This window comes from Aquincola agrisoli (assembly GCF_036621135.1).
Classification (GTDB): Bacteria; Pseudomonadota; Gammaproteobacteria; order Burkholderiales; family Burkholderiaceae_C; genus Aquincola; species Aquincola agrisoli.
Genome location: NZ_JAZIBG010000038.1, coordinates 1 through 55,873 on the forward strand (window position 1 = coordinate 1; position 55,873 = coordinate 55,873).

At 71.3% G+C, this 55,873-nt stretch carries 54 protein-coding genes (1 of these 54 cut by a window edge); 18 read left to right on the top strand and 36 right to left on the bottom strand.

Annotation, left to right across the window (positions count from 1 at the left end):
* The 3 genes from V4F39_RS19935 to V4F39_RS19945 form a co-directional block, all read left to right on the top strand.
* The coding region (locus V4F39_RS19935; RefSeq protein WP_332291639.1) for an enolase C-terminal domain-like protein at positions 1-283 on the top strand (283 nt) is incomplete at its 5' end.
* A 31-nt stretch (positions 284-314) separates the two neighbouring features.
* Positions 315-1,112 (top strand): HipA family kinase, encoded by a 798-nt coding sequence (locus V4F39_RS19940; protein WP_332291640.1) that lies wholly within the window; start codon positions 315-317, stop codon positions 1,110-1,112.
* Positions 1,109-1,510 (top strand): DUF3037 domain-containing protein, encoded by a 402-nt coding sequence (locus V4F39_RS19945; RefSeq protein WP_332291641.1) that lies wholly within the window; start codon positions 1,109-1,111, stop codon positions 1,508-1,510. Before V4F39_RS19940 ends, V4F39_RS19945 begins: the two co-directional genes overlap by 4 nt.
* A gap of 9 nt (positions 1,511-1,519) precedes the next feature.
* Here the strand turns inward: V4F39_RS19945 and V4F39_RS19950 are convergent, their stop codons facing one another.
* Complete coding sequence (locus tag V4F39_RS19950) at positions 1,520-2,230, bottom strand: glutathione S-transferase N-terminal domain-containing protein (protein WP_332291642.1); 711 nt, start codon at positions 2,228-2,230, stop codon at positions 1,520-1,522.
* 148 nt (positions 2,231-2,378) lie between these two features.
* On the opposite strand from V4F39_RS19950, the gene V4F39_RS19955 reads away from it, so the two are divergent.
* A complete protein-coding gene (locus tag V4F39_RS19955; protein ID WP_332291643.1) occupies positions 2,379-3,281 on the top strand; it encodes a dienelactone hydrolase family protein in 903 nt (300 codons plus the stop codon).
* A gap of 12 nt (positions 3,282-3,293) precedes the next feature.
* Here the strand turns inward: V4F39_RS19955 and rng are convergent, their stop codons facing one another.
* The 8 genes from rng to V4F39_RS19995 form a co-directional block, all read right to left on the bottom strand.
* Entirely contained in the window at positions 3,294-4,769 is a 1,476-nt protein-coding gene (gene rng / locus V4F39_RS19960; RefSeq protein WP_332291644.1) for a ribonuclease G, read from the bottom strand.
* A gap of 123 nt (positions 4,770-4,892) precedes the next feature.
* The gene (locus V4F39_RS19965) at positions 4,893-5,495 is read right to left on the bottom strand and encodes a Maf family protein (protein WP_332291645.1); all 603 of its coding nucleotides are present in this window, start codon (positions 5,493-5,495) and stop codon (positions 4,893-4,895) included.
* 7 nt (positions 5,496-5,502) lie between these two features.
* Positions 5,503-5,973, bottom strand: a complete 471-nt coding sequence (rlmH, locus tag V4F39_RS19970; protein ID WP_332291646.1) for a 23S rRNA (pseudouridine(1915)-N(3))-methyltransferase RlmH — start codon at positions 5,971-5,973, stop codon at positions 5,503-5,505.
* 19 nt (positions 5,974-5,992) lie between these two features.
* Positions 5,993-6,730: a ribosome silencing factor gene (gene rsfS / locus V4F39_RS19975; RefSeq protein ID WP_332291647.1), complete on the bottom strand. Its 738-nt coding sequence runs from the start codon at positions 6,728-6,730 to the stop codon at positions 5,993-5,995.
* The gene (nadD, locus tag V4F39_RS19980) at positions 6,731-7,324 is read right to left on the bottom strand and encodes a nicotinate (nicotinamide) nucleotide adenylyltransferase (protein WP_332291649.1); all 594 of its coding nucleotides are present in this window, start codon (positions 7,322-7,324) and stop codon (positions 6,731-6,733) included. It lies immediately after the preceding gene.
* Entirely contained in the window at positions 7,321-8,256 is a 936-nt protein-coding gene (hemF, locus tag V4F39_RS19985; protein WP_332291650.1) for an oxygen-dependent coproporphyrinogen oxidase, read from the bottom strand. The genes nadD and hemF overlap by 4 nt, the downstream gene beginning before the upstream one ends.
* Positions 8,257-8,263: 7 nt before the next feature.
* Positions 8,264-9,550, bottom strand: a complete 1,287-nt coding sequence (gene purD / locus V4F39_RS19990; RefSeq protein WP_332291651.1) for a phosphoribosylamine--glycine ligase — start codon at positions 9,548-9,550, stop codon at positions 8,264-8,266.
* Positions 9,547-10,278 carry a YebC/PmpR family DNA-binding transcriptional regulator gene (locus V4F39_RS19995; protein ID WP_332291652.1) on the bottom strand — a complete coding sequence of 244 codons (732 nt, stop codon included), beginning with the start codon at positions 10,276-10,278 and terminating at the stop codon, positions 9,547-9,549. Before V4F39_RS19995 ends, purD begins: the two co-directional genes overlap by 4 nt.
* Positions 10,279-10,461: 183 nt before the next feature.
* Between V4F39_RS19995 and V4F39_RS20000 the strand changes: the two genes are divergently transcribed.
* The 6 genes from V4F39_RS20000 (at position 10,462) to V4F39_RS20025 (ending at position 19,308) form a co-directional block, all read left to right on the top strand.
* Entirely contained in the window at positions 10,462-12,021 is a 1,560-nt protein-coding gene (locus V4F39_RS20000; RefSeq protein ID WP_332291653.1) for a helicase HerA-like domain-containing protein, read from the top strand.
* Positions 12,022-12,250: 229 nt separating this feature from the next.
* A complete protein-coding gene (locus V4F39_RS20005; RefSeq protein WP_332291654.1) occupies positions 12,251-13,348 on the top strand; it encodes an alpha/beta hydrolase family protein in 1,098 nt (365 codons plus the stop codon).
* Between the two features lie 27 nt (positions 13,349-13,375).
* Positions 13,376-13,795, top strand: coding sequence for a DUF2306 domain-containing protein (locus tag V4F39_RS20010; RefSeq protein WP_332291656.1), 420 nt, complete (start codon positions 13,376-13,378; stop codon positions 13,793-13,795).
* Positions 13,796-13,827: 32 nt separating this feature from the next.
* Entirely contained in the window at positions 13,828-14,937 is a 1,110-nt protein-coding gene (locus V4F39_RS20015) for a sensor histidine kinase (RefSeq protein ID WP_332291657.1), read from the top strand.
* Positions 14,934-15,773 carry a LytR/AlgR family response regulator transcription factor gene (locus V4F39_RS20020; protein ID WP_332291658.1) on the top strand — a complete coding sequence of 280 codons (840 nt, stop codon included), beginning with the start codon at positions 14,934-14,936 and terminating at the stop codon, positions 15,771-15,773. The genes V4F39_RS20015 and V4F39_RS20020 overlap by 4 nt, the downstream gene beginning before the upstream one ends.
* Before the next feature lie 76 nt (positions 15,774-15,849).
* Entirely contained in the window at positions 15,850-19,308 is a 3,459-nt protein-coding gene (locus tag V4F39_RS20025) for a patatin-like protein (protein ID WP_332291659.1), read from the top strand.
* 13 nt (positions 19,309-19,321) lie between these two features.
* Here V4F39_RS20025 and V4F39_RS20030 read toward each other — a convergent pair whose 3' ends face one another.
* Both V4F39_RS20030 and V4F39_RS20035 read right to left on the bottom strand, forming a co-directional pair.
* Positions 19,322-19,474, bottom strand: coding sequence for a hypothetical protein (locus V4F39_RS20030; RefSeq protein WP_332291660.1), 153 nt, complete (start codon positions 19,472-19,474; stop codon positions 19,322-19,324).
* 197 nt (positions 19,475-19,671) lie between these two features.
* Entirely contained in the window at positions 19,672-20,028 is a 357-nt protein-coding gene (locus V4F39_RS20035; protein ID WP_332291661.1) for a hypothetical protein, read from the bottom strand.
* Positions 20,029-20,170: 142 nt separating this feature from the next.
* On the opposite strand from V4F39_RS20035, the gene V4F39_RS20040 reads away from it, so the two are divergent.
* Positions 20,171-21,952, top strand: a complete 1,782-nt coding sequence (locus V4F39_RS20040; RefSeq protein WP_332291662.1) for a glutamine--tRNA ligase/YqeY domain fusion protein — start codon at positions 20,171-20,173, stop codon at positions 21,950-21,952.
* Positions 21,953-21,970: 18 nt separating this feature from the next.
* Here the strand turns inward: V4F39_RS20040 and V4F39_RS20045 are convergent, their stop codons facing one another.
* Positions 21,971-22,390 carry a hypothetical protein gene (locus tag V4F39_RS20045; protein ID WP_332291663.1) on the bottom strand — a complete coding sequence of 140 codons (420 nt, stop codon included), beginning with the start codon at positions 22,388-22,390 and terminating at the stop codon, positions 21,971-21,973.
* A gap of 139 nt (positions 22,391-22,529) precedes the next feature.
* A complete protein-coding gene (locus V4F39_RS20050) occupies positions 22,530-24,398 on the bottom strand; it encodes an ABC transporter ATP-binding protein (protein WP_332291664.1) in 1,869 nt (622 codons plus the stop codon).
* Between the two features lie 376 nt (positions 24,399-24,774).
* Between V4F39_RS20050 and V4F39_RS20055 the strand changes: the two genes are divergently transcribed.
* Positions 24,775-25,782, top strand: coding sequence for an HDOD domain-containing protein (locus V4F39_RS20055; RefSeq protein WP_332291665.1), 1,008 nt, complete (start codon positions 24,775-24,777; stop codon positions 25,780-25,782).
* Positions 25,782-26,006 carry an RNA-binding S4 domain-containing protein gene (locus V4F39_RS20060; RefSeq protein ID WP_332291666.1) on the top strand — a complete coding sequence of 75 codons (225 nt, stop codon included), beginning with the start codon at positions 25,782-25,784 and terminating at the stop codon, positions 26,004-26,006. The genes V4F39_RS20055 and V4F39_RS20060 overlap by 1 nt, the downstream gene beginning before the upstream one ends.
* 21 nt (positions 26,007-26,027) lie before the next feature.
* Here the strand turns inward: V4F39_RS20060 and V4F39_RS20065 are convergent, their stop codons facing one another.
* The 19 genes from V4F39_RS20065 to V4F39_RS20155 form a co-directional block, all read right to left on the bottom strand.
* Entirely contained in the window at positions 26,028-27,155 is a 1,128-nt protein-coding gene (locus V4F39_RS20065; protein WP_332291667.1) for a zinc-dependent alcohol dehydrogenase family protein, read from the bottom strand.
* A gap of 35 nt (positions 27,156-27,190) precedes the next feature.
* Positions 27,191-28,024: a phosphatase PAP2 family protein gene (locus V4F39_RS20070; protein WP_332291668.1), complete on the bottom strand. Its 834-nt coding sequence runs from the start codon at positions 28,022-28,024 to the stop codon at positions 27,191-27,193.
* On the bottom strand, positions 28,021-28,857 hold the full coding sequence (locus V4F39_RS20075) for a metallophosphoesterase family protein (RefSeq protein ID WP_332291669.1): 837 nt from the start codon (positions 28,855-28,857) through the stop codon (positions 28,021-28,023). The genes V4F39_RS20070 and V4F39_RS20075 overlap by 4 nt, the downstream gene beginning before the upstream one ends.
* Before the next feature lie 28 nt (positions 28,858-28,885).
* Positions 28,886-29,830 carry a diacylglycerol/lipid kinase family protein gene (locus V4F39_RS20080; RefSeq protein WP_332291670.1) on the bottom strand — a complete coding sequence of 315 codons (945 nt, stop codon included), beginning with the start codon at positions 29,828-29,830 and terminating at the stop codon, positions 28,886-28,888.
* 136 nt (positions 29,831-29,966) lie between these two features.
* Entirely contained in the window at positions 29,967-30,359 is a 393-nt protein-coding gene (locus tag V4F39_RS20085) for a RidA family protein (protein ID WP_332291671.1), read from the bottom strand.
* A 4-nt stretch (positions 30,360-30,363) separates the two neighbouring features.
* Positions 30,364-30,819 carry an acyl-CoA thioesterase gene (locus V4F39_RS20090; RefSeq protein WP_332291672.1) on the bottom strand — a complete coding sequence of 152 codons (456 nt, stop codon included), beginning with the start codon at positions 30,817-30,819 and terminating at the stop codon, positions 30,364-30,366.
* Positions 30,820-30,822: 3 nt separating this feature from the next.
* Positions 30,823-31,533: an ABC transporter ATP-binding protein gene (locus tag V4F39_RS20095; RefSeq protein ID WP_332291673.1), complete on the bottom strand. Its 711-nt coding sequence runs from the start codon at positions 31,531-31,533 to the stop codon at positions 30,823-30,825.
* 106 nt (positions 31,534-31,639) lie between these two features.
* Positions 31,640-32,401 carry an ABC transporter ATP-binding protein gene (locus V4F39_RS20100; RefSeq protein WP_332291674.1) on the bottom strand — a complete coding sequence of 254 codons (762 nt, stop codon included), beginning with the start codon at positions 32,399-32,401 and terminating at the stop codon, positions 31,640-31,642.
* A gap of 655 nt (positions 32,402-33,056) precedes the next feature.
* On the bottom strand, positions 33,057-34,085 hold the full coding sequence (locus V4F39_RS20105) for a branched-chain amino acid ABC transporter permease (protein WP_332291675.1): 1,029 nt from the start codon (positions 34,083-34,085) through the stop codon (positions 33,057-33,059).
* Positions 34,086-34,104: 19 nt separating this feature from the next.
* Complete coding sequence (locus tag V4F39_RS20110) at positions 34,105-35,025, bottom strand: branched-chain amino acid ABC transporter permease (RefSeq protein ID WP_332291676.1); 921 nt, start codon at positions 35,023-35,025, stop codon at positions 34,105-34,107.
* 21 nt (positions 35,026-35,046) lie between these two features.
* The gene (locus tag V4F39_RS20115) at positions 35,047-36,246 is read right to left on the bottom strand and encodes an ABC transporter substrate-binding protein (protein ID WP_332291677.1); all 1,200 of its coding nucleotides are present in this window, start codon (positions 36,244-36,246) and stop codon (positions 35,047-35,049) included.
* Positions 36,247-36,307: 61 nt separating this feature from the next.
* Complete coding sequence (locus V4F39_RS20120) at positions 36,308-37,921, bottom strand: AMP-binding protein (RefSeq protein WP_332291678.1); 1,614 nt, start codon at positions 37,919-37,921, stop codon at positions 36,308-36,310.
* Between the two features lie 99 nt (positions 37,922-38,020).
* Positions 38,021-39,187: an acyl-CoA dehydrogenase family protein gene (locus V4F39_RS20125; protein ID WP_332291679.1), complete on the bottom strand. Its 1,167-nt coding sequence runs from the start codon at positions 39,185-39,187 to the stop codon at positions 38,021-38,023.
* A gap of 80 nt (positions 39,188-39,267) precedes the next feature.
* Positions 39,268-40,137: an enoyl-CoA hydratase family protein gene (locus V4F39_RS20130; RefSeq protein ID WP_332291680.1), complete on the bottom strand. Its 870-nt coding sequence runs from the start codon at positions 40,135-40,137 to the stop codon at positions 39,268-39,270.
* Positions 40,134-40,715: a MarR family winged helix-turn-helix transcriptional regulator gene (locus V4F39_RS20135; protein ID WP_332291681.1), complete on the bottom strand. Its 582-nt coding sequence runs from the start codon at positions 40,713-40,715 to the stop codon at positions 40,134-40,136. Before V4F39_RS20135 ends, V4F39_RS20130 begins: the two co-directional genes overlap by 4 nt.
* 10 nt (positions 40,716-40,725) lie before the next feature.
* Positions 40,726-41,511, bottom strand: a complete 786-nt coding sequence (locus tag V4F39_RS20140; protein WP_332291682.1) for an SDR family NAD(P)-dependent oxidoreductase — start codon at positions 41,509-41,511, stop codon at positions 40,726-40,728.
* Position 41,512: 1 nt separating this feature from the next.
* A complete protein-coding gene (locus V4F39_RS20145) occupies positions 41,513-43,870 on the bottom strand; it encodes a bifunctional salicylyl-CoA 5-hydroxylase/oxidoreductase (RefSeq protein ID WP_332291683.1) in 2,358 nt (785 codons plus the stop codon).
* 123 nt (positions 43,871-43,993) lie between these two features.
* Positions 43,994-45,112, bottom strand: a complete 1,119-nt coding sequence (locus V4F39_RS20150; RefSeq protein WP_332291684.1) for a GGDEF domain-containing protein — start codon at positions 45,110-45,112, stop codon at positions 43,994-43,996.
* A gap of 122 nt (positions 45,113-45,234) precedes the next feature.
* A complete protein-coding gene (locus V4F39_RS20155) occupies positions 45,235-46,668 on the bottom strand; it encodes an aminotransferase-like domain-containing protein (RefSeq protein WP_332291686.1) in 1,434 nt (477 codons plus the stop codon).
* A gap of 187 nt (positions 46,669-46,855) precedes the next feature.
* Here V4F39_RS20155 and V4F39_RS20160 point away from each other — a divergent pair, with 187 nt between their 5' ends.
* Both V4F39_RS20160 and V4F39_RS20165 read left to right on the top strand, forming a co-directional pair.
* Positions 46,856-47,218 carry a hypothetical protein gene (locus V4F39_RS20160; RefSeq protein ID WP_332291687.1) on the top strand — a complete coding sequence of 121 codons (363 nt, stop codon included), beginning with the start codon at positions 46,856-46,858 and terminating at the stop codon, positions 47,216-47,218.
* A gap of 36 nt (positions 47,219-47,254) precedes the next feature.
* On the top strand, positions 47,255-48,223 hold the full coding sequence (locus V4F39_RS20165) for a threo-3-hydroxy-L-aspartate ammonia-lyase (RefSeq protein ID WP_332291688.1): 969 nt from the start codon (positions 47,255-47,257) through the stop codon (positions 48,221-48,223).
* Positions 48,224-48,232: 9 nt separating this feature from the next.
* Here the strand turns inward: V4F39_RS20165 and V4F39_RS20170 are convergent, their stop codons facing one another.
* The 3 genes from V4F39_RS20170 to V4F39_RS20180 form a co-directional block, all read right to left on the bottom strand.
* Positions 48,233-48,613 (bottom strand): ribbon-helix-helix domain-containing protein, encoded by a 381-nt coding sequence (locus V4F39_RS20170; protein WP_332291689.1) that lies wholly within the window; start codon positions 48,611-48,613, stop codon positions 48,233-48,235.
* Positions 48,614-48,668: 55 nt separating this feature from the next.
* Positions 48,669-49,247, bottom strand: a complete 579-nt coding sequence (locus V4F39_RS20175) for a DJ-1/PfpI family protein (protein WP_332291690.1) — start codon at positions 49,245-49,247, stop codon at positions 48,669-48,671.
* A gap of 86 nt (positions 49,248-49,333) precedes the next feature.
* On the bottom strand, positions 49,334-51,691 hold the full coding sequence (locus tag V4F39_RS20180) for a YgiQ family radical SAM protein (RefSeq protein ID WP_332291691.1): 2,358 nt from the start codon (positions 51,689-51,691) through the stop codon (positions 49,334-49,336).
* A gap of 201 nt (positions 51,692-51,892) precedes the next feature.
* Between V4F39_RS20180 and V4F39_RS20185 the strand changes: the two genes are divergently transcribed.
* Positions 51,893-52,843 carry a Tim44 domain-containing protein gene (locus V4F39_RS20185; protein ID WP_332291692.1) on the top strand — a complete coding sequence of 317 codons (951 nt, stop codon included), beginning with the start codon at positions 51,893-51,895 and terminating at the stop codon, positions 52,841-52,843.
* Between the two features lie 76 nt (positions 52,844-52,919).
* Here V4F39_RS20185 and V4F39_RS20190 read toward each other — a convergent pair whose 3' ends face one another.
* Positions 52,920-55,100 (bottom strand): TonB-dependent receptor plug domain-containing protein, encoded by a 2,181-nt coding sequence (locus V4F39_RS20190; protein WP_332291693.1) that lies wholly within the window; start codon positions 55,098-55,100, stop codon positions 52,920-52,922.
* A gap of 188 nt (positions 55,101-55,288) precedes the next feature.
* Between V4F39_RS20190 and V4F39_RS20195 the strand changes: the two genes are divergently transcribed.
* Together V4F39_RS20195 and V4F39_RS20200 are read left to right on the top strand one after the other, a co-directional pair.
* Positions 55,289-55,474, top strand: a complete 186-nt coding sequence (locus V4F39_RS20195; RefSeq protein ID WP_332291694.1) for a hypothetical protein — start codon at positions 55,289-55,291, stop codon at positions 55,472-55,474.
* A gap of 81 nt (positions 55,475-55,555) precedes the next feature.
* Positions 55,556-55,873: the 5' portion of a pseudouridine synthase gene (locus tag V4F39_RS20200; RefSeq protein ID WP_332291695.1), read on the top strand. It continues 315 nt past the right edge of the window; only the first 318 of its 633 coding nucleotides appear in the window; it begins with the start codon at positions 55,556-55,558; its stop codon lies off the right edge, out of view.

Below are 55,873 nucleotides of genomic sequence, written 5' to 3' on the forward strand. Positions count from 1 at the left end.
CCACGTCGCGGCCGCGGCGCCCGGCAAGGTCACCGCGATCGACACCCACTGGATCTGGCAGGACGGCCAGCGCCTGACGAAGGCGCCGCTGCAGATCAGCGGCGGCCACATCGAAGTGCCGACGACGCCGGGCCTCGGCGTGGTGCTGGACATGGCCGAAGTGGAGAAGGCGCATCGCCTGTACCAGGAGCACGGCCTGGGCGCACGCGACGACGCGATCGCGATGCAGCACCTGATCCCCGACTGGCGCTTCGATCCGAAGCGCCCCTGCATGGTCCGCTGAAGCGCGTCGCGCGTCGGGGGACAATCGCCCGATGCCGATACGCACCGTCGCCGCCACCCGCTACGTCACGCCCCTGCGCGAGGGGGGCTCGCTGCCGGCGGTCGTCGAGGGCTGCGACGAGGGGCTGTACGTCCTGAAGTTTCGCGGCGCCGGCCAGGGCCCGCGGGCTCTGATCGCCGAGCTGGTTGCCGGCGAACTGGCACGCGCCGCCGGCCTGCGCGTGCCGGAGATCGTCTTCATGACGCTCGATGCCGAGATGGCGCGCACCGAGCCCGACCCCGAGATCCAGGACCTGATCCGCGCCAGCGCCGGCCTGAACCTCGCGCTCGACTACCTGCCCGGCTCGGTGACCTTCGATCCGCTCGTGCGCATCCCCGGCGCCGAAGCACCCGACGCCGACGAGGCCTCGGCCATCGTGTGGCACGACGCCTTCACCACCAACATCGACCGCACGCCACGCAACGCCAACCTGCTGCTGTGGCACCGCCGGCTGTGGCTGATCGACCATGGCGCCGCGCTGTACTTCCACCACGACTGGAACGACTACCTCGCCCGCAGCCGCTCGCCGTTCACGCACGTCAAGGACCACGTGCTGCTGCCGTTCGCCGATCGCATCGCCGCGGCCGACGACCGCATGAGCGCGCTGCTGACGCCGGAAGTCGTCGCGGGCGTGGTCGCGCTGATCCCCGACGAGTGGCTGGCGGGCGACGCCCCCTTCCCCTCGGCCGAGGCACACCGCGATGCCTACCGGCAGTACCTGTGCAGCCGGCTGGCATCGCCGCGCGCATTCGTCGACGAAGCCCTGCGCGCCCGCGCCGCCCTGTCATGAACGACCCGCGTTTCGCCTGTACCTACGATTACGCGATCGTGCGCGTCGTGCCGCGTGTCGAACGCGGCGAGTTCATCAACGCCGGGGTGATCCTGTCGTGCGCCTCGCGCCGGTTCCTGCAGGCCCGCATCGAGCTGGACGAGGCGCGGGCGCTGGCGCTGGATCCGGCGCTCGACCTGCCGTCGATCCGCGCCACGCTGGCCGCCATCCCGCTGATCTGCGAAGGCGGCAAGGCCGCCGGCGCCCTCGGGCAACTGCCGCTGCGCGAGCGCTTCCACTGGCTGGTCGCACCACGCAGCGCCAGCATCCAGACCTCCCAGGTGCACACCGGCCGCTGCGACGACCTGGAAGCAGCACTCACGCACCTGCTTGAGCGCATGGTGCGGCCGCCGCGCTGACCGGCCCGGTCAGCGCGTGGCGGGCGTGCCGCCTTGGCCGTAGAGGACCTTGCGCTGCGCCTCCTTCTCGGCGTCGCTCAGTTCCCGGGGCGGGTTGATCTTCTGTACCAGCGCATACGCGCGCTGCACGGCGGGCCGCGCCTGGATGGCCTGGAACCAGCGGTGCAGGTGCGGGAAGTCCTCGAGCCTCTGTTCGTGCAACTGGTGCGGCACGATCCACGGATAGCTCGCGATGTCGGCGATCGAATACTCGCCGGCAAGGTACTCGCGGTCGGCCAGGCGCTTGTTCATCACACCGTACAGGCGCGCCGTCTCCTTCACGTAGCGCTCGATCGCATAGGGGATCTTCTCGGGCGCCGCCATGTGGAAATGGCCGTTCTGGCCGGCCATCGGCCCGAGGCCGCCCATCTGCCAGAAGAGCCACTGCAGCACCTCGGTGCGCCCCCGCAGGTCACGCGGCAGCAGCTGGCCGGTTTTCTCGGCCAGGTAGAGCAGGATCGCGCCCGACTCGAACACCGACACGGGCTCCGTACCCTCGGCCGGTGCGTTGTCGACGATGGCGGGGATGCGGTTGTTCGGCGCGATGCGCAGGAAGTCGGGCGCGAACTGGTCGCCCTTGCCGATGTTCACAGGCACGACGCGGTACGGCAGCCCGGTCTCTTCCAGGAAGATGCTGATCTTGTGGCCGTTCGGGGTGGTCCAGTAGTGCAGGTCGATCATGGATGCGGGTCGGAGGTCTTCGGGCCGCGGATGATCCGGCATCGGGCGCGAGCCTGTCGGCGGCCTGCCGCAAATCCCTGAACCCGATCGTGCTTCCGCGGATCACACCGCGGCCTTCTCACGCTTTCCAACCCTGCAGGAGTTCGACATGGCCTACCAGCCCCCTCGCCTCACCGCCGCCGACTTCCATCCGGAGGTGCTGCGTCTGTTCGACCAATACGTGCACGGCCACCTCGACCGACGCGGCTTCATCGAGGGGGCGAGCAAGTTCGCGGTCGGCGGCGTGACTGGCGCCACCCTGCTGGAAGCGCTCAGCCCCCGCTTCGCCCAGGCGCAGCAAGTCCCTGCCGGCGATCCGCGCATCAAGGCGGAGTTCGTCGAATTCGATTCCCCCAAGGGCTACGGCAGGGGCCGCGGCTACCTGGTGCGGCCCGCCAACGCCGGAGGGCCGCTGCCGCTGGTGCTCGTGGTGCACGAGAACCGCGGCCTGAACCCGCACATCGAGGACATTGCGCGCCGCGTCGCACTGGAGAACTTCATCGCGTTCGCGCCCGATGCGCTGTTCCCCCTCGGCGGTTATCCGGGCGACGAGGACAAGGCCCGCGGGGCCTTCGCCAAGCTCGACCAATCGAAGACGCAGGAAGACTTCATCGCCGCCACAGGCTACCTGAAGTCCGTCAGCGGAGGCAACGGCAAGCTCGGCGTCGTGGGCTTCTGCTACGGCGGCGGCATCGCCAACTTCCTGGCCACGCGCCTGCCCGAGCTGAACGCCGCCGTGCCGTTCTACGGCATTGCGCCGCCGGCCGACCAGGTGCCGAAGATCAAGGCGGCGCTGTACGTCGTGCTCGCCGAGAACGACGAGCGCATCAACGCCAGCTGGCCCGCCTACGAGGCCGCGTTAAAGGCCGCGGGCGTGCCCTACGAGGCGCAGGTCTTCCCCGGCACGCAGCACGGCTTCAACAACGACACGACGCCGCGCTACGACCAGGCGGCCGCGCGATCGGCCTGGCAGAGGACGCTGGCGCTGTTCAACCGCACGCTGCGGGCCTGAAGGCCCCGCGCTTCAGAGCAGCACGATGTCGTACTGCTCGGGGTTCGGCGTCGGCTCGGCCGAAAGCGAGATCGGCTTGCCGATGAAATCGGACAGGCCGGCCAGGTGCTGGCTCTCCTCGTCGAGCAGCATCTCCACCACGGCCGCGCTCGCGACGACGCGGAACTCCTTCGGGTCGAACTGCCGGGCCTCGCGCAGGATCTCCCGCAGGATGTCGTAGCACACGCTGCGCGCGGTCTTCACCTGGCCGCGGCCGGCGCAGGTGGGGCACGGCTCGCACAGCATGTGGGCCAGCGATTCGCGCGTGCGCTTGCGCGTCATCTCGACCAGGCCCAGCTGCGTGAAGCCGCTCACCGTGGTCTTGGTGCGGTCGCGCTGCAACTGCTTGCGGAACTCGGCCAGCACCGCCTGCTGGTGCTCGTCGCGCGCCATGTCGATGAAGTCGACGATGACGATGCCACCCAGGTTGCGCAGCCGCAGCTGCCGCGCGATGGCGCCGGCCGCCTCCAGGTTCGTCTTGAAGATGGTGTCGTCGAAGTTGCGCGCGCCGACGTAGCCGCCGGTGTTGACGTCGATCGTCGTCAGCGCTTCCGTCTGGTCGATGATGAGGTAGCCGCCGCTCTTCAGCTCGACCCGGCGCGCGAGTGCACGGGCGATCTCGTCGTCGATGTTGAAGAGGTCGAAGATGGGCCGCTCGCCCCGGTAGAGCTCCAGCCGCCGCGCCGCCGTGGGCGTGTAGACCGCGCCGAACGCGGCGAGGTGCTCGTACTGCAGCCGCGAGTCGATGCGCACCGAATGCGTCGCCTCGGTGATGAGGTCGCGCAACACACGCTCGGCCAGCGTCAGGTCCTGGTGCAGCAAGGTGCCGGGCGGCTGCGCGTGGCTGCGCTCGCGGATCGTGCCCCAGGCCTTGCGCAGGTAGGCGATGTCGTCGGCCAGTTCCTCGTCGGTCGCGTCCTCGGCGTTGGTGCGCAGGATGAAGCCGCCGCCCCCGCCGTCCTCCGGCTTGCCCACCAGGGCACCCATGCGCTGGCGCAGCTGCTCGCGCAGCTCGTGCGAGCCGATCTTCTGCGAGATGCCGATGTGGTTGTCCTGCGGCAGGTAGACGAGCAGCCGGCCCGCGATGCTGATCTGCGTGGACAGCCTCGCGCCCTTGGTGCCGATGGCATCCTTGATGACCTGCACGGTCAGGGTCTGGCCCTCGAACACCTGCCGCTCGATGGGCACCGGCACCTGCATGCCGCCGTGCTCGCTGCGCGGCGCGCTGGTGTGCAGGTCCGCCACGTGCAGGAAGGCCGCACGCTCGAGCCCGATGTCGATGAACGCGCTCTGCATGCCCGGCAGCACTCGCACCACCTTGCCAAGGTAGACGTTGCCGACCAGTCCGCGTTCCAGCGCGCGCTCGATGTGCAGTTCCTGCACCGCACCGTTCTCGACGACGGCCACCCGCGTTTCCTGCGGGGTCCAGTTGATGAGGATGTCTTGCATCGACGGGTGTGTTCTGTTCTTGTATCGCAGGGAGCGCCACGGGCCGCGGCGCCTGTCTCCGCCGAACCGGCCTGCGAAGGGGTTCGGGCCATCATACCGGCGGGCCTGGCGGCAGCGGCTGCGCTAGAACATCACCCTCGCGCGGCGCAGCAGCTGCGCCGTCTCGTAGAGCGGCAGCCCCATGATCCCGGAGTAGCTGCCCTCGATGTGCGACACCCACCGTGCCGCCGCCCCCTGTATGCCGTAGGCACCCGCCTTGCCGAACGGCTCGCCGCTGTCGATGTAGCGGCGGACGTCCTGCGCCGACAGTTCGGTGAACCGCACGCGCGACACGTTCATCTCCAGCAGCGTCGTGCGGCCCGCGCTCACCGCCACGGCGGTCAGCACGCGGTGCGTGCGGCCGGCCAGCGCATGCAGCATCTCGGCCGCATCGGCGGCATCGCGCGGCTTGCCCAGGATGCGGCGGCCCAGCGCGACGGTGGTGTCCGAGGCCAGGATCGGCGCGTCCGGCAGGCCGCGCCGCGCCAGCCGTGCACGGGCCGCGGCCAGCTTGAGGCCGGTGACCCGGCGCACGTAGTCGGCGGGCAGTTCGCCGCTGCGCTCCTCTTCCAGCCGCTCCGCGTTCTCCTTGCGATCGGGCAGCAGCAGCTCGTGCGGCACGCCGATCTGCTCCAGCAGCTGGCGGCGGCGCGGGCTTTGCGAGGCAAGGTAGACGAAGCGATGCATCAGGCGATCATTCCCGGTGGTAGGGGTGGCCCGCGGTCACCGACCAGGCGCGGTACAGCGCCTCGGCCAGCAGCACGCGCACGAAGGCGTGGGGCAGCGTCAGGTCCGACAGCCGCAGCGTCTCGTCGCCCGTGGCCTTGAGCGCCGGGTCCAGGCCGTCCGGCCCCCCGACGAGGAACACCACGTCGCGGCCGTCGCCCAGCCAGAAGCGCAGGCGCTCGGCAAGCTGCACCGTCGTCAGCCGCGCACCCCGCTCGTCGAGCACCACCCGGCGCGCGCCCTTGGGCACCGCGGCCTCGAGCCGCTGGCCCTCGGCGGCCATCATCGCCTGGGCCGTCTTGCCGACGCTGCGCGGCTCGGCCTTCAACGCCTTCAGCTCGAGCTTCAGCTCCGGCGGAAAGCGTTTCGCGAAATCGTCGTAGGCGGTCTCGGCCCAGGCCGGCTGGCGCTGGCCGACAGCCGCGATGACCAGGCGCACGCCGCGGCCCGCCGAGCGCTCAGGCCCTGCGGGGTGCGGCCTTCTTGGCCGGCGCCTTGCGGGCCGGCGCGGGGCTCGCCGCGGTCTTGCGGGCAGGTGCCTTCTTCGCGGCGGCCTTGGGGGCCTTGGCAGGCGCCTTGCGGGCAGGCTCGTTGATCACCAGCTTGCGCGAATGCGGCTCGGCAGCAGGGGCCGCATGGCGCGGCGCCGACTTGCCGGTGGCCTTGGCGGGCGCCTTCTTCGCGGCGGACTTGCCGGCCACGGCCTTCTTCACCGGGGCACGGCCTGCCGGCGCGGCCTTGGCAGCGGCCGTCTTGCGCGCCGCGGGCTGGCGCGCCGGGGGCGCATCTTCCTCGTCATCGTCGTCGTCCACTTCGTCGGACTCGCCGCCCTTCGGCAACGCGCGCGTCTTGGTGTCGATCTTCATCCGCACCGCCTTGCCGCCCCAGATCTCCTCGAGGTGGTAGTACTCGCGGATGCCGGGCTGCATGATGTGGGCGACAGCGGCGCCGCAGTCGACGATGATCCACTCGCCGTTGTCCTCGCCCTCCATGCGCAGCACCTCCATGCCGCGCGAGCGCACGGCGTCGCGCACGCTGGCCGCCAGCGCCTTGGTCTGGCGGTTGCTCGTACCGGACGCGACGATCACACGTTCGAACAGCGGCGACAGGTGCTCGGTGTTGAAGACCACGATGTTCTGGGCCTTCACGTCTTCCAGGCCATCGACGATGGCGCGCTGCAGTTTGCGGATGTCCATTCAGTGTTTTCGGTACAAAGCGTGTTGGGCAATATAGCTGGCGACCGCAGGGGGTACCAGCGTGTCGATCGGCAATCCGCGTGCCAGGCGGGATCGGATGTCGGTGGCGGCCAGCGTGCTCGGCGGCATGGGGACCACCTCGGCGCGGTGTGGCACGCACTGCAGCTCGGGCGGCGCGACCGGCGGCACGCCCGCGCGGTTGGCCACCGCGAGCGTGACGCGGGCCAGCAGTTCCTCCCAGCCGTGCCAGGTGTGGAAGCGCTCGTACTGGTCCTGGCCGATGACCAGGAACCAGGTGTGCTCGCCGGGCTGGGCGGCCTGCAGCGCACGCACGGTCTCGATGGTGTAGCTCGGGCCCGCACGCCGCAGCTCGATCTCGTCGATCGTGAAATGCGCGTCGCCCGCCAGCGCCAGCTTCAGCATCGCGAGCCGGTGCACGGCATCGGCCGGTACCGAGGCCTTGTGCCACGGTTCGCCGGTGGGCACCCAGCGCAGCTCGTCGAGCCGCAGGTGCGCCAGGGCGGCATGGGCCAGCGCCAGGTGCGTGTTGTGCACCGGGTCGAAGCTGCCGCCGAAGATGCCGATGCGGCTCAAGCGGTGGGCCCGGCCGGGGCTTCTGCGGCCCAGTCGCGCGGGCGGAGGAAGTCGGTGTACAGGCGCGCCTCCGGCGTGCCGGCGTCGGGGTGCCAGTCGTAGCGCCACGCGGCACGCGGCGGCATCGACATCAGGATGCTCTCGGTGCGGCCGCCGCTCTGCAGCCCGAACAGCGTGCCGCGGTCCCATACGAGGTTGAACTCGACGTAGCGGCCGCGCCGGTAGGCCTGGAACTCGCGCTCCGCCTCACCGTAGGGCAGCGCGCGGCGGCGCTGCACGATCGGCAGCCAGGCCTGCAGGAAGGCATCGCCCACCGAGCGGGTCATCGCGAAGCCGTGCTCGAAGCCGCCTTCGGCGAAATCGTCGTAGAAGATGCCGCCGATGCCGCGCGGCTCGTTGCGGTGCTTCAGGAAGAAGTAGTCGTCGCACCACGCCTTGAAGCGCGGGTACAGGCCGTCGCCGAAGGGCGCCAGCGCGTCGCGGCAGGTGGCGTGGAAGTGGCGGGCGTCTTCCTCGAAGCCGTAGTACGGCGTGAGGTCCATGCCGCCGCCGAACCAGGTGACGGCCGCGCTGCCCTCGGGCAGCGCGGCGAGCATGCGCACGTTCATGTGCACGGTCGGCACGTAGGGGTTGCGCGGGTGCATGACCAGCGACACGCCCATCGCCTCGAACGGCGCGCCGGCCAGCTCGGGCCGGTGCTGCGTGGCCGAAGGCGGCAGTGCCGGCCCGCGCACGTGGCTGAAGTTGCAGCCGCCGCGCTCCAGCAGGTTCCCTTCCTCGACCAGGCGCGACAGGCCGTCGCCCTGCAGCCGCTCTTCGGGCGCACGCGTCCACCCGTCGGTGATGAACGGCTTGCCGTCCTCCGCCTGCACGGCGCCGACGATGCGCTCCTGCAGGCCGAGCAGGTAGGCGCGGACCGCCTCGACGCTCATCGTGCGCTCACCGCGGCTTGATGGCGCGGTGGCCGATGTCGTTGCGGTACTGCATGCCGGCGAACTGGATCGGCCGCAGGAACTCGTACGCCCGCTGCTGCGCGGTCTTGGCGGAATCGCCGAGCACCGTCACGCACAGCACGCGGCCGCCGCTGACCGCGACGGCGCCGTCAGGCTGCTGCGTGGTGCCGGCGTGGAAGACGATCGCGTCGTCGGCCGCGGGCGGCACGCCGGTGATCACGTCGCCCTTGCGCGGATCGGCGGGGTAGCCATCGGCGGCCATCACGACGCCCAGCGCGAAGCGGCGGTCCCAGTTCAGCGAGACCTGGTCGAGCGTGCCGTCGGTCGCGTGCATCAGCACGTCGACGAGGTCGCTCTTCAGGCGCATCAGGATGACCTCGGCTTCGGGGTCGCCCAGGCGCGCGTTGAACTCCACCGTCCTCGGAACGCCCTGCGCGTCGATCATCAGGCCGACGTACAGAAAGCCGGTGAAGGGCATGCGGTCCTTCGTCATGCCGGCGACCGTGGGCTGCACGATCTCATGCATCACCTTGGCATGCACGTTGGGCGTGACCACCGGGGCGGGCGAATAGGCGCCCATGCCGCCGGTGTTGGGGCCGGTGTCGCCGTCGCCGACGCGCTTGTGGTCCTGGCTGGTGGCCAGCGGCAGCACGTTCTTGCCGTCGCACACGACGATGAAGCTCGCCTCCTCGCCCTGCATGAACTCCTCGATCACCACGCGCGCGCCGTCGGCGTTGTGCTGCACGCCGAGCTTGTTGTCGACCAGCATGAAGTCGATGGCCTCGTGCGCCTCGGCCAGCGTCATCGCGACGACGACGCCCTTGCCGGCGGCCAGGCCGTCGGCCTTGATGACGATCGGGGCGCCCTGCGCATCCACGTAGGCATGCGCGGCGGCCGCGTCGCTGAAGGTCTCGTACGCCGCGGTGGGGATGTGGTGGCGCTTCATGAAGGCCTTGGCGAAGGCCTTGGAGCTTTCGAGCTGCGCGGCGGCCTGCGTGGGGCCGAAGATGCGCAGCCCGCGGGCGCGGAACACGTCCACCACGCCGGCGGCCAGCGGCGCCTCGGGGCCGACGACGGTGAGCCCGATCTTCTCGGCCTCGACGAAGTCGGCCAGCGCGGCCGGGTCGGTGATGGCGATGTTGTGCAGCTTGGGGTCGAGCGCCGTGCCGCCGTTGCCTGGCGCCACGAACACCTTCCCGGCCCGCGGGCTTTGCGCCAGCTTCCAGGCCAGCGCGTGTTCGCGGCCGCCGCCGCCGATGACAAGGATCTTCATTCGTCGAGTTCGAGGCTGGCGTTGTGGAAGACGTCCTGCACGTCGTCGAGGTCTTCGATCATGTCGAGCAGCTTTTGCATCTTCTGGGCGTCTTCGCCCGCCAGGTCAATGGTGTTCTCGGCGCGCATCGTCACTTCGGCGATCTCGGCCTTCAGGCCCGCGGCTTCGAGCGCGTTCTTCACCGCTTCGAATTCGGCCGGCGGGGTCAGCACTTCGATGGAGCCGTCTTCACCGGTGACGACGTCGTCGGCGCCCGATTCGAGCGCCACTTCCATCACTTTGTCCTCACTGGTGCCGGGGGCGAACACCAGCTGGCCGCAGTGCTTGAATTGGAAGGCCACCGAGCCTTCGGTGCCGAGGTTGCCGCCGTACTTGCTGAAGGCGTGCCGCACCTCGGCCACCGTGCGCACGCGGTTGTCCGTCATGCAGTCGACGATGATCGCGGCGCCGCCGATGCCGTAGCCCTCGTAGCGGATCTCCTCGTAGTTGACGCCTTCGAGATTGCCGGTGGCCTTGTCGATGTTGCGCTTGACGGTGTCGGCCGGCATGTTGGCCGCCTTGGCCTTGTCGACCGCCAGTCGCAGCCGCGGGTTGGCGTTGACGTCACCACCGCCCTGCCGGGCCGCCACCATGATCTCGCGGATCACGCGGGTCCAGACCTTGCCGCGTTTTTCGTCCTGGCGGCCCTTGCGGTGCTGGATGTTGGCCCATTTGGAATGTCCGGCCATGAAAGAAAGCTCCTCGCGCGACGCCTGCTCGGGGCGCCTGGCTCGATCGTGGGAAAGGCTGGCAGTTTACCGGTGCGCCACCCTTCGCCGCCGACATGCCCCACGAAAGCCGCCGCCGCCTAGACTGCGGGCTTCACGCGCCGGCTGCCGTACTCCCTTGCCGGCCACCGCACGGAGCCCCTCATGGCCGATCCCATCCTCGTCGCCCGCCACGGCGACACCGAATGCCACCTGCTGCCGGCCCTGGCCAACCGCCACGGGCTCATCACCGGGGCCACCGGCACCGGCAAGACCATCACGCTGCAGACGCTGGCCGAGGGCTTCAGCAAGATCGGCGTGCCGGTGTTCATGGCCGATGTGAAGGGCGACCTCACCGGCATCAGCCAGCCCGGCACGCTGTCGCCCAAGCTGGCCGCGGTGCTGGCCGAGCGCGGCATCGCGCCGCCCGAGCCCGTCGCCTGCCCCACCACGCTGTGGGACGTGTTCGGCACGCAGGGCCACCCGGTGCGCGCCACCGTCTCCGACATGGGCCCGCTGCTGCTGGCCCGCATGCTGGCCTTGAACGACACGCAGGCCGGCGTGCTGAACATGGTCTTCAAGATCGCCGACGACCACGGCCTGCTGCTGCTCGACCTGAAGGACCTGCGCGCGATGCTGCAGCACGTGGGCGACAACGCGAGCCAGTTCACCACCGCGTACGGCAACGTCAGCGCGGCCAGCATCGGCGCCATCCAGCGCGGGCTGCTGCAGATCGAGCAGCAGGGGGGCGACCGGTTCTTCGGCGAGCCGATGCTCAACATCGCCGATTTCATGCAGTCCGAGCAGGGCCGCGGCGTGATCAACATCCTGGCGGCCGACCAGCTGATGAACGCCCCGCGCCTCTATGCCACCTTCCTGCTGTGGATGCTGAGCGAGCTGTTCGAGACGCTGCCCGAGATCGGCGACCCGGACAAGCCCAAGCTCGTCTTCTTCTTCGACGAGGCGCACCTGCTGTTCAAGGACGCGCCGGCCGCGCTGATCGAGCGCATCGAGCTGGTGGTGCGGCTGGTGCGCTCCAAGGGCGTGGGCGTCTACTTCGTGACGCAGAACCCGCTCGACGTGCCCGACACCGTGCTCGCCCAGCTCGGCAACCGCGTGCAGCACGCGCTGCGCGCCTTCACCCCGCGCGACCAGAAGGCGGTGAAGTCGGCCGCGAGCACCATGCGCGCCAACCCCCAGCTCGACATCGAGACCGCCATCACCGACCTGGCCGTCGGCGAGGCGCTGGTGAGCTGCCTCGACGAGAAGGGCCGGCCCAGCGTCACCCAGCGTGTGTTCGTGCTGCCGCCAGGCAGCCAGATCGGCCCGATCACGCCGCCGCAGCGGCAGGCGCTGGTCGCCGGCTCGCTGGTGGCGGGCGTGTACGAGAGGGCCGTCGACCGCGAATCGGCGTACGAGAAGCTGCAGGGCCGCGCCGTGGCCAGCGCCGAGGCCGGCGACCGGCTGGCCAACGAGCCGCGCACCCTGCCCGGCACCGCAGGCACCGCGGGCGGCGCAGGCAGCGATGCCGGCGGCGGCCTGATGGACGGCCTGAAGGACATGATCTTCGGCTCGACCGGCCCCCGCGGCGGGCGCCGGCCGGGGCTGGTGGATGCGGCGGCGTCGTCCGCGGTGCGCCAGATCGGCTCGGCCGTCGGGCGCGAGCTGGTGCGCGGCGTGCTGGGCTCGCTGCTGGGCGGCGGCACCACGCGCCGGCGGCGCTGAGCGCGGGCCCGCGGGAACTCGGCAGCTCGGCGCGACACGGCCAGGAAGGGCGCCTGCGGGTGCCCTTTTTCTTTGCGCCAGGGCGGACGCGCAGCGCACGGCCTGCGGTTCGCGGCCCGCCGCCTGCACTTCGCGCCGCGCAGCGCGGTTTCGTCGCAGCGCGGTGGCCGGCCCGGCGGTGGCGCGGGACAGTCGCGCCACGACGAACCCGCCACCGGAGCCGACCGCCATGCCCTCCTCCCGCTTCCCCACCGCCTGCCTCGCCACGCTGGCCGCCCTGCTGCTCCTGGGCGCCACGCCGCCCGCCGTGGCGCAGGTCGGCCGCACCACCGTCACGCTGGGCGGCATGCCGGTGACCTTGAGCTACCCGACCGAGGCGCGCAGCACGCCGCAGCGCCTGGGGCCCTTCGAGATCGACGTCGCCCCCGATGCGGCGCCCACCGCCGGCGTGCACCGGCTCGTCGTCATCTCCCACGGCACAGCCGGCAGCGCGCTGGCCGACCAGGCGCTCGCGTCGGCCCTGGCCGAGGCCGGCTTCGTCGCCGCGCAGCCCCTGCACCCGGGCGACACCCACCTCGACGCGTCGCGCGCCGGGCCGCAGGCCTTCCGCACGCGGCCGAACGACGTGGTGCGGCTGCTCGACGCGCTCGCGGCGAACCCGGCCTGGCGCGACACCCTCGATCTCACCCGCGTGGGCGTGCACGGCATGTCGGCCGGCGGCGTCACCGCGCTGGCGCTGGCCGGCGCGCAGTGGCGCACGCTGTCGCTGCTGCAGCACTGCCAGGCGCATCTGGAGGACGACATCGGCTTCTGCTTCAACGGCGCACTCACGCCCGCGCAGCAGGCCGAACGCCGCGCCGGCTTCGAGGGGGCGCGCGGCGTGCCCGAGGCCTACCTGCCGGAGGGGCTGACACGCTGGGAAGGTGGCACGACGCCGGCAGCGCCCGGTGCCGACCTGAGGCCCGATGTGCGCATCGCCGCGGTGACGCTGGCCGTGCCGGTGGGTGCAATCTTCTCGGCCGACAGCCTGGCGCGCATCCGCATCCCGGTGGGCGTGCTCGGCGCCGAGCGCGACGAGGTCCTCGTCCCGGCGTTCCACAGCGCGCACGTGCTGGCGCACTGCAGCGCCTGCACCGACCTGGGCAGGTTGCGCGGCGGCGGCCATTTCGACGTGCTGTCGCCGTGGCCGGCCCCGGTGGCGCACGCCGTCGCGGCGCAGCAGATCCGCGGCGGCACGCCGCAGCCGGGTTTCGATCCCGCCGAACGCAGCGCCGCCGTCGCCCGCATCGTCGACTTCCACCGGCGCACGCTGGCGGCCGCCCCTTGAACGACGCCCCGGCACGGAGGCCTTGCCATGCACACCCCCACGACCTTCCTTCAGCTCTCCCCGGCCATCCAGCTGCACCTCGTGGCCGCGGTCGCCGCCCTGGTGCTCGGGCCCATTGCGCTGCGGGCCGGCAAGGGCTCGGCGATGCACCGCGGCGCGGGCTACGCCTGGGCGGCACTGATGCTGGCCGCGGCCGCCAGCAGCCTGTTCATCCACGACTTCGGGCGGCCCAACATCGCGGGCTACACGCCGATCCACCTGCTCACGCTGGCCACCTTCGCCGGCGTGGCCGCGGGCATCGTGCTGGCCATCCGCCGCCGCGTGGGCGCGCATCGGCGCACGATGTGGAACACCTACCTCGGCGGCTGCGTCGGCGCCGGCCTGTTCGCGCTGCTGCCGGGCCGCTTCCTCCACGGGCTGTTCCAGCACGCGCTGGGCGGGCTGTGAGCCGCGGCGCCCGGGCGCCGCACAATGCGCCGATGCAGCGCCTTCCCGCCGTGCTGAACGACCTGTACACGCCGCGCCGCCTGCTCCAGGTGGGTGTGGCCAACCAGCTGTTCAGCGCCGTCATCGGCGTGGGCTTCTGGCTGATGGGCTCCCCGGGGCTCTGGCGCAACGTCGCCGTCTCGCTGTTGATCGGCAACGCGGTGTGGCTGGGCATCGACGGCGGGCGGCTGCTCGTCGGGCGTTGGCTGAGGCGCCGCACCGGCCGCGGCCTGCCCTGGCCCGGCTGGCGCTGGATGGCGCCCGTCATCGTGCTGGGCGTGCTGGGCGGCTACACGGTCGGGGGCCTGCTGGCGCACGGGCTGCTGGGCATCGAGCTGTCGCCCATCGGCGGCAAACGCGGCACCGTCTTCGTCACGGCCGCGGCCGGCCTCGCCGCCACGGCGTTGTGGTACGCCCGGGAAACCCTGCAGAAGCACCGCGCCGAGGCCGAGGCGGCCCGTCGGCTCGCCGCCGAAACGCAGCTGCGGCTGCTGCAGTCGCAGCTCGAACCGCACATGCTGTTCAACACCCTGGCGAACCTGCGGGTGCTGATCGGGCTCGACCCGGCGCGCGCGCAGGAGATGCTCGACCGGCTGATCGGCTTCCTGCGCTCCACGCTCGGCGCCTCGCGCGCCACGCTGCATCCGCTGCAGGTGGAGTTCGACCGCACCGCCGACTACCTGGCGCTGATGGCGGTGCGCATGGGCGCGCGGCTCGCGGTGCAGCTCGAGCTGCCGGCCGAGCTGGCCGCGCAGCCGGTGCCGCCGCTGCTGCTGCAACCGCTGGTCGAGAACGCGATCCAGCATGGGCTGGAGCCGAAGGTCGAAGGCGGGCGCATCGTGGTGCAGGCCCGCCAGCACGCCGGCCGGCTGGTGCTGACGGTGCGCGACACCGGGCTCGGCCCGCCCCCGGCGCCCAGCCCCGCCGAGCCGGGCCGCGGCTTCGGCACGCAGCAGGTGCGCGAGCGGCTGGCCACGCTGTATGGCGACGCGGCCTCGTTCACGCTGACCCCTGCCGCGGATGAAGAGGGCGGCACGCTGGCCACGCTGGTGCTGCCGCTCGGCGTAACGGCGCCGGCAGGCACTTCGGGAGACGCACGATGAGCACGCAGCCCCTGGCCACCGCCCTGATCGCCGAAGACGAACCGCTGATCGCCGCCGCGCTGCGGGCCGACCTGCAGAAGGCGTGGCCTGCGTTGCAGGTCGTCGCGCAGGTGGGCGACGGCCTCTCGGCCGTGAGCCAGGCGCTGGCGCTGCGGCCGCGGGTGTGCTTCCTCGACATCCGCATGCCCGGCCTTGACGGCCTGCAGGCCGCGCAGGCGCTGGCCGAGGACTGGCCCGACGGCGTGCCCTTCCCGCTGCTGGTCTTCGTCACCGCCTACGACCGGTACGCGCTGCAGGCCTTCGAACGCGAGGCGGTCGACTACCTGCTGAAGCCGGTCGACTCGCCGCGGCTGGCGCAGTGCGTCGAGCGGCTGCAGCGCCGGCTCGGCAGCCATGCCGCGGCCGGGGCCGCGACGGCGCAGGCCCCGGGCGATGCGGGCCTGGAAGCCGCGCTCGCCCAGCTGCGCGGCCTGCTCGCGCAGTCGACACCCTCTGCCGCCAGCCCGCTGCCGCGCCTGGAGGTGATCCAGGCCGGGGTCGGCGCCATGCTGCACATGGTGCCGGTCGAGGAGGTGCTGTACTTCGAGGCCGCCGACAAGTACCTGCGGGTCGTCACCGCCGACAAAGAGCACCTGATCCGGCTGTCGCTGCGCGAGCTGCTGCCGCAGCTCGACCCGCAGCGCTTCTGGCAGGTGCACCGCGGCCTCGTGGTGCAGGCGCGCTGCATCGCCACCGCGCAGCGCGAGCCGTCGGGCAAGGTCATGCTCACGCTGCGCGGCCGGCCCGAGACGCTGGCGGCCAGCCGCCTCTACGCGCATCTCTTCAAGGGCATGTAGCGTCAGCGTAGGGATTGCCCCGGCGCGGGCCGCTGCGATCATCCCGGCCTCGCAGCACTGCACTCAGGAGATGCACATGGCCCCGACGGGATTGCCTGGCGGCGCAGACTACCGGGCCGAGATCCGTTTCGGGGTCGTGATGTACGGCGGCGTGTCGCTGGCGATCTACATCAACGGCGTCACGAACGAGATGTACGAAATGGCCTGCGCCACGCCGCGCGACCGCCGGCAGGCCACGGCCGGGCAGCCGGCCGACGCCGGCACGGCGCCCGCCACCACGCGCGAGGTGTACCGCCGGCTGTCGTGGCTGGTCAACGATCCGCCGCTGCTGCAGCGCTACGCCGACTGGCTGGCCCATCCTGGCACGCAGCCCGATCCGCTGGCGGCACAGGTGCCGGGCGACCTGCCCACGCGTTTCGTGATCGACGTGATCGCCGGCACGTCGGCGGGCGGCATCAACGGCCTCTTCCTCGGCAAGGCGCTGGTGAACGACGAGCCCTTCGCGCCGCTGCGCGACCTGTGGGTGCGCGAGGGCGACATCGGCCGCCTGCTGAACGACCGCCGCAGCTACCGCGACGATCCCGACATGCAAGGCCTGGCCGACCGCACCGGCGAGCCCGCGTCTCTGCTCAACAGCGACCGCATGTACCGCAAGCTGCGCAAGGCGATGGACACGATGTCCGGCGCCGGCCCCCACGGCACGGCGCCCTCCCCTTACGTCGACGAGCTGGACCTGTACGTCACCACCACCGACATCCGCGGCTCGCTGGTGACGCTGCGGCTGTTCGACAAGGTGGTGCACGAGAAGCGGCACCGCCAGGTGTTCCGCTTCCGCTACTGCGACGACGGGCAGCAGGTCGCCGGCAACGACCTCCATCCGGGCAACAACGCGTTCCTGTCGTTCGCGGCCCGCTGCACCTCGTCATTCCCGTTCGCGTTCGAGCCGATGACCCTGGAGGCCCTGCAGCGCGTGGAGCCTGGCCTCGGCGCCGACGCGCTGCGCCAGTGGGACCGCTTCTTCACCGGCGTGCCGGTGGCCGAGGTGCAGGCCGGCGGCCACCTGACGCGCGCCTTCGGCGACGGCGGCTACCTCGACAACAAGCCGTTCACGCACGTGGTCAGCACGCTGTCGCAGCGCAGCGCGGCGGTGCCGCTGGAACGCAAGCTGGTCTACATCGAGCCGGCGCCCGCGCACCCGGAAAGCGCCATCGCCGACCCGGACGCCCCGCCCGATGCGCTGAGCAATGCACTGGCCGCGCTGACCAGCATCCCGAGCTACGAGACCATCCGCGAGGACCTCGAGACGGTGCTGCGCCGCAACCGCCGCATCGAGCGCATCGACCGCATCGTCCGGCTGGGCGAGCTCGACCTCGACAACGCCGTGGACGATCCGATGGCCCGCGTGGTGAGCGAGGTGGCGCCCTACGACGACGACGGCATCCCGCCCTGGCGCGAGCTGACGATGGAGCGCATGCGCCTGTACTACGGCGATGCCTTCCTGCCCTACAACCGGCTGCGCCAGTACACCGTCACCGACGAGATCACCGACCGCCTGGCGCGCGAATGGAAGATCGAGCGCAACTCCGACCATGTGTACGCCCTGCGCGCGCTGGTGCGGGCCTGGCGCGAGGAGCGCTACAGCGACAAGCCGAACACGAGCGGCCGCTGGATCGGCACGCTCAACGCCTTCCTGGACGACTTCGACCTCGCCTACCGCGTCCGGCGCACCGCCTTCCTGCTGCGCAAGGTGGACCAGCTCACGCGGCTGATCGGGCGGCGCCTGCGCGGGCCGCTCGCCGACCCGAGCGAAGCCGACGCGGCGCTGGTCGGCCGCCTCAAGCGGGCGGGCATCGACCTCCAGGACGACGCGGCCGATCCCGAGCGTCACGACATGCTGGCGGCACTGCACCGGCTGAAGATCGACCTGTCGCTGGCCCACGGCACGCTGCGCCACCGCGATCCGCTGAACGGCGCGGCCGACCGCGGCGCCCGCGCGCAGCGCCGGGCCGTGCTGCGGCGGGAGCTGCAGGACGTGCTGGACCTGCTGCTGCTGAGCCGGCCGCAGGGGGCCGACGGCGAAGCACCCACGCTCAGCACGGCGAGCGGCGAGACGGTGCACGTGGCCTTTCCGCCCGAGCTGTTGAAGCTGCCCTCGGCCACCCGGACGCTGCAGGAAGGCATCTTCCTGCGCGCACGCGCCCTGCTGGCGCTGGCCCGCGGCACCGCGCTGACCTCGCTGCAGCAGGCGCTGGAGGAGGACATCGACCTGCTGGGTGCCGCGGTGCGGCGGCTGGTCAAGGGCGAAGGATCAGGCCCCCCCATCGGCGGCGCGCTGGTGTGGGCCCGGCTCGGCGGCCCCCGCCTGGCGGTCACCGACAACGGCACCGGCGGCAAGCAGCTCTACGTGCAGGTCGGCGACGCCGGCGAACCGGAACTGGACACCCCCGCGGCGCGGCAGCTGCGGCGCTTCCTCGGCGAGTACTACCTGCGCTTCGACACCTACGACCAGATGAGCTACCCGCTCTACTACGACACCGAATCCGGCGAGCCCGCGACGGTGGAGGTGGTGCGCATCAGCCCCGAGGACGCGCCCGCGCTGGTCGACGAGCGGGCCGACGGCCTGCGCAAGCTCGACGGCACGGCACTGGCCAACTTCGGCGCCTTCCTGCAGCGGCACTGGCGCAGCAACGACATCATGTGGGGCCGCCTCGACGGCGCGGAACGCCTGGTCGCGGCGCTGCTGCCCGGACCGGACGCCGCGACCCGCCTCGTGCGGGACACGCTCACGCGCCAGGCCCACCGCTGCATCGTGCGCGACGCGCTGCGGCCCGCAGGCTATGAACAGATCACCGGCCTGCTGTGCGGCGCTGTCGCCGAGGTGCAGGCCCGTTCGAAGGGCGTGGCCGGCGACGACCCGGACGCGCGGCGCGAAGCGCTGCGCAAGCAGCTCGTCGCCCGCCTGACGCACGACTCCCCGGAATCGCGCCGCCGCTTCGATCAGGTGGTCTCCTCGCTGCTCGACGACGACGCGCTGCTGGCCTGGGTCAAGGCCAGCCGCGAGGGCCGCCAGCCGCCGGATCCAGGGCCGATGCTCGACAGCGCGGCACGCGCCGTGACGATCACCGGACGGCTGCTGCAAACGCTGGTGTCGCAGCGCGGCCAGGACATGCCCGCGCTGCGCTGGGTGGCCCGCCTCGGCCTGGCCGGCCAGGGGCTGCTCGCGGTGTCGCTGCCGGGCAGCCTGCGTGCGCGCTGGTGGTCGCACGTGATGAAGGTGCTCTATGCCTTCCTGCTGGTGATGCTGGCGGCCGGGCTGGCCTTCGGTTCGGAGCCGGTCCGCACCGCCGCAATCACCGGCATGGGCGTGGTAGGCGCCCTGCACCTCGCCATCCTGCTGGCCGGCGACGTGTTGCACTCGCGCAGGAGCTGGCGCGCCAAGAGCGCCTGGGCACTGGGCATCCCGCTCGTGCTGCTGGCGGCGCTCGGCGTGCTCGCGCTGGCACGGATGGGTTGGCGCGACCTGCTCGGGCTGTAGCGCCGTAACCCCTTCAGCGGCCGCCTCGGCCGCTCTGCTGCGCCGCCAGCACCACCGGCTGGGCGGCCGACTTCGACACGACCTGGGGCGAAGCGGTGCGTTGTTTCGACGACGAGGCGGACTGCACGGCCGCGAACATCAGCCAGCCGAGCGCGGAAGCCAGCATGGCCACCTGCAAGGCCCGCCGCCGGCGAGGCGCACGATCGTCCTGCAAATCCCGGCACGCTGACCGTTCTGGTGGTGCCGCTTGTTGCAAAAACGCCATGACTGCGCCTCCCTGCTGTGATCATTATCACTGTAGGCAAGACGAAGTGTCAGGTCTTCCCCACTGCGGGGGAAGGCAGGGACTGTGTCAAAAATGCATCAGCGACGGTCCCGCCGGTGATGGTGGTGGTGCCAGCGATCCCGGCCGTCGCCATGGCCGCGGCCATGCCAGTGCCGGTGCGCCGGGTAGGGCACCACGTACTGCGGCGGCGGGCGGTAGCGCACCACCGGCGGTGGCACGTAGATCACCGGGGCCGGCGCGTACACCGCACCGTACGCCGGGCCGTAAACGGGCGCGTAGACAGGCGCCGGATAGGCCGGCGCATTGGAGATCACCGTGCCGACCATCGGGGCCTGGATGCCGACCGACCAATACACCTTGCCGGCATGGGCCACGCTGGCGAACAGGCCGCCGGCCAGGGCCAGCAGCGCTGCGAGATGGGCTCGTCGGATCATGCGGACTCCCGAAAGTTTGGATACCGCGCATTGAACGCTCGAGACCGCACGCCCGTGCACTTCCAGCTGTAGCGGTCGGTAAGCAATCGTGGTGCGGCCGCGGCCGGGCGGGGGCTTCCCAGGGCCGTGAATAGAATCATCCATGGCCGCCCCCCACGATGACAACACCTCCAAACCCAGTGCCAGCAACTTCCTGCGCAGCGTCATCGAACGCGACCTGGAAGCCGGCACCTATGCCTCGCGCCGCTTCGCCGGCACCCCCGGCGACGCCGCGCACCAGGCCGCCGGCCAGCCCGACCCGGCGAAGATCCGCACCCGTTTCCCGCCCGAGCCGAACGGCTACCTGCACATCGGCCACGCCAAGAGCATCTGGCTGAACTTCAGCCTGGCGCAGGAGTACGGCGGCGTCTGCCACCTGCGCTTCGACGACACCAACCCCGAGAAGGAAGAACAGGAGTACGTCGACGGCATCGCCGAGGCCGTGCACTGGCTCGGCTGGCGCTGGGATGCGGGCGGCGTCGAACACCGCTACTACGCCAGCAACTACTTCGAGTTCATGTACCGCGCGGCCGAGGCGCTGATCGGCGCGGGGCTGGCCTACGTCGACGAGCAGACGCCCGAGCAGATGCGCGCCAACCGCGGCGACTTCAGCAAGCCCGGCACCGACAGCCCCTTCCGCCACCGCAGCGCCGAGGAGAACCTTGCCCGCTTCCGCGAGATGCGCGACGGCAAGCACCCCGACGGCGCGATGGTGTTGCGCGCGAAGATCGACATGGCGTCGCCCAACATCAACCTGCGCGACCCGGCGCTCTACCGCATCAAGCACGCCGAGCACCACAACACCGGCAGCACCTGGTGCATCTACCCGATGTACACCTACGCGCATCCGATCGAGGACGCGCTGGAGAACATCACCCACTCGATCTGCACGCTGGAATTCGAAGACCAGCGGCCGTTCTACGATTGGCTGCTCGAACGCCTGGCCGGCCTCGGCCTGCTGGCGCAGCCGCTGCCCAAGCAGTACGAGTTCGCACGCCTGAACCTCACCTACGTCGTCACCAGCAAGCGCAAGCTGCGCCAGCTGGTGGAAGACGGCCATGTCACCGGCTGGGACGACCCGCGCATGCCCACGCTCGTGGGCCTGCGCCGCCGCGGATACACGCCCGAGGCGCTCAAGCTCTTCTGCGAACGCAGCGGCGTCAGCAAGGCCGGCGGCTGGATCGACTACAGCAACCTCGACATCGCGCTGCGCGACGACCTCGACCCGAAGGCCGCCCGCGCGATGGCGGTGCTCGACCCCGTCAAGCTCGTGCTGACGAACTGGGACGAGGTGATCGGCAGCGGCCAGACCGTGGCCTGCGACGCGCCGGTGCACCCCGCGCAACCCGAGCGGGGCCGCCGCACCTTCACGCTCGGCCCCTCGGTGTGGATCGAGCGCGAGGACTTCATGGCGACGCCCCCGAAGGGCTACCACCGCCTGACGCCGGGCGCCGTGGTGCGGCTGAAATACGGCTACGTGGTGCGCTGCACCGGCCACACGGCCGATGCCGACGGCAACGTGACCGAGGTGCAGGCGGAGCTGATCCCCGATACCAAGAGCGGCACGCCGGGGGCCGACAGCGTGAAGACGAAGGGCGTGATCAGCTGGGTCGGGACCCACGATGCGCTGCAGGCCGAGGTGCGCCTGTACGACCGCCTCTTCGCGGTGCCGCAGCCCGGCGAAGGCACGCTGGCCGACGAGCTGAACCCGAACAGCAAGCGCGTGGTGACGGCCTACCTCGAGCCCTCGCTGCGGGGCGCGTCACCCGACGCCAGGTTCCAGTTCGAGCGGCACGGCTACTTCGTCGCCGACCGCGTGGACCATCGGGACGATGCGCCGGTGTTCAACAAGATCACGGGCCTGAAAGAGGCCTGGGCCAAGTAGCCTCGGCCGGCAGCCGCCTCACGGCGGCTGGTTCTCGTCCGACGGCCCGCCGTCGAGATCGGCATCCGGATCGTCCGGATCGACCTCTTCGTCCGCCGCGAAGTCCTCGATGTCGTCCGCATCGATCGACACGGCATCGTCCATCGCGTCGTCCGGCGCCAGCGTCTCGACGTGATCGGGGCCGATGTCGGCACCGGCTGCATCCTCGCCCGGCACCGCGGACCCCCGCTCACCGGTACCGCCGGCATCGGTGTCGCTGCCATGCACCGCGGGCGTTGCATGCACGAGGTCGCCATTGTCCAGCGGCGTGGCGGCCAGGCGTTCGCCCTGCACGTCGCTGCCGCTGTCGGATGAATCGCTGGGTCCGAGGGCGTCGGTGTCGCGCCCTTCGGCCTGCTTGGGAGCGACGGTGCCCCCGAGGATGCTGCTGTTGCCCATCGCTGTCTCCTACCGGATCGGTGAATCCGAGCGTAGGCAGCCCCGGTAGGCAAGGCTAGCGGCGCAGGGCCCGCTGCCGTGTCAGCGGGCTCCGACGCGCAACGCGCGCGGCGCGGGGCGGCCGGCGCGGCGCATGCCGTCAGGCCGCCGGCGCGGAGGCCAGGTCGTCCGCATCGTCCTCGGCCTCCTCGCCCAGGAAGCCGCCGCTCTGGTGCGCCCACAGCCGCGCGTAGAGGCCGCCGCGTGCCAGCAGCGACCGGTGGTCGCCCTCCTCGACGATGCGGCCCTTGTCGAGCACGATCAGCCGGTCCATCGCCGCGATGGTCGACAGCCGGTGGGCGATGGCCACCACCGTCTTGCCTTCCATGAGCCGGTAGAGGCTGGCCTGGATCGCGGTCTCGACCTCGGAGTCGAGGGCGCTCGTCGCTTCGTCGAGCAGCAGGATGGGCGCATCCTTGAGCATCACCCGCGCGATGGCGATGCGCTGGCGTTGGCCGCCCGAGAGCTTCACGCCGCGCTCGCCAACATGGGCGTCGTAGCCCGTTCGGCCCTTCGGGTCGGTGAGGCCGGCGATGAAGTCGGCCGCCTCGGCACGGCGTGCCGCGGAGTGCATCTGCGCATCGTCCGCATCGGGCCGGCCGTAGAGGATGTTGTCGCGCACCGAGCGGTGCAGCAGCGAGGTGTCCTGCGTCACCATGCCGATCTGCGCGCGCAGGCTTTCCTGCGTGGCGTGGGCGATGTCCTGCCCGTCGACCAGGATCCGCCCGCTTTCCACGTCGTACAGCCGCAGCAGCAGGTTGACGACAGTGCTCTTGCCCGCGCCGGAGCGGCCCACCAGCCCCACCTTCTCCCCGGGCCGGATGTGCAGCGAGAGGTCGTCGATCACCGGCTTGCCAGAGCCGTACCCGAAGCGCACGTGCTCGAAGCGCACTTCGCCGCGCGGGACCTGGAGCGGACGGGCGTCGGCCCGGTCGACGACCGTGCGCGCCTTGCTCAAGGTGCCGATGCCGTCGCGCACGGTGCCGATGTGTTCGAACAGCGCCGCCATCTCCCACATCACCCAGTGCGAGATGCCGTTGAGCCGCAGCGCCATCGCGGTGGCCGCGGCCAGCGCGCCCGCGGTGGCCTGGCCCTGCATCCACAGCCACAGCGCGACGCCGGCGGTGGACGCGATCAGCAGCATGCTCAACGCATGGTTGACGATCTCGAAGGCGGTGACGAGCCGCATCTGCCCGTGCACCGTCACCATGAACTCCTTCATCGCCGAGCGCGCATAGCCCGCTTCACGGTGCGTATGCGAGAAGAGCTTGACCGTGGCGATGTTGGTGTAGGCGTCGGTGATGCGCCCGGTCATCAGCGAGCGCGCGTCGGCCTGCGCCTGCGACACGCGCCCGAGCCGCGGCACGAAGTACGCCAGCGCGCCGGCATACAGCAGCACCCAGCCACCGAAAGGCAGCAACAGCCACACGCTGAAGCTGCCCAGCGTGGCCATGATGGTGACGAAGTAGATCACCACGAACACCATCAGCTCGGCCAGGATCATCCAGGTGTCGCGCACTGCCAGCGCGGTCTGCATCACCTTGGTGGCGATCCGGCCGGCGAACTCGTCCTGGTAGAAGTACATGCTCTGGCCGAGCAGCAGGCGGTGGAAGTTCCAGCGCAGCAACATCGGGAAGTTGCCGGCCATCGCCTGGTGCTTGAGCGCCGATTGCAGCGCGACCAGCAGGGTGCTGGCCGCGAGCACCACGGCCAGCAGGATCAGGTGGCCGCGCTGCTCCGCCCAGAGCCGCTCGGGGCTGGTGGCGGCCAGCCAGTCGACCACGTTGCCCAGCACCGCGAACAGCGCCGCCTCGAAGGCGCCGATCGCCGCGCTGCACAGGGTCATCGCCAGCAAGTACGGCCGCAGGCCCCGGGTGCAGGCCCAGAGGAACGACATGAACCGCTGAGGCGGCGGCGACGGCTCCGTCTCCGGGTAGGGTTGGACGAGCCTCTCGAACAGTTGAAACAAGCGAAGCGCTCCGTGTGATGGACAGCTTTTTCCGTGGGGCGGCAGCGGGTGGCGGCCGCTCCCCTGCGCTGCACCTGCGGATCGCAAAGTGGCAGCGGGGCACTCGTTCGGCGCAGGAACGTCGGGCGTGACGCCGGCCGCGGTGGACTTATGACTGTAATCCGCGCGATGAACAATCGTCGCCGAGGCCCTTTGCCGCGGCGCGGCAGGCCGCCCATTCACTTTCGGCGCCGCTTGCCGACAACCAGACAGCCCCGCTTCCCGGCCGAATACCAGCTTGTTGAGCAGTGCAACGCCGGCCTAGGGGGGGTGAAGACACACCACCCGGGGTTGCCTGACCGACAATCCAGCCCCACAAGCGCGAGGGAGTATAGGCATGAGGAACTGGCTGGCCGTCTTGCTGTCCGGTCTACCAAGGCGCCGCGGCACCCGCCCTGCCAAGGGGCAGGGCGAGGTAGCAAGCACCAACACGCCCGCGGCGGCGACGGGCGGTCCGGGCACGCCCAGCGTCTCCCGCTTCCCCACCCCATCGTTGCCGGCCGACCTCGGCACGCCCTTCGTCGAGTGGCAGCAGGACAGCGCCCCATCCCGTTCCACCCCGATGGGTCCGCGCGAGCTGCGCGCGCTGCGCCTGCTGGACGAATTGCTGGCAACCGACAAGACGCCTGCGGAACTGCTGCCGCGCACGCCCGCGGTGGTGCCACAGCTGCTGAACCTGCTGCGGCAGGACGACCTGCCCCTGGCCGCGGTCAGCGAGCGGGTGTCGAAAGACATCGTGCTGACGGCCGAAGTCCTGCGCCTGGCCAACACCGCCCACTACCGCCAGCGATCGCAGCACGGCGTGACCGACTTGGCGCAGGCCATCGGCACGCTGGGCAGCGACGGCGTCCAGCGCGCCATCGCCCGCGTGGTGCTCAAGCCCTTGTACGAGGGCCGCGGCGGCCCGCTGTCGGGCCGGGCGGCGCCACGGCTGTGGGCGCACGGCGAGCACAAGGCCGCCGCCTGCGCCGCCCTGGCCGCGCAACGCGGCATCGCGGCGTTCGAGGGCTACCTGGCCGGCCTGATGCACAACACGGGCTGGACGATCGCCTGGCGCGCCTTCGACCGCATGGATGGCGGCGTTTCGGCGCCCTTCAGCCAGTCGTTCCTGCAGCAGCTGGTGCTGCGCAAGGACCGCCTGTTCGGCAAGGCCGCCTCGGCCTGGGACATCAGCGCCGAACTGGGCCGGCTCGGGCAGGACGTGCTGGACCACGGCCTTGAACCGGCCCGTTCCCCCCTGGCCGCGGCCCTGGCGACGGCCGACCGCGAAGCCACGATCGCGATGCTGGCCCCCGCCGCCGCGGACGACGTCGACGACGATCCCCGGCTGCAGCCGGCAGCCTGATGGCCATGACCGAACTGCCCCTGCGCGGCGACTTCATCCCCCTCGACGCCCTGCTGAAGGCGGCTGGCCTGGCGCACAGCGGCGGCGCCGCCAAGGCGATGGTCGCGGACGGCTTCGTCAAAGTGGACGGCCAGGTCGAGCGGCGCAAGACCTGCAAGATCCGCGCGGGTCAGACGGTCGAGGTGGCCGGCGAGCACGTGCGCGTCGTCGCGCCGTCCGCCTGACGCCGCCGCCGGCCTGCGCCGTCAGAACACCACGACCTGCCGCACCGCCCGGCCTTCGTGCAGGCGGTCGAATCCCTCGTTGATGTCGTCCAGCCGCAGGCGGCCGCTCAACAGCCGGTCCACCGGCAGGCGGCCCTGGCGGTACAGCGCCATGTAGCGGGGGATGTCGCGCGAGGGCACGCAGGTGCCGATGTAGCTTCCCTTGAGCGTGCGTTCCTCCGCGACCAGGCTGACGGCCGGCAGGCCGAACGGCACGCCCGGCGGCGGCAGCCCGGCCGTCACCGTGGTGCCGCCCCGCCGCGTGATCCGGTACGCGAGGTCCAGTGCCTTCACCGCGCCGGCGAACTCGAATGCGAACTCCACGCCGCCGTCGCTCAGCGCGCGCACCTGCTCCGCCGCGTCGGCGCTGCCCGCGTCGACGGCATGTGTCGCGCCCAGGCGCCGGGCCTCGTCGAGCTTGGCGGGCGACAGGTCGACCGCAACGACCTGGCGGGCCCCCGCGGCCACCGCACCGAGCACCGCGGCCAGGCCCACGCCGCCCAGCCCGACGACCGCCGTCGACGCACCCACCTGCACACGCGCCGTGTTGACCACCGCACCCACGCCGGTGAGCACCGCGCAGCCGAACAGCGCAGCCTCGTCCAGCGGCACCTCGGGATCGACCTTCACGAGCGAACGGCGCGACACCGTCGCGTACTCCGCGAACACCGAGCAGCCCAGGTGGTGGTTCAGCGGACGCCCGTCTTCATCCGCGAGGCGCCTGGCGCCCGACAGCAGGGTGCCGGCACCGTTGGCGGCGGCACCGGGCTCGCACAGTGCCGGGCGCCCCTCGGCGCAGGGCGCGCAATGGCCGCAGCTCGGCACGAACACGACCACCACGTGGTCGCCGGGTGCGAGGTCGTGCACGCCGTCGCCCAATGCCTCGACGGTGCCGGCCGCCTCGTGGCCCAGCGCCATCGGCATCGGGCGGGGACGGTCGCCGTTGATCACCGACAGGTCGGAGTGGCACAGCCCCGCCGCCGCGATCTTCACGAGCACCTCGCCGGGGCCGGGCGGTGCCAGCTCCACGGTACGGATCGACAGCGGCTTCGATCGGGCGTAGGGTGGCTCGGCACCCATGCGTTCGAGCACGGCAGCGCGGATCTTCATCGTCGTGTCTCCTCCAGGTCGCAGCCGCGAGTGTGCTACGGACGCCGCGGACGGCGAAGCCACTCGATCACCAGCACGCACATCAGGAGCCAGGCCGTGCCCGAGGCAAAGCCGGCGATCACGTCGCTGGCCCAGTGCACCTGCAGCACCACGCGGCTGCAGGCCACCGTGAACACCAGGGCTGCCGTGGCCGCCACCACCGGCAGGTGCCAGCGCGGGGGCAGGTGGCGCAGCAGCAGGTAGGCCAGCATGCCGTAGACCACCACGGCGCCGGAGGTGTGGCCGCTGGGGAAGCTGTAGCCGTCGGCCGCGGCGAAGCCGTGCTCGTGAACCGGCCTCACCCGCTCGAACGCGCTCTTGAGCAGGCGGTTGAGCACCCCGCCGCCCGCACACGCCAGCACCCATGCCCAGGCCAGCGTGCGCCGGCGGCGCCACAACAGCACCGCCGCGACGGCCACGCACAGCAGCGTCAGCGTCAGCACGTCGCCCAGGTGCGTGACGCTGGCGAAACCCCGCAGGACCGCGGGCGACAGCGTCTGTGCGAGCCGGGCGGCCAGCGCCTCGTCGAAACGGCCCAGGCTTTCTTCGCCGTCGGCCAGCTCATCGGCGGTCTCGGCGAACAGCAGGCCCGCGCCGGCCAGCGCCAGCAGGCCCAGCGCCAGGCGCAGCACCAGTTGCAGCGGCGGCAGCGGCAGGCCGGGGGCGTGCGGGCGCACCACGCGGCGCAGCAGCAGCCACCCCGCCACGGCGGCCAGCATGACGACGCCCAGACCGGCGGCGTACCAGGCCAGCGCATGGTCGGCGAGCCGCTCGGCCAGCCAGACGGGCGCGTCGTGGCCCGCGTCGAAGGGGAGGAACGGCAGGTTCATCGGTCGAGGGGGGCGGTCGCCGGCGGCGAGCGGGAAGGCGTGAGCTCGGTCACCGTGCCGAGGCGGAAGCACTGGCTCGGGACGTCGTAGTCCCAGCGCTCGACCGCCACGCGCACGCCCCTGCCGCCCACCCGCCGCAGCAGGTTGACCGAGTTGCCGGCTTCGTGCCGGACGCGCGACGACACCGCCGTGCCCGCCTGCACGGCCCAGAGCCGCCGCGGCAGCGCCGCCTCGGTCTCGTGCAGCGGCAGCACGTAGGGCAGGTGGATGTGCCCGCCCATCACGACGTCGGCACCGGCCTCGGCCCAGCGGTGGATCGCCGCCTGCCGACGGCGCAGCAGGTTGGGCGCGTCCTGCGGGCGGAACACGGCGATCGGGTGGTGCAGCACCACCACGCGCACCTGCGCCTCGCCGGCGCGCCGCAGCCGCTCGGCGACACGCTCGATCTGCTCGTCGGAGACCTCGCCGTCCTTGTGGCGACGCCGGCGGGTGCTCTTCACGGCCACCACCAGCCAGTTCGCGTCCGAGCGCACCGGCTCCAGGTCATCGCCGAACGCGTGGCGGAAATTCGCGTACGGCCAGAAGGCGCGCGCCAGCAGGTTGAACAGCGGCACGTCGTGGTTGCCGGGCACGGCCACCACCGGCACCGGCGCGAGCCGGTCGGCGAACGTGCGCGCCGCGCCGAACTGGGCGCGCCGCGCCCGCTGCGTGATGTCGCCCGACAGCACCGCCACGTCGGGCGCCTGCTCGCGCGCCAGGCGCACGAGGGCCTCCACGACGGGCGGCTGTTCGGTGCCGAAGTGCGGGTCGGAGATCTGCAGCAGTCCACTCATCGTGAGGAAGGCGCGCGGGCGGCCCGGCTCAGGCCACCGGCTGCGGATGGCGCGGCACGAGCAGCGGCAGCGGCTCGGGGGCGGCCGCGAAGCGCAGCGGCGCACGCAGCTGGATGATCTCCCCGTCCACCGCGACCTTGACCATCGCGCGCCGGCGCGGCAGGGCAGGCCGCGCCGACAGCTCCTCGAACGGGAAGCTCAGCACGTCGTCGGCCTCGCCCAGCCGGCCCAGCGCCCCCTGCAGCAGCAGGCGCAGCAGCGGCAGCGTGCCCACCGGCCGCAGCATCACCGCCGCGAGGCGGCCGCCGCCGATCAGCGGCGCTTCCGGCAGGCCGATCTGCCGCAGCTGCAGCGGGTTGTTGCCGACGAAGAGCGTCAGCGTGCGCACGTTGCGCTCCTCCCCGCCGCAGCGCATCACCATGCGCAGCGGGCGGTGCGCGCGGAAGAGCGTGACCACGGCGGACCACAGGGCCACCAGCCGGTGGCGCCCATAGCGCTGCTTGTAGGCCTCGCGGTCCTCGAGCAATTGCGGATACAACCCGACACTGGCGTTGACGATGAACACCCTGTCGTTGACCTGGCCGACCTGGACCGGTTCCACCGTCGCGTCGAGCAGCGCGCGGGTGGCGGCCTCGGTGTCCAGCGGGATGCCGTGCACGCGGCCGAAGTAGTTGAAGGTGCCCTGCGGCAGCACGCCCAGGGCACAACCGCGGCCGAGCACGGCCTGGACCACCGCGTTGATCGTGCCGTCGCCCCCCGCCGCGACGACGATGCCGCCCTCGGCGCAGGCGCGCTCCACGGCCTTCATCGCCACCTGCGGCACCGGTGTGCCCGCGCACATCAGTACCTCGTGGGCGCGCCCGGCCTCGGTGAGCACGCGCTCGATCAGCGCCTTGGTCTCGTGCGCGTCGTCACGCCCCGAGCCCGGGTTGAGCACGACAAAAAACGGCGCATCGGCGGTGGGCAGGGTCACGGGTGGAGGTGGGGTACGGCCTAAGACCGCCGCAGCATAGCCGCACGCGACCACGGCCGGCGCCGGGCCGCCCCCAGGCGGCCGCGCGACCCGCTCGGCGGGTGGTGCCGCGTACCCACGGCACCAAGTGCTCCATTCAGTCCGGAATGACGGCCGTCACCTCGATCTCGACCTTCGCCCGGTCCTCGACCAAGCCGGCCACCTGCACCGCGGTCATCGCCGCGTTGAAGCTGCCGATCAGCTCGCGGAAGGCCTTGCCGATCTCCGGGTAGGCTGCCACGTACTCGCGCTTGTCGGTCACGTACCAGGTCATGCGCACGATGTGCTCGGGCCGGGCGCCGCCTTCCTTCAGCACCTCGACGATGTTCTGCAGCGCCTGGCGCACCTGGCCTGCCAGGTCGTCGGTGTGGAACACGCCGTCGGCGTCCCAGCCGATCATGCCGGCCACGAACACCATGCGGCCGCGGGCGGCCACGCCGTTGGCATACCCGCGCGGACGCGGCCAGCCGGGGGGAAGCAACACTTGCATGGGATCAGTCTCCTGTGGATTCGTCGGTGTCGTTGGAATGGCCGGCCAGCGCCGCACGCAGGTCGTCGGGCAGCGGCACGGGCCGGTGGGTGTCGAGGCTCGTGCACACCAGCGTCTGGTGGGAACGCACCCGCAGTTCGCGGCCGCCATCGGGGCCAGGCCCGGTGACATCGAGCACCAGCGCCAGCGAGCTGCGGCCCACGCGCTCGACCTGCAGGCCCAGCAGCACGTCGTCGCCCATGCGGCTGATGGCGCTGAACGCGCACTTCAGGTCGACGATGGGCAGGCCCAGCCGCCGCGGCCCCAGCAGTTCGGCGTAGGGGATGTCCAGGCCCTCGGTGATCCAGTCTTCGACCAGCCCGTTGAACATCACCAGGTACTGCGGAAAGAACACGATGCCCGCCGGATCGCAGTGAGCGAAGCGGATGCGCAGCGGCCTCTCGAACCTCTTGCCGGCCATGCGTCAGACCCCGATGTAGCGTTGCCACAGGCCCGGGTCGGCCGCCAGCGCGTCCGTCCCGCCCTGCCACACCACGCGCCCGCGTTCGATGATGGTGTGCCGGTTGCCCAGGCGCAGCAGGCGCTGCACGTACTTGTCGATCACCAGGATGCTCTGGCCCTGGCCGCGCAGGGTGTCCAGGCACTGCCAGATCTCCTCGCGGATCAGCGGCGCCAGGCCCTCGGTCGCTTCGTCGAGGATCAGCAGGTAGGGGTTGGTCATCAGCGCCCGGCCCACCGCCAGCATCTGCTGCTCGCCGCCCGAGAGCTGGTTGCCCATGTTGCGCGAGCGTTCGGCCAGCCGCGGGAAGAGCGCGTAGACGCGGTCCATCGTCCAGGGGTCGCGCGTGCCGTTGCGGTTGGCGCCGAAGGCGCGCAGGTTCTCGGCCACCGTGAGGTTGGGGAAGATCTGCCGCCCTTCCGGCACCACGGCCAGGCCCATGCGGGCGATGCGATCGGCGCTCAGGCGTTCGATGCGCTCGCCGCGGAAGCGCACCGTGCCGCCGCGTGCGCGGGCCAGCCCGAGCAGCGAGCGCACCGTGGTCGTCTTGCCCATGCCGTTGCGGCCCAGCAGCGTGGCCACGTCGCCGGCGTCGATGCGCAGGTCGATGCCGAACAGCACCTGGCTGCTGCCGTAGGCCGTCTCCAGGCCCTGCACTTCCAGCAATGCCGTCATGTCCGCCCCTCGTCCGACGAGTACGTCGGCCGATCCCCCGAGGGGATGCGGGCCAGCTTGGGAGCGGGCCGGCGCCCGGCCCGCTGAAAGGTTGACACAGGACGTCTCATGCCGCGGCCTCCATCTCGTCGCCCAGGTAGGCGCGCTTCACGTCGGGGTGCTCGCGGATCTCGGCCGGCGTGCCGGTGGCGATCACGCGGCCGAACACCAGCGTGGAGATGCGGTCGGCCAGGCGAAACACCGCGTCCATGTCGTGTTCCACCAGCAGCATCGTCGTTTCGCCGCGCAGCGATTGCAGCAGCTGCACCATCCGTTCGGATTCCTCGGGGCCCATGCCGGCCATCGGCTCGTCGAGCAGCAGCAGCTTCGGGCGCGTGGCCAGCGCCAGGCCCAGCTCGAGCTGGCGCTGTTCGCCATGCGCCAGCGCGCCGGACAGGTGGTGCAGCCGCGCACCCAGGCCGATGCGCTCGGCCACGTCGGCCGCGGCGTCGTAGCGTGCACGCTCGCTGCGCGCCGGGCGCCAGAAGCGCAGGCTGCTGCCATCACGCGCCTGCACGGCCAGCGCCAGGTTGTCGAGCACCGAGAGGCGCTTGAAGATGCTGGTGATCTGGTACGAGCGCACCAGGCCGCGGTGCACGCGCTCGTGCATCGGCACGCCGGTGACGTTGGTGCCGTCGAACTCGATGCGGCCCTCGTCGGGTACCAGGGCACCGGAGAGCTGGTGGATCAGCGTCGTCTTGCCGGCGCCGTTGGGGCCGATCAGCGCGTGCAGCTCACCGGGCTGCACGGCCAGCGTGGCGTGGTCGGTGGCGGTAAGGCCGCCGAAGCGCTTGACCAAGGCGTCGATTTTCAGCATCGGTCTGGTCATGCGGTTGGCTCCATGGTGTGGCGCTGTGGGTGAGTTTGGGCAGAGCTGCGGAGTGTGGGCAGGGGCTGAGGCCTGCGGCTGAGGCGGTCGGCGCGGAGCGCCGACTTCCCTGCGTTGCTCGGTCGCCTGGGGTGCGCCGCCGAACTCGCTACGTTCACTTCGTTCACTGCACTCGAACAGCCGCGGCGAGTCAGTTGACGAAGCGCGCTGCGCGCGCACCCCAGGCGCCCTGTGCTACTCGGCGCCTCACACGCAGGCCTCAGCCCCTGCCCACACCCCGCAGCCGGCACGTTGGTTGATTCGCGCTGATGGCGTACCCGCTTCGCCTCGTACTTGGCTGGGCGGCCGCTGGGGGTTGCTCTTGTTCTCCAAGCAAGGAGAAGTCGGTGCTTGCACGGCAGGCGGGGCCCGCTGGGGGCGATTTCTGGGGTGGCGAGAAGCGCAGGGCCGAGGTCGGCGCGCGCAGCGCGCTTCGTGATCTGACTGGCCGCAGCCTGTTTGAGCGCAGTGAACGCAGTGAACGAAGCGAGTTCTGCGGCACGACCTCGGCCCGAGCATCGCAGCGCAGTCGGCGCGGAACGCGCCGACCACCCCAGCATGAGCCCCCAGCGGGCCCCGCCTGACGCGCTCGCCGCGCCCAACATCGCAGCACGCCTCACGCCTTGCTCCCCCGACGGAACAAGCTCATCAAGCCATTCGGGGCCACCAGCACCACCGCCAGCAACACAGCCCCCAACCCGAACTGCCAGTGGATCGTGTAGCTGGCCAGGACTTCTTCGAGCAGCAGGAACACCACCGCGCCGATCACGCCGCCGTACAGGTGGCCCACGCCGCCGAGGATGACCATGATCATCAGCATGCCCGACTGGCTCCACTGCAGCAGCGAGGGGCTGACGAAGCTGCTCTGGTTGGCCAGCAGCGCCCCCGCCAGCCCGGCCAGCGCACCCGCCAGCGTGAAGGCCACCAGCTTGTAGCGCAGCACCGGGAAGCCGATGGCCGACATGCGCGTCTCGTTCTCGCGGATGCCTTGCAGCACATGGCCGAAGCGGGCGTTCAGCAGCCGCTGCATGCCCACGAACGCGGCCGCGCCCACCGCCAGCACCACGTAGTAGAAGTGCCGGTCGTCCGCCAGGTCGACGCCGAAGCCCACGCTGGAGCGGCCGGCGAGCGACAGGCCGTCGTCGCCGCCGTACGACTTGAGCGACACCATCAGGTAGTACAGCATTTGCGCGAAGGCCAGCGTGATCATGATGAAGTACACGCCGCGCGTGCGCAGGCTCACCGCACCGATCAGCAGTGCGAAGAGCGCGCTCACCACCACCGCGGCAGGCCATGCGATCCACGCGGAGCCCACGCCTTCCTGCATCAGGATGCCCACGGTGTACGCGCCAATGCCGACGAAGGCCGCGTGCCCGAAGCTCACCATGCCGCCGAAGCCCAGGATCAGGTTCAGGCTGCTCGCCGCCAGCGCGAAGATCAGGATGCGGCTCGCCAGCCCGATGTAGAACTCCTCGCCCATCGCCACCGCGGCCACCGGCAGCAGCACCAGCGCGATCAGCAGCGGCACGCTCCAGCGCGCCTGCAGGGGATGGTCGAGCAGCCCGGCCGGCCGGCCGGCGAACTGCGCGGCGTTGGCCGCCAACGGCGGCGTGGCGCCCAGCGGGGGGGAAAGAGGTTGGCTCATCGCTCGAAGCACTCCAGGGCTAGCCATGGGCGGGGAACAGTCCTTGCGGACGCCAGTAGAGCACGGTGGCCATCAGTACATAGATGAGGATCGAGGCCACCGCCGGGCCCGCCTGGCCCGCCGCGTCGCCGCCCATCCACAGGCCAAACAGCATCGGCACCAGCGTGCGGCCGGCGGTGTCGACCACGCCCACCAGCAGCGCACCGAGCAGGGCGCCGCGGATCGAGCCGATGCCGCCGATCACGATCACCACGAACGCCAGAATCAGGATGCTTTCGCCCATGCCCACCTGCACCGCGAGCAAGGGCCCGAGCAGCCCGCCGGCCACCGCGCACAGCGCCGCGCCGAAGGCGAACACCGCGGTGAAGAGCCACTGCACGCGCGTGCCCATGGCCATCGCCATCTCGCGGTTGGAGGCGCCGGCGCGCACCTGCATGCCGACGCGGGTGCGCGTGACGAGCAGGTACAGCAGCCCGGCCACCGCCAGCCCGATGCCGATGATCAGCAGCCGGTAAGCCGGATAGGTGAAGCCACCGAACAGCTCCACCGGGCCGGCCAGCGCCGCCGGCGGGTTGAGCGAGACCGGCTGCGGCCCCCACACCATGCGCACCGCCTCATTGCACATCAGCAGGATCGCGAAGGTGCCCAGCACCTGCGACAGGTGGTCGCGCTGGTAGAGCCGCCGCAGCACCGCCACCTCGAGCAGCGCGCCGATCGCCGCCGTGCCCAGCACGCCCACCGCGAGGCCGACGACGAACGAACCCGATGCCACCGCGACGGTCGCCACCAGGTAGGCGCCGACCATGTAGAGCGAGCCGTGCGCGAGGTTGATCATGTCCATGATGCCGAACACCAGCGTCAGGCCGGCGGCCAGCAGGAACAGCATCAGCCCGAACTGCAGGCCGTTCAGCGCCTGCTCGAGGATCAGGATGGCGGTCATGGCGGCGTCCGTCGCGTGGCGTCAGGCGGGCATCTTGCAGGCGGCGGCATAGGCATCGCCGTGGTTCTCGAACACCGTGCCCATGAGCTTGTTGGTGATGCGGCCCTGGGCGTCCTTGCCCACCACGCGCAGCACATAGTTCTGCACCGGGAAGTGGTTGGTGTTGAACTTGAAGGGGCCGCGCACCGCGTCGAAGCGCGCGGCCTCCAGTGCCTTGCGCACCGCGGCCTTGTCGCCGAGCTGGCCCTTCGTGTCGCGCACCGCCGAGCCGATCAGCCGCGCGGCGTCGTAGCCCTGCGCGGCGTAGAGCGTGGGCAGCCGGCCGTAGGCCTTCTGGAATTCGGCGACGAAGGTCTTGTTGGCGGCGTTGTCCAGGTCGTGCGCCCACAGCGAGCTGTTGAAGAGGCCCAGCATCGGCTCGCCGACGGCCTTGATCACGTCCTCGTCGGCCGAAAAGCCCGGCGCGAACAGCGTCGTCTCCTTCGACAGGCCCGCCCCGACGAACTGCTTGACGAAGTTGACGCCCAGCCCGCCCGGCAGGAAGAAGTACAGCGCGTCGGCCTTCGCGGCGCGGATCTTCGACAGCTCTGCGCCGTAGTCGAGCTGGTTCAGCGGCGTGTAGATCTCCACCGCCACCTCGCCCTTGAAGAAGCGCTTGAAGCCGGCCAGCGCGTCCTTGCCCGCAGGGTAGTTGGGGGCCAGCAGCGCCACCTTCTTGAAGCCCTTGTCCTGCACCGTCTTGCCGACGGCCTCGTGCAGGTTGTCGTTCTGGTACGAGGCGCTGAAGAAGTACGGATTGCACTGCTCGCCGGCGTACTGCGACGGGCCGGCGTTGGCGCTGACGTAGAAGGTCTTCGACGCGAAGGTGGGCGCGCCCACCGCCAGCATGATGTTGGAGAACACCACGCCGGTCATGAAGTCGACCTTGTCGCGCTTGATGAGCCGGTCGGCCGTCTGCCGCGCGGTGTCGGGGTTCTGCTGGTCGTCGGCCACGATCACCTCGGCCGGCACGCCGCCGAGCTTGCCGCCTTCGAGCTTCACGGCGAGCTGGAAGCCGTCGCGGATGTCGATGCCCAGGCTCGCGCCGGGGCCCGACAGCGTGCTGAGCAGGCCGATCTTCACCGGGCCGGCGGCGTGGGCCGGCAGGCTGGCGGCGAGCGCAGCGATCGCAGCCAGCGCGAGTGCCGAGAAAGTCTTCGAGGGACGGGCGATACGGGTCATGGCGCTTTCTTTCGAGTGCGTGGCGGGGAAGCGAGGACGGGAGGACCTGAGGGTCGGACGCTCACCGCGCCGGCGCATGCAGCCTGAAGCGCTGCAGCTTGCCGGTCTCGGTGCGCGGCAGCTGGTCGAGGAACTCGACCGCGCGCGGGTACTTGTAGGGCGCCACGGTCTGCTTGACGAAGTCCTGCAGTTCCTTGACGAGCGCGGGCCCGGCGACGAAGCCGGCGCGCAGCACCACGAAGGCCTTGACGATCTGGCCGCGCTCCTCGTCGGCCACGCCGATGACGCCGCATTCCGCCACGGCGGGATGCAGCATCAGCGCATCCTCCACTTCGGGCGATGCGATGTTGTAGCCGGCGGAAACGATCATGTCGTCGGTGCGCGACTGGTAGTGAAAGTAGCCGTCGTCGTCCATCAGATAGGCATCGCCGGTGAGGTTCCAACCGTTCTGCACGTACTTGCGCTGGCGCTCGTCGTCGAGGTAGCGGCAGCCCGTGGGGCCTTGCACCGCGAGCCGGCCGACGGTGCCCGGCGGCACCGGCTGCCCGGCCTCGTCCACCACCTGCGCCCGGTAGCCCGGCACCGCGCGGCCGGTGGCGCCGGGCCGCGCCGAGGCTTCGTCGGCCGAGATGAAGATGTGCAGCATCTCGGTGGCGCCGATGCCGTCGATCAGCTCGATGCCGGTGGCCTCGCGCCACAGCGTGCGGGTCGCCGCGGGCAGCGCCTCCCCGGCCGAAACGCAGCGGCGCAGCTTCGTGGCGCGCAGCTCCTCGCCGCGCACGGCCATGCTGCGGTAGGAAGTGGGCGCGGTGAACAGCACCGTGGCGCCGAACGCGCGGATGCCGTCCACCAGCTGCTGCGGCGAGGCCTTGGCCAGCAGCACGGTGGAAGCGCCCACGCTCAGGGGGAACAGCAGCAGCCCGCCCAGCCCGAAGGTGAAGGCCATCGGCGGGCTGCCGATGAACACGTCGTCGGGCTGCGGCCGCAGCACGTGCCGCGGCCAGCAGGCGCAGATGGCCATCACGTCGCGGTGGAAGTGCATCGTCGCCTTCGGCACGCCAGTGGTGCCCGAGGTGAACGCGAGGATGCAGGTGTCGTCGGCCGCGGTGTCGACGTTGCGGAAGGTGGCGGGCTGGCGCTGCATGGCCGCCTCCAGCCCGTCGGCGGCCGCGGTCTCGAAGAGGCGCAGCGCGCGCAGCGTCGTGCCCTCGCGCGCCGCCGCCTGCAGCTCGTCCGCCAGCGCCGCGTCGCACAGCGCATGCGTGATGCGGGCCTTCTCGATGATGGGCTTGAGCTCCTTGGCACGCAGCAGCGGCATCGTCGCCACCGCGATGCCGCCGGCCTTCATCACCGCGAACCAGCAGGCCGCGAGCATCGGGCTGTTGGGTGCGCGCAGCAGCACACGCTGGCCGGGCACCAGGCCCATCTCGTTCACCAGCACGTTGGCGATGCGGTTGGCCTGGGACTGCAGGTCGGCGTACGTCCAGCGCACGCCGGGCGCCTGGATGCACAGGGCGTCGCCGCGGCCTTCATCGACGTGGCGGTCCAGCAGCTCGGTGGCGCAATTGAGCTGCGACGGGAACTGCAGTTCGGGCAGATCGAACAGGAACTGCGGCTGCTGTTCGGCCGGGGGCAGGTGGTCGCGGGCGAAGGTGTCGACGTGGGCGGTGGCCATGGGGCGGACTCCTGGGCGTGTCGGGGCCTCAACGGCCCCGCCGGGCCGCTGATCGGGAAACTTCGTTAACAAACACGGGCGGCGCGAGGCCGCGGCACATCAGGGCACGGCGCCGGCGCCCCACTGGCGCAGGAGATCGCGTCCGATGATCAGCTGCTGCACTTCGGTCGCTCCTTCGTAGATGCGCAGGGCGCGGATCTCGCGGTAGAGCCGCTCCACCGGCTGCTCGCTCACCACGCCGAGCCCGCCCCACAGTTGCACGGCCGCGTCGATCACCTGCTGTGCGTTCTCGGTGGCGGTCATCTTGGCCATCGCCGCCTCGCGGGTGACGCTGCGGCCCTGGTCGCGCAGCCACGCCGCGCGGTAGGTGAGCAGCGCGGCGCTGTCGACCATCGTGGCCATCTGCGCCAGCTTGGCCTGCGTGAGCTGGAAGTCGCCCAGCACGCCGTTGAACATGCGGCGCGTGCTGGCGCGGTGCATCGCTTCATCCAACGCACGGCGCGCGAAGCCCAGCGCGGCCGCGGCCACCGAGGTGCGGAACACGTCGAGCGTGCGCATCGCCACCTTGAAGCCCTCGCCCGCCGTGCCCACGCGCTGCGTGGCCGGCACGCGGCAGCGGGTGAAGCGCAGGCGCGCCAGCGGGTGCGGTGCGATGACCTCGATGCGCTCGGCGATCTCGAAGCCCGGCGTGCCGGCGTCGACGATGAACGCGCTCAAGCCACGGGAGCCGGGCGCCTCCCCCGTGCGGGCGAACACCACGTAGAAATCAGCGATGCCGCCGTTGGAGATCCAGGTCTTCTCGCCGTCGAGCACGTAGTGGTCGCCCTCGGCGCGCGCCGTGCATTGCATCGCCGCCACGTCGGAGCCGGCCTCGGGCTCCGACAGCGCGAAGGCCGCGATGGCCTCGCCGCGTGCCACGCGCGACAGGTAGCGATCCCGTTGCGCCGGGGTGCCGTGCAGCGAGATCGCCCCCGATCCCAGGCCCTGCATCGCGAACGCGAAGTCGGCCAGGCCCGAGTGCCGTGCCAGCGTCTCGCGCAGCAGGCAGATGGCACGGGTGTCGATGGCATCGCCCGCATTCGCCGGCACGGCATGGCGCAGCCAGCCGCCTTCGCCGAGCTGCCGCACCAGCGCGCGGCATTCGGCATCGACGTCGTCGCCGTGCGCGCCGTGCAGGTGCTCGCCGCACCACGCCTCCAGCGCGGCCGCCAGCTCGCGGTGCCGCGGCTCGAAGAACGGCCAGTCGAGGTAGCTCGTGTCGGCCATGTCAGTGCCGCCCGGCCGCCCGAAGGCACTGACGCGCCCCTCGGGGGCTGCGAATGAAGTGAGCTTGGGGTCGTGTCATCTCAGTTCCCCTCGAACACCGGCCGCTGCTTCGCGACGAAGGCGTGGTATGCCCGGGAGAAATCCTCGGTCAGCATGCACAGCGCCTGCGCCTGTGCCTCGGCCTCGATGGCCTGCTCCACCGTCATCGCCCACTCCTGGTGGAGCATGGTCTTGGTGATGCCGTTGGCGAACGTGGGGCCGGCGGCCAGTTCGCGCGCCAGCGCGTGCGCATCGGCCAGCAGCCGCTCGGGCTCCGAAAGGCGGTTGAAGAAGCCCCAGCGCTCGCCCTCCTCGCCCGACATCGAGCGGCCGGTGTAGAGCAGCTCGCCCGCGCGGCCCTGGCCGATGATGCGGGGCAGCAGCGCGCACGCGCCCATGTCGCAGCCGGCCAGGCCGACGCGGTTGAACAGGAAGGCCGTCTTGCTGCGCGCGGTGCCCAGCCGCAGGTCGGACGCCATCGCGACGATCGCGCCGGCGCCGGCGCACACGCCGTCCACCGCGGCGACGATGGGCTGCGGGCAGGTGCGCATGGTCTTCACCAGCTCGCCGGTCATGCGGGTGAACATCAGCAGCTCGGGCGCCTTCAGCCGGATCAGCGGGCCGATGATCTCGTGCACGTCGCCGCCCGAACAGAAGTTGCCGCCCGCGCCGGTGACCACCACCACCGTCACGTCGTCGGCGTACTTGAGCTGGCTGAACAGGTCGCGCAGCTCGGCATACGAATCGAAGGTGAGCGGGTTCTTGCGCTCGGGCCGGTTCAGTGTGACGGTGCCGACGCCCGCCTCGACCTGCCAGCCGAAGTGCGTGGCCCGGTAGCCCGCCAGCGAGCAGCGGTTGCCGGCCAGCAGGCTCGGGTCGACGCGGGCGCCGTCGTGTTCGGCTGAAGTCATTTGCGGGTCCCCTTGCGGATGTTGCGGGTGAGCTGGTGTTCGGCGGCCTCGGTCTCGATCTCGGTCTGGCGCTTGGCGAGGTGCACGCGCAGTTCGCCGAGCAGGCCGTAGAGCGTGTCCTTGTCGGCCACGGGCAGGCCCTTGAACAGCTCGGTCAGCCACTGCTCGTGCTCGGCGGCCATCAGCGCGAAATCCTGCCGGCCCTTGTCGGTGAGCTGCACGAGGTAGGAGCGGCGGTCCTCCGGATCGTCGGTGCGCTGCACCAGGCCCTCGGCGACGAGTTGGTCGGTGAGGCTCGTCACGTTGCCGCCGGTCACCATCAGGTAGCGCGACAGCACGTTCATGCGCAGCCCGGCGGCGTGTCGGTCGAGCTGGGCCAGGTAGTCGAAGCGCGGCAGCGTCGTGCCGAAGCGCGTGCGCAGCCGCTGGCGGATCTGCTGCTCGATCTGCGTGCTGCAGGCGAGCAGCCGCAGCCACACCTTGACGTCGAGGTGGTCGGCCGCGACGGCACGCGCCTCGTGGCCGATGTGTTCGTCGCCCAGCGACTGCACGAGCTTGAAGTTGGTGGTTCGGTTCATGGGGTACTGCTCACATCACTTCGCCGCCGGAGACGGAGATCGATTGCCCGGTGATCGCGGCCGCGCCTGCCGAGCACAGCCACGCCACCGCGTCGGCCACCTCGGCCGGCTGCACCAGCCGCCCCTGCGGATTGGACTTCACGAACTCGGCCATCGCGTCGTCGCGCGACCGGCCGGTCTTGGCGACGACACGCTCGACGCTCTCGCGCACGATGTCGGTGTCGGTGTAGCCGGGGCATACCGCGTTGACGGTGACGCCACGCGGAGCCAGTTCCAGCGCCAGCGAACGCGTCAGGCCGATCACCCCGTGCTTGGCAGCCACGTAGGGCGCCACATAGGCGTAGCCGCGCTGGCCCGCGGTGCTCGCGACGTTGACGATGCGGCCGGCACCCTGCGCCTGCAGCAGGTCGGGCAGCGCCGCCTGGCAGCACAGGAATGTGCCGGTCAGGTTGACGTCGAGCATGCGCCGCCATTGCGCGAGCGAGGTGCGCTGGAACGGCGCGCTCTCGGCCTGGCCGGCGTTGTTGACGAGGATGCCCACGGCACCATGGCCTGCCCGCGCCGCTGCGAAGGCCCGGGCCACCGCGGCCTCGTCGGCCACGTCGCACGCGACGGCCTGCGCCATGCCCGACGGCAGCCGCTCTGCCAGCGCCAGCAGCGGCGCCAGGCTGCGGCCCATCAGCGTGAGCCGCGCACCGCGGGCCGCCAAGGCCTCGGCGATGGCCGCGCCGATGCCGCGGCCCGCGCCGGTGACGACCGCGTGGAGCCCGGCCAGGCCGGTGTCGAGGTGGCCCATGTCAGACGCCCTGCGCCCGGTTGGCCTGTTCGACCGCCGACAAGCCAGCGCCCTGCGCGGCCATCGCGCGCTCGCGCTCCAGGTTGCGTTCCAGCTGCACCTTGGCCGACCGGTACTGCTGCGGCCAGGGCATGTCGGTGTAGCCGATCTTGGCGGCCTCCTGCAGCGTCCACGCCGGGTTGGCCAGGTGCGGCCGGGCAATGGCGCAGAGGTCGGCGCGGCCGGCCGCGATGATGCTGTTGACGTGGTCGGCCTCGGAGATCGCGCCGACCGCGATGGTCGGGATGCCCGCCTCGTTGCGCACGCGGTCGGCGAACGGCGTCTGGAACATGCGGCCGAAGACCGGTCGCTCCTGCTTGCTGACCTGGCCCGAGGAGCAGTCGATCACGTCGGCACCCGCCGCCTTGAAGGCCCGTGCGATCGCCACCGCGTCGTCGGGCGTGATGCCGCCTTCCACCCAGTCGTGCGCCGAGATGCGCACCGACATCGGCCGCTGCGCGGGCCAGGCTGCGCGCACGGCCTGGAACACCTCGAGCGGGTAGCGCAGCCGGTTCTCCAGCGAGCCGCCGTAGTCGTCGGTCCGCTGGTTCGTCAATGGCGAGATGAAGCTCGACAGCAGGTAGCCGTGTGCGCAGTGCAGCTCCAGCCAGTCGAAGCCGGCTTCGGCCGCGCGGCGCGTGGCCTGCACGAAATCGTCGCGCACACGGTCCATGTCGGCGCGGGTCATCGCGCGCGACAGGTCGCTCACGCCCTCGAGGTACTGCTGCGGCGATGCCGAGACGAGCGGCCAGTTGCCCTGGGGCAGCGGCTGGTCGATGCCCTCCCATGCCAGCCGCGTGGAGCCCTTCGCGCCCGCATGGCCGATCTGCACGCCCAGCTTCGCATCGGTGTGGCCGTGGACGAACTCGACGATGCGGCGCCAGCCGTCGCGCTGCGCGTCGTTCCACAGGCCTGGGCAGCCCGGGGTGATGCGCGCGTCGGGCGACACGCAAGTCATCTCGGCGAACACCATCGCCGCGCCGCCCATGGCCCGCGCACCGAGGTGCACCAGGTGGTAGTCGGCCGGCATGCCGTCGACGCAGGAGTACTGCGCCATCGGCGAGACGACGATGCGGTTCTTCAGCGTCAGGCCGCGCACCTTGAACGGCGTGAACATCGGCGGCACCGGCTGGCCGGCCGGGCCGCGGGCGGTGCCGGCGCGCTCGGCGAGCCAGTCTTCGTAGTGGCCGACGTAGTCCTTGTCGCGCAGGCGCAGGTTCTCGTGGCTGATGCGCTGGCTGCGCGTGAGCAGCGAGTACGCAAACTGCTGCGGCGGCAGGTGCACGTAGCGGTCCACGTGCTCGAACCATTCGGTGGAGTTGCGCGCCGCGTTCTGGATGCGCAGCACCTCGACGCTGCGCACCGCTTCGTAGTCGGCCAGCGCAGCGGCCAGGTCGCCCGGCTGGCGGCCGATGCAGCGGGCCAGCTCGATGGCGTCTTCCAGCGCCAGCTTGGTGCCGGAGCCGATGGAAAAGTGCGCGGTGTGCGCGGCGTCGCCCATCAGCACCACCGGCGCACGGCCGTTGTGGTGCACCCAGCGCTGGCACACCACGCGCGGGAAGCGGATCCACTGCGCCGAGCCGCGCAGGTGGCTGGCGTTCGACATCAGCGCGTGGCCGTCGAGGTACTTGGCGAAGAGCCGTTCGCAGAAGGCGATGGCGTCTTCCTTCTCCATCGTGTCGAGGCCGGCCCTGCGCCACACGTCTTCCGGCGTCTCGACGATGAAGGTGGAGGTGCTGTCGTCGAACTTGTACGCATGCGCCTGGAACCAGCCGTGCTCGGTCTCTTCGAACGCGAAGGTGAAAGCGTCGAACAGCTTGTGCGTGCCCAGCCACACGAAGCGGCACAGGCGGGTGTCGATGTCGGGCTGGTAGGTTTCGGCGTACTTGGCGCGGATGCGGCTGTTGAGGCCGTCGCAGGCGATGACGAGATCGGCCTCGGGGTAGTCCTGGTCGCCCTGCGCGTCGGTTTCGAAGACCAGCTCCACGCCCAGCGCCTCGCACCGGCGCTGCAGGATGTTCAGCAGCCGCTTGCGGCCGATGCCGCAGAAGCCGTGGCCGCCCGAGCGCACCTGGTGGCCGCGGATGTGGACCTCGATGTCGTCCCAGTGGTTGAAGGCGTCGAGGATCTCCGCCGCCGAGGCCGGGTCGGCCGCCTGCAGGTTGCCCAGCGTCTGGTCGGAGAACACCACGCCCCAGCCGAAGGTGTCGTAGGGGCGGTTGCGCTCGATCACGCGGATCTCGTGCGCCGGGTTCTGCTGCTTCATCAGCAGCGCGAAGTACAGGCCTGCGGGGCCGCCACCGATGCACACGATCTTCATGGACGCTGCGCTCCTGAGCGATTCGCTCTTTCGTTGAAGCTTGAATGCTTTAACTTTGAAGTATTTTGATCCAGCAGCGCAGTTGCGCGAGCGGGGAAAACCCGCAGCTGCCGCCTCCGGCGTTCAGGCCGGGCCGCGCAGCTGCGTCGGCAGCTCGGGCACGGGGCCGGACGGCACGCCGTGCTCGGCCGCCTCGACGCGGTCGCGCCCGCCGAGCTTGCCCCGGTAGAGCGCACGGTCGGCGCGCTGCACCACCGCGGCGATCGGCTCGCCCGGCTGCGCCTGCGCCACACCGAGGGTGATCGTCAGCGCGACCGGCCGGCCCTCCACCATCGGCGACGACGCGGCCACCCGCTCGCGCAGCCCCTCGGCCACACGCAGGGCGCCGTCCAGCGGCGTGCCCAGCAGCAGGACCGCGAACTCCTCGCCGCCCCAGCGGGCGACCACGTCGATCGTGCGCAGCGACGCCTTCAGGTCGCGGCTCACGACGCGCAGCACTTCATCGCCGCCGGCGTGGCCGTGGCGGTCGTTGATCGACTTGAAGTGGTCGATGTCCGCCATCAGCACCGCGAAGGGCTGGCCCTCGTCGCGCAGCCGCCGCTGCGCCTGCTGCGCGGTTTCCAGCCAGCTTCGGCGGTTGGACAGCCCGGTCAGCGGATCGGTGCTGGCCAGCCCCAGCAGCACCTGCTCGCCGCCCACGATGGCGCGGTAGTAGATCGATGCGCCGTAGGCCAGCAGCATCACCATCGCGACGATGTTGAAGTACTCCATCCACCGCAACGCCTCGAGGGGCACGTCGTAGCGCGGCGGCTGGAAATGGCTGGCGTAGCGCAGCAGGCCGTAGCCCGCCGCCACCGCCACCATGCACAGCCACTTGAAGCGCTCCGGCACGTCGGCACCGATGAAGAAGATCGGCACCAGCGCGAGCAGGTAGAAGTGGAAGCCGCTGTTCCAGCCGAGGTAGATCACCGCCAGCACCGCGTGGACGGCGATCTCCAGCCCCACCAGCGTCGCCATCAGCCGGTAGCGGCGGGTGGTGGCATGCATCGCGAGCGCCATGCCCAGGTACAGCAGCACGCTGAACACGTTGAAGGCGACCAGCCTCGGCCACTCGAAGTATGCGAACACGCTGAAGAAGCACAGGTGCGTGGCGGCGCCGGCGTAGGCGACGAACCGCATCAGCCGTGCAAAGGCCAGGCCGTTCTGGGTGCGATGTTCGAGGAGGTGCGCGGAAGGCGTCATCGGGCAGCGGTGCCGGGTCCACCAGGGCGCACCCGGCCGGTGCGAGGCGCCACTGCGTGAAGGAAACGCCGATTCTTGCAAAAGTGATCACCAACAAAATCACATTTTCAGGTTGATATGTCTCATTTCGCCGTGCACAGGCCGCCGAGCAGCCGCAAGGCCTGCTCGGTCTCGTGCGTCACCGTGTAGCCGCAGCTGATGCGCAGGAAGTGGTCGTAGCGGTGCGTGTTGGAAAACAGCGTGCCGGGCACCGTGCGGATGCCGTACCGCATGCCCGCCTCGAACAGCGCGTGCGCGCCGCAGCCCGGCGGCAACTCCACCCACAGCAGCATGCCGCCGCGGGGCAGGCTCAAGCGGGTGCCGGGCGGGAACCAGGCCGCGATCGCCTCGGCCACCCGCTCGCGCTGGTGCTTGATCTGCCGCCGCAGCCGCGCCACGTGGCGGTCGTAGGCGCTGCTGCCGAGGAACTCCGCCATCGTCAGCTGGCCCAGGGCCTCGTTGGCGCGGCTCTGCGCGTACTTCAGCATCTGGATGCGCGCATGCAGCCGCCCGCCGCTGACCCAGCCCAGGCGCAGCCCGGGCGCCACCGTCTTGCGCAGCGAGACGCAGCGGATCACGTTGCCGGTGGTGTCCCAGGCCTTCAGGGGCTTCAGCGGCGTGTCGTCGTCGCCCAGCATGCCGTAGGTGTCGTCCTCGATCAGCGGCACGCGCCGGCGCTCGCACAGCGCCACCAGCCGCGCCTTGTCGGCGTCGGGCATCACGCAGCCCAGCGGGTTCTGGAAATCCGGCGAAGCGACCACCGCCTTGATGCCGGGCTGCGTTTCGAAGGCGAGCTCGAGCGCCTCGATCGAGAGCCCGGTGTGCGGGCTGGTGGGGATCTCCAGCGCACGCAGGCCCAGGCTCTCGAGCACCTGCAGCAGGCCGAAGTAGGTGGGCGACTCCACCGCCACCACGTCGCCCGGCTGGGCCACGGCACGCAGCGCGACGTTGAGCGCCTCGATGCAGCCGTGGGTGATGGTGATCTCGTCGGGCGACAGGTGCAGCCCGCCGTCGAGCGCACGCCGGGCGATGGCCGTGCGCAAGGCCAGCTCGCCGGCCGGCGACACCGGCCGCACCAGCAGCTCGGGCTGGCGCCGCAGCACCCGGATGGCGGCGGCCTTCAGCGCCTCGCCGGGGTAGATGCCGGGCTCGGCGTAGGTGGCGCCGAAGTCGAAGGACACCGGCTGCAGCTCGCCGGTGGCGACGAAGGCCGAGACGCGGTCATGGATGCCGACGAACTGCGCCGGATCGGGCGCCCGGCGCACGTCCGGCTCGGCGGCAGGCGCGATGCTCGTGCGGCGCGGCGGGCGCACGAAGTAGCCCGAGCGCGGGCGCGCTTCGAGCAGGCCCTCGTCCTCCAGCCGCCGACAGGCCTGCAGCGCGGTCGACAGGCTCACCTGGTGCAGCCGCGTCAGGCTGCGTACGGAGGGCATGCGTTCGCCCGCGGGCATCAGGCCGGAGCGGATCGCGCTGCGGTAGTGCTGCGCCACGCGCTGGTAGAGGAGATCGGCTTCCATGCGCACGATGATGCCGCCGCCCCGCCCGGCCGGACCGGAACAGTTCGGGCCCGATCGCACCGATACAGCGGCCTTGCAGGGCTTCTGATACGCAACAGATTGCGGCTCGCTGTGACTGTTATCTCCCGCGCGGCGTTCCTAAGCTGGAGCCCTGTTCCACCCGGACCACCACGGCAGCGAGGCCCCCATGACAACCCCCCACCGCGAAGCCACTTCCCTGCTCCGACTGCGCCGCGGCGAAGGCCGCTGGCTCGACGCCGGCCGGCGCCTGCGCATCGTGCTGCAGCACGGCAGCCTGCATTGGAAGGCGGCCCCGCTGTTCGACGGCCTGCCGGCCGGCGAAGGGCGGCTGACCGCGGGCGACAGCAGCGTGCTCTACGGCTGGCTGTGGCTGCAGGCCGATCGCGACACGGAAGTGCTCTGCCTGGCGCCAGCGCCGGCCGGCGCCCTGTGGCGCGAGGCGGCCCGCGCCGCCGCACGGGCCCTGCACGCCGCGGCCCGCGTCGCCGCCGCCACGCTGCAGCGCGCGGGCGGCCGGCGCGCCTGCTGACGCCGCTTTCCCCACGCACCGAGGCACACTGGAGCCATGCTGAACTACACCGACATCCAGGCCGCCGCCGACAGGCTGAGCGGCGTCGCCCACCGCACGCCGGTTTTGCGCTCGCGCACGCTCGACGAACTGCTCGGCATGCAGGTGTTCCTGAAGGCCGAGAACCTGCAGCGCATGGGCGCCTTCAAGTTCCGCGGCGGCTACAACGCCGTCAACGTGCTGACGGACGAGCAGCGCGCCCGCGGCGTGGTGGCCTTCTCCTCCGGCAACCATGCGCAGGCGGTGGCGCTGGCGGCGCGCCTGCACGGCTGCAAGGCCACCATCGTGATGCCCCACGACAGCCCGACGCTGAAGCTCGCGGCCACGCGCGGCTACGGCGCCGAGGTGGTGATCTACGACCGCTACCTGGAAGACCGCGCCGCCATCGCGCGCCGCCTGGTGGCCGAGACCGGCGCCGCGCTGATCCCGCCCTTCGACCACCTGCCGGTGATGGCCGGCCAGGGCACCGCCGCGAAGGAGCTGATCGAGGACGCCGGCCCGCTCGACGCGCTGATCGTCTGCGCTGGCGGCGGCGGCTTCCTGTCGGGCTGCACGGTGGCGGCCAAGCACCTCCTGCCGGACATCCGCGTCTACGGCGCCGAGCCCGAGCGCGGCGACGACATGCGGCAGTCGCTGCGCCGCGGCGAGATCGTGCACATCGACGTGCCGCGCACCATCTGCGACGGCCAGCAGACGCAGGCCATCGGCGTCGAGCCGTTCAAGGTCATCCAGGCGATGGTGACGGACGTGCTCACCGTCGCCGACCCGGTGGTGGTCGAGGCGATGCGCTTCGTGTTCGAGCGGCTCAAGCTGGTGATCGAGCCCTCCGGCGCCTGCGCGCTGGCGGCGCTGATGCACCACCGCGCCCAGTTCGCCGGCCAGCGCGTGGGCGTCACGCTGTCGGGCGGCAACATCGGCGTCGACCGCTTCGTCGCGCTGATGACGGGCGCCGAGAAGGTCGACTGACCCGGGCGGCTACGCCGCGTGCCGCGCCTCGGCGGCCGGCGTGGCCCACCGCGGCGGCAGCCGCTCCAGCACGCGCCGGGCGTCGAGCGACGCGATCGGCACGTTCAGGTCGGTCGGGATGCGGTCGTGCGCCTGCAGCGCCATGTAGCGCAGCGCGCTCACGCGCAGGAACGACGCGAAGTTGCCCACCTGGCCGCGGGCCCGCACCAGCTCGTCGTAGAGCTTTTCCAGCAGCTGCGGCACGCCCATGCCGTCGCGCTGGCCGATCTCGGCCAGCACGTCCCAGTACAGGTTCTCCAGCCGCAGGCTGGTGACCACGCCGTGCAGGCGCACCGAGCGCGTGCGGCTTTCGTACGACTCGGGGTCGGCGCGGATGAAGATCTCGCACATCGCGTGTCTCCTCACGCCGCCGGCAGCGGGCGGCGAAGGCTGCACGATAGCCCAGTCACGTGCTGATCGTCGTGCCCAGCACCGCGAGGAACTGGGCCAGCCACGCCGGGTGCGCGGGCCAGGCCGGTGCCGTCACCAGCTTGCCGTCCGTCACCGCCTGGTCGACCGGGATCTGCGCATAGCTGGCGCCCGCCAGCTCCACCTCGGCCGCGCAGGCCGGGTAGGCCGACACGCGCTTGCCGCGGATCACGCCCGCCGCCGCCAGCAGCTGGGCGCCGTGGCATACCGCGGCGATCGGCTTGTCGGCCTTGGCGAAGTGCTGCACCAGCGTGATCACCTGCGGGTTCATGCGCAGGTACTCGGGCGCGCGGCCGCCGGGGACCACCAGCGCGTCGTAGTCCTCGCCCTTCACCTCGGCGAAGCTGGCGTTGAGCGTGAAGCGGTGGCCGGGCTTCTCGGAATACGTCTGGTAGCCGTCGAAATCGTGGATCGCGGTCGTCACGTAATCGCCGGCCCGCTTGTCGGGGCATACCGCGTGCACCGTGTGGCCGACCATGGTGAGCGCCTGGAAGGGCACCATGGTCTCGTAGTCCTCGCCGAAATCACCGACGATCATCAGGATCTTCTTTGCCATACGTGTCTCCTGCAAAGGATGAAGGGTCACGGGCGATTGTGGAAACCTGGGCCGGCGCCGGGTAACAGCGGGCTACTGCGGGATGTTCAGCGCCCCGTCTTGCGCGCCGGGCGGCCGGCGCCCGCCTTCGCCGGCCGGCTGCCGTTGTCGCGCGGCGGCAGGCCGGTGTGCTGCGTGAGCATGCGGCCCTTGACGGGCGCCGCCGTGCGCTGCGCCACCGGCGCCGGCGTCGAGTTCTTGCGGCGCGCGCTCTGGTAGCTGCCGTCGGTCGTCGGCTGGAAGGTCGGGATGAGCTGGTGCTTCGCGTTGCCGATCAGGTCGGCCCGGCCCATGGCCTTCAGCGCCTCGCGCAGCAGCGGCCAGTTGTTCGGGTCGTGGTAGCGCAGGAAGGCCTTGTGCAGCCGGCGGCGGCGCTCGCCGCGCACGATGTCGACCTTCTCGGCGCGCGAGGCATCGCGGCTGATGCCCTTCAGCGGGTTCAGCCCCGAGTGGTACATCGCCGTGGCCGTGGCCATCGGGCTCGGGTAGAAGGTCTGCACCTGGTCGGCGCGGAAGCCATTGCGCTTCAGCCACAGCGCGAGGTTCATCATGTCCTCGTCGCTGGTGCCCGGGTGCGCGGCGATGAAGTACGGGATCAGGAACTGCTGCTTGCCCGCCTCGGCGCTGAACTTCTCGAACAGCTGCTTGAAGCGGTCATACGTGCCGATGCCCGGCTTCATCATCTTGCTGAGGGGGCCGCCCTCGGTGTGCTCGGGCGCGATCTTCAAATAGCCGCCCACGTGGTGCTGCACCAGCTCCTTCACGTACTCGGGCGACTTCACGGCCAGGTCGTAGCGCAGGCCCGAGCCGATCAGGATCTTCTTGATGCCCTTGAGCGCCCGCGCGCGGCGATACATGTGGATCAGCGGGCCGTGGTCGGTGTCCAGGTTCGGGCAGATGCCCGGGTACACGCAGCTCGGCTTGCGGCAGGCGGCCTCGATCGCCGGGCTCTTGCAGCCGATGCGGTACATGTTGGCCGTCGGGCCGCCCAGGTCGCTGACGATGCCGGTGAAGCCCTTGACCTTGTCGCGGATCTCCTCGATCTCGCGGATCACCGAATCCTCGGACCGGCTCTGGATGATGCGGCCTTCGTGCTCCGTGATCGAGCAGAAGGTGCAGCCGCCGAAGCAGCCGCGCATGATGTTCACGCTGAAGCGGATCATCTCCCACGCGGGGATCTTGGTCGCGCCGTCGTGGCCGCCGGTCTCGTCGGCGTAGCTGGGGTGCGGCGAGCGGGCGTAGGACAGATCGAACACGTGGTCCATCTCCGCCGTGGTGAGCGGGATGGGCGGCGGGTTGATCCACACGTCGCGCGCGATGTGGCCTTCGCCGTGGCGCTGCACCAGCGCGCGGGCGTTGCCCGGGTTGGTCTCCAGGTGCAGCACGCGGTTGGCGTGGGCGTAGAGCACCGGGTCGCTCTTCACCTGCTCGTAGGCGGGCAGGCGGATCACGGTGCGCTCGCGCGGGGGCAGCACCACCTTGCTGCGCGCCATCGCGCCGCCGGGGCGGGGCACGAAGTTCACCGCCTGCACCGCGATGCCCTCGCCCGCCGCGGCGGCCGGCGCCTCGCCGCCCTCTTCCTTCGCGCAGGCCTGGCCCTGCGCCTCGGCCTGCTCGCTGGTGGTTTGGTACGGGTTGATGTGCTCGTCGATGCGGCCAGGCCGGTCGACCTCGGTCGAATCGAGCTCGAACCAGCCGGCGGCGGTGGGGTCGTCGTCGCGCCGCATGAAGGCGGTGCCGCGCACGTCGGTGATGCTCTCGATCGGCTTGCGCTGCGCCAGCCGGTGCGCCACTTCGATGACGGCCCGCTCGGCGTTGCCGTAGAGCAGCAGGTCGGCCTTGCTGTCGACCAGGATCGAGCGGCGCACCTTGTCCTGCCAGTAGTCGTAGTGCGCGATGCGGCGCAGGCTGGCCTCGATGCCGCCGATGACCACCGGCACGTCCTTGAAGGCTTCCTTGCAGCGCTGCGTGTAGACCAGCGTCGCCCGGTCGGGCCGCCGGCCCGCCATGCCGCCCGGCGTGTACACGTCGTCACTGCGGATCTTCCGGTCGGCCGTGTAGTGGTTGATCATCGAATCCATGTTCCCGGCGGCCACGCCGAAGAACAGCTTCGGGCGCCCGAGCGCCTTGAAGGCGTCGGCGCTCTGCCAGTCGGGCTGGGCGATGATCCCTACGCGAAAACCCTGAGCCTCCAGCGTGCGGCCGATCACCGCCATGCCAAAGCTGGGGTGGTCGACGTAGGCATCGCCGCTGACGATGATCACGTCGCACTCGTCCCAGCCGAGGCGGTCCATCTCGGCACGGCTCATCGGCAGGAAGGGCGCGGTGCCGAAGCGCTTGGCCCAGTACGGGCGATAAGCGGTGAGCGGCTTGGCGGCCGGCGGAGCGGCGAGGGCGGTGGACACGGATGGGCGACGGCGGGCTGGCTAACCGCGTATTGTCCCAGGTGCGGGGTGTCCCTGCCGGCGTCGCGTTTACACCGGTTGAAATCGCAACGGGGTGAACCAAATATGTGCCGGATACTCATACCCGGGCACGCCGCGTGTCGCGGCCCCGTTTCAATTGAACAAGGAGACCTTGTGAGAACCTGGTTGGTAGCCCTTTCGATGGCCGTGGCAGGCGCGACCCTGCCGCTCGCCACCTTCGACGCCGAGGCCAAGCGCCTGGGTGGCGGCCGTGCCTCTGGCATGCAGCGGCAAGCGCCTGCCAAGCCGGCCGATACGCCGAACTCCACCCCCGGCACGCCTGCCCAGCAGCCAGGCAATGCCGCGCCGATGGCCGGCGCCGCCGCACCGGCCGCAGCCGGTGCCGCCGCAGCGGCAGGCAAGCGTTCGTGGCTCGGCCCCGTCGCCGGCCTGGCCGCCGGCCTGGGCATCGCGGCGCTGTTCAGCCACCTCGGCCTGGGCGGCGAGCTGGCGAACTTCATGACCATGCTGCTGATCGGCCTGGTCGCGTTCTTCGCCATCCGCTGGCTGATGCGCCGGTTTGCCGGCAGCAACGGCAGCGCCCAGGCACGCAACGGCCTGCAGATGGCGGGCGCCGGCGCCGGTGGTTCGTCGGCCGGCCTGCGCAGCGACACCCCGTCGTGGCAGCCGCCGCAGCAGCAGCCGATGCAGCGCCAGTCGTTCGACGCGGCGCCGGCCGCCGCTTCCACCGCGGTGGCGGGCGTGGCCGCGGGCAGCACCCAGGTGCCGGCGAACTTCGACGCCGCAGGCTTCGAGCGCATCGCCAAGATGCTGTTCATCCGCCTGCAGGCCGCCAACGACGGCGGCCAGGTGGATGACCTGCGCAAGTTCACGACGCCGGAGCTGTTTGCCTCGCTGCGCCTCGACCTGCAGGATCGTGGCGCCACCGCCCAGCAGACCGACGTGGTGCAGCTCGATGCCGACCTGGCCGACTACGCCGAGGAGCAGGGCCAGCAGGTCGTCAGCGTGCGCTTCCACGGCCTGATCCGCGAAGAGGCCGACGGCGGCGCCCAGCCCTTCAACGAGCTGTGGCACTTCGTCAAGCCCGTGCAGGGCGGCGACTGGGCGATCGCCGGCATCCAGCCGGTCTGAAGCCCGGCGCCGACAGGCGCCACACTCACAGGACGGCGGCCTTCGGGCCGCCGTTTTTCATGGCGGCAGGTCGCTCCTACAGCTTCATCTCGAGCTGGATCTGCCAGCTCACCGTCGAACGGTAGGCGGTGCGCGACACCTCGTTGAAGACCGTGCTGCCGTTGATGTCGTCCAGCGGCACGAGGTTGCCGGCCGACAGGCGCAGCTGCATGCCCGGCTGCACCCGCCACAGGGCATAGGCGTCGAACACCCGCTTGCGGTTCTGCGTCGCGTACTGGTCTTCCGCGAGGCGGGCGTCGTAGCCGGGGGCCCAGTTCAGGTTGGCACCCACGGTCAGCGGCAGGTTCGCGAGCTTGTAGTCGGCACCGAGGTTCGCCGTGGCGTCGGGCTGCTGGTCGAGGCGGTTGTCGGGGCCCGGCACCGACTGCACGCGCGAGCGGAAGAGGCTCAGGTTGCTGCGCAGGTCGACGCCCGGTGCCCCGTCGAGCAGGTCGTCCAGGCGGAACCGGGCTTCCATTTCGATGCCGGTGGTGGTCGCGTCGCCGATGTTCCTCGGCCGCGCCACCCAGCGCGGCGCGTCGGCCCAGCTCACGGCCTCGAGCGTCGTGACGGTGCGCATCAGGTCCTGGATGCGGCGATGGAACAGGTTGGCGCTGAGCAGGCCGCCGCCCGGCAGGTAGCGCTCGACGGCGAGGTCGATGCCGGTGGCGATCTCCGGTCGCAGTGCCGGGTTGCCGGCCCGGTCGGCTTGCGTCGGCTCGTTGGGGCCGTCCGGGTAGCTGGTGTTGAGCCAGGGCCGCGCGATCAGGTTCTGCAGCGTCGGGGAGCGGTAGCTGCGCGTCAGGCTCAGCCGCACCTGGTCCCGGCGTTGCGCCGCCGGCCGCCACACCGCATGCAGCAGCGGCGTCCACACGGTGCTGCGGTTGCGCACGGCGTCCCCGCCCTCCCCGCTGCCCCGCGTGGCGATGCCCTCGCCGCGCAAACCCAGCTGCAGCTCGACCTGCTTGGACACGCTCCACTCGTCCTGCGCATAGAGGGCCCAGCGGGTCGACGTGGCGCGCAGGTTGTCGCCGAACTCGCCGAGCACCGGCGCGCCGTCGAAGAGCGTGCTGCGCTGCTCGCCGCGCCGCAGATGCTCCACTTCGGCCCCCACCACGAGGCTGTGCGTGTCTGCGAGCGCGGTGGTCGACTTGAGGCCGGTGCTGAGCGACTGGCTGCGCGTGACGGTGTCGTCGCTGCGCAGGCCAGGGGTGGTGCCGCCCACCTCCCGCCGGTCGGTGCGGGAGGGCCAGCGCCAATGGCTGGCGCCGGCCTTCCATTCGACGCGGCTCTCGCCCAGCCGGCGGTTGAGCTGGCTGTTGAGCCGCAGCATGCGGAAGCTGCTGTCCGAGACCGACTCGAAGCGCTCGTAGGGCGCTTCGCCCCGCGTCTGCTGCAGCACGCCCTCCCGCCGGGGCGAGGCGCTGGTCAGCACCACGAAGGGCGACAGCGTCAGGCTCTCGCCCTCCCCCAGCCGCCAGCGCAACCGGCCCGAGCCGCGCAGCCCGAGCCGCTGGTCGTGCAGCAGCGAGCGCGTGCGCTGGTCGATCGTGGGCGACACGGTCGTGTTGATGCTGCGCGTCTCGTCCTCCCGGGCGTACAGCGACAAGGACGAGGTGTAGTCGAAGTCCTCGCCGAGCCGGTCGCTGCGTGTCCAGGCCACCGTCGGCGACAGGTAGCCGCCGTCGAACAAGGCGGTCAGCCGCCAGTCGTTCAGCGGCTTGCGCTGCGTCTCGCGGGTGACGATGTTGATCGTGCCGGCGATGGCCCGCGCGCCGGTTTCGGCGGTCGGGCCGCGCAGCACCTCGATGCGCTCGAGCTGCTCCGGAGACAGCGAATCCACCGAGAAGCCCGCCGGCAGCGGCTCGCCGTCGACCAGGATCTGCGTGTAGCCGCTGCCCAGGCCGCGCATGCGCGGCGTGCCGCCCCGGCCGGGCGTGCCCTGCACGGTGATGCCCGGGATGCGCTTGAGCACGTCGCTGACGTTGCCGTCGCCGAAGCGCTCGATCTCCTCGCGGCCGACGACGATCTTCGAGGCGGTCGACTGACGCCGCAGCTCGGTATCGCCACGCACCACGGTGCCGGTCACCTCGATGCGCTGCGCGGCGCCGTCGGGCGGCGATGCCCCCGGCTCGGACGCCGAGGGCGAGGCGGGCGCGGGCACTGCAGGCGCGGGCTGGGGCTGCGGCTGGGCCTGCAGCGGGCCGATGGCCAGCAACAGCGCCCACGGCGTCGCCCAATTCGCTGCCCCACTCCTCGACCGCTGCGCACCCATCCAACCATTGTCCCGCAGCCCCCGCCTGCGGCACGCCCGGAACAGCCCTGTGGACCGCCCTGTTTCATCGGCGTCGGCGCGGGTTATGCTCAATCTCGACGCGGTCCTTCGCGACAACCAGGAGACGCCCGGTGGCGACGCCCAATTACTCGTACGAAAAGCGCCAGCGCGAGCTGGCCAAGAAGCGCAAGCAAGAAGAGAAACGCCAGAAGAAGCTCAGCGGCAAGCCTGACGACCACACGCCCGATGCGGCCGAAGGCCAGGACACCGCCGGCGCGCCGAACCCGGCACCCGGCACCGACCCCAACGCGGGCTGACCGCCGGCGGGCCTGTTCCCGCGGGGCGCCCTGCCGGGCGCACCCTGCGCCGCGCTGCGCCCACGACACCCCGGCCAGCGCGTGCCTCACTCCCTCACCGCCCTCTTCCATGACGACACGCTGGTGGTCGTCGACAAACCCGCCGGCCTGCTCTCGGTGCCCGGCCGGGGCGAGCACCTGCGCGACTGCATCGCCGCCCGCGTCCAGGCCCGGTGGGCCGACGCACTGATCGTCCACCGGCTCGACATGGCCACCTCGGGCCTGATGGTGCTCGGCCGCGGCGCCGCCGCCCAGCGTACGCTGAGCATCGCCTTCGCGGAGCGGCGGGTGGACAAGCGCTACATCGCCGTGGTGCACGGCCATGTGGCGGACGACAGCGGCGAGATGGCCTGGCCGCTG

Coding starts and splice junctions, on each gene's coding strand:
- V4F39_RS19940 (WP_332291640.1), top strand. CDS start 315: ATGCCGATACGCACCGTCGCCGCCACCCGCTACGTCACGCCCCTGCGC.
- V4F39_RS19945 (WP_332291641.1), top strand. CDS start 1,109: ATGAACGACCCGCGTTTCGCCTGTACCTACGATTACGCGATCGTGCGC.
- V4F39_RS19950 (WP_332291642.1), bottom strand. CDS start 2,230: ATGATCGACCTGCACTACTGGACCACCCCGAACGGCCACAAGATCAGC.
- V4F39_RS19955 (WP_332291643.1), top strand. CDS start 2,379: ATGGCCTACCAGCCCCCTCGCCTCACCGCCGCCGACTTCCATCCGGAG.
- rng (WP_332291644.1), bottom strand. CDS start 4,769: ATGCAAGACATCCTCATCAACTGGACCCCGCAGGAAACGCGGGTGGCC.
- V4F39_RS19965 (WP_332291645.1), bottom strand. CDS start 5,495: ATGCATCGCTTCGTCTACCTTGCCTCGCAAAGCCCGCGCCGCCGCCAG.
- rsfS (WP_332291647.1), bottom strand. CDS start 6,730: ATGGACATCCGCAAACTGCAGCGCGCCATCGTCGATGGCCTGGAAGAC.
- hemF (WP_332291650.1), bottom strand. CDS start 8,256: ATGAGCGTCGAGGCGGTCCGCGCCTACCTGCTCGGCCTGCAGGAGCGC.
- purD (WP_332291651.1), bottom strand. CDS start 9,550: ATGAAGATCCTTGTCATCGGCGGCGGCGGCCGCGAACACGCGCTGGCC.
- V4F39_RS19995 (WP_332291652.1), bottom strand. CDS start 10,278: ATGGCCGGACATTCCAAATGGGCCAACATCCAGCACCGCAAGGGCCGC.
- V4F39_RS20000 (WP_332291653.1), top strand. CDS start 10,462: ATGGCCGATCCCATCCTCGTCGCCCGCCACGGCGACACCGAATGCCAC.
- V4F39_RS20005 (WP_332291654.1), top strand. CDS start 12,251: ATGCCCTCCTCCCGCTTCCCCACCGCCTGCCTCGCCACGCTGGCCGCC.
- V4F39_RS20010 (WP_332291656.1), top strand. CDS start 13,376: ATGCACACCCCCACGACCTTCCTTCAGCTCTCCCCGGCCATCCAGCTG.
- V4F39_RS20015 (WP_332291657.1), top strand. CDS start 13,828: ATGCAGCGCCTTCCCGCCGTGCTGAACGACCTGTACACGCCGCGCCGC.
- V4F39_RS20020 (WP_332291658.1), top strand. CDS start 14,934: ATGAGCACGCAGCCCCTGGCCACCGCCCTGATCGCCGAAGACGAACCG.
- V4F39_RS20025 (WP_332291659.1), top strand. CDS start 15,850: ATGGCCCCGACGGGATTGCCTGGCGGCGCAGACTACCGGGCCGAGATC.
- V4F39_RS20030 (WP_332291660.1), bottom strand. CDS start 19,474: ATGCTGGCTTCCGCGCTCGGCTGGCTGATGTTCGCGGCCGTGCAGTCC.
- V4F39_RS20035 (WP_332291661.1), bottom strand. CDS start 20,028: ATGATCCGACGAGCCCATCTCGCAGCGCTGCTGGCCCTGGCCGGCGGC.
- V4F39_RS20040 (WP_332291662.1), top strand. CDS start 20,171: ATGGCCGCCCCCCACGATGACAACACCTCCAAACCCAGTGCCAGCAAC.
- V4F39_RS20045 (WP_332291663.1), bottom strand. CDS start 22,390: ATGGGCAACAGCAGCATCCTCGGGGGCACCGTCGCTCCCAAGCAGGCC.
- V4F39_RS20055 (WP_332291665.1), top strand. CDS start 24,775: ATGAGGAACTGGCTGGCCGTCTTGCTGTCCGGTCTACCAAGGCGCCGC.
- V4F39_RS20060 (WP_332291666.1), top strand. CDS start 25,782: ATGGCCATGACCGAACTGCCCCTGCGCGGCGACTTCATCCCCCTCGAC.
- V4F39_RS20065 (WP_332291667.1), bottom strand. CDS start 27,155: ATGAAGATCCGCGCTGCCGTGCTCGAACGCATGGGTGCCGAGCCACCC.
- V4F39_RS20070 (WP_332291668.1), bottom strand. CDS start 28,024: ATGAACCTGCCGTTCCTCCCCTTCGACGCGGGCCACGACGCGCCCGTC.
- V4F39_RS20075 (WP_332291669.1), bottom strand. CDS start 28,857: ATGAGTGGACTGCTGCAGATCTCCGACCCGCACTTCGGCACCGAACAG.
- V4F39_RS20085 (WP_332291671.1), bottom strand. CDS start 30,359: ATGCAAGTGTTGCTTCCCCCCGGCTGGCCGCGTCCGCGCGGGTATGCC.
- V4F39_RS20090 (WP_332291672.1), bottom strand. CDS start 30,819: ATGGCCGGCAAGAGGTTCGAGAGGCCGCTGCGCATCCGCTTCGCTCAC.
- V4F39_RS20095 (WP_332291673.1), bottom strand. CDS start 31,533: ATGACGGCATTGCTGGAAGTGCAGGGCCTGGAGACGGCCTACGGCAGC.
- V4F39_RS20100 (WP_332291674.1), bottom strand. CDS start 32,401: ATGACCAGACCGATGCTGAAAATCGACGCCTTGGTCAAGCGCTTCGGC.
- V4F39_RS20105 (WP_332291675.1), bottom strand. CDS start 34,085: ATGAGCCAACCTCTTTCCCCCCCGCTGGGCGCCACGCCGCCGTTGGCG.
- V4F39_RS20110 (WP_332291676.1), bottom strand. CDS start 35,025: ATGACCGCCATCCTGATCCTCGAGCAGGCGCTGAACGGCCTGCAGTTC.
- V4F39_RS20115 (WP_332291677.1), bottom strand. CDS start 36,246: ATGACCCGTATCGCCCGTCCCTCGAAGACTTTCTCGGCACTCGCGCTG.
- V4F39_RS20120 (WP_332291678.1), bottom strand. CDS start 37,921: ATGGCCACCGCCCACGTCGACACCTTCGCCCGCGACCACCTGCCCCCG.
- V4F39_RS20125 (WP_332291679.1), bottom strand. CDS start 39,187: ATGGCCGACACGAGCTACCTCGACTGGCCGTTCTTCGAGCCGCGGCAC.
- V4F39_RS20130 (WP_332291680.1), bottom strand. CDS start 40,137: ATGACTTCAGCCGAACACGACGGCGCCCGCGTCGACCCGAGCCTGCTG.
- V4F39_RS20135 (WP_332291681.1), bottom strand. CDS start 40,715: ATGAACCGAACCACCAACTTCAAGCTCGTGCAGTCGCTGGGCGACGAA.
- V4F39_RS20140 (WP_332291682.1), bottom strand. CDS start 41,511: ATGGGCCACCTCGACACCGGCCTGGCCGGGCTCCACGCGGTCGTCACC.
- V4F39_RS20145 (WP_332291683.1), bottom strand. CDS start 43,870: ATGAAGATCGTGTGCATCGGTGGCGGCCCCGCAGGCCTGTACTTCGCG.
- V4F39_RS20150 (WP_332291684.1), bottom strand. CDS start 45,112: ATGACGCCTTCCGCGCACCTCCTCGAACATCGCACCCAGAACGGCCTG.
- V4F39_RS20155 (WP_332291686.1), bottom strand. CDS start 46,668: ATGGAAGCCGATCTCCTCTACCAGCGCGTGGCGCAGCACTACCGCAGC.
- V4F39_RS20160 (WP_332291687.1), top strand. CDS start 46,856: ATGACAACCCCCCACCGCGAAGCCACTTCCCTGCTCCGACTGCGCCGC.
- V4F39_RS20165 (WP_332291688.1), top strand. CDS start 47,255: ATGCTGAACTACACCGACATCCAGGCCGCCGCCGACAGGCTGAGCGGC.
- V4F39_RS20170 (WP_332291689.1), bottom strand. CDS start 48,613: ATGTGCGAGATCTTCATCCGCGCCGACCCCGAGTCGTACGAAAGCCGC.
- V4F39_RS20175 (WP_332291690.1), bottom strand. CDS start 49,247: ATGGCAAAGAAGATCCTGATGATCGTCGGTGATTTCGGCGAGGACTAC.
- V4F39_RS20185 (WP_332291692.1), top strand. CDS start 51,893: ATGGCCGTGGCAGGCGCGACCCTGCCGCTCGCCACCTTCGACGCCGAG.